Genomic DNA, 57,671 nt, shown 5'->3' with positions numbered 1-57,671 from the left:
TGGCGTTCGGCCCTAAAGACTGCCGTCTTCAGGCAGGTCGAGTTTACCTTCATCGGTAAAGCGCACCGTGCCGAACAGCCCTCCCGCAAGCTTGCCGCGTAGCCTGTAGGGCATACCTTGCAGGGTTTGCAGCTTGCCCAAGCCGTAGGCCTGGCGCAGGAAGGCAAATGCGGTGATGCTCACCGGAACCACGATGACTGCTTCGTCATAACGCGCGATACGGCCCTGCCGGTCACTGACGCCCGCTGCCAATGGCTGACCATTGACCTCCAGGTTGAGTGCGACACCGTCGTAGTCGATGGCATTCTCGTTGGGATTCTGCACCCTCAGCTTGATCGCCATGCGCATCTCCAGCGCTTCGCTCGGCAGCGGTTCGAAGCCGATGACGCTGATGTTGAGCGGATCCCCAGGCTGCAGCACTGCACATGCACTGAGGGTGCCTAACATCGTCAACAACAGCCATAAACGGGCGCAGCGCAAAAGCATGGAGGTCAACCTTACTCTCTGATCAGGGCGCCAGTGTGGCAAATGCACAGCGCCGTTGAAAGTGTCAGGCGTTATGAAAGATACTGTTTCTCATTAACGCCCGATAACTCCTCCCACTGGCAGTCCATCCACACCATGCTGACGTCCCCCGTGTCCGGTTTGCTGGCAAGTTTTCAGGAGCATTACGACGACCTGTTGCAGTTTCTGACGCGGCGCATGAACGATCGCCAGCGCGCGGCTGATGTAGCACAGGAAACGTACCTGAAACTCCTCAAGGTCGACCAGGGTGAATTGGCCGTGCGGCATGCGCGCAGCTTCATCTTCACGGTGGCCGGCAATCTGGCAATCGACGCATTACGCCGCGAACAGCGCCTCGCTGCCAGTCACGAAGCCAGCGAAGGCGCGAGCGAGCTGGCATGCCCGGCTCCCGCTCCGGAAGCGACACTGCTTGCACGCGAACGCCTGCAGATACTCGACCAGGCGTTGCTGCAGCTTTCCAGCAACGCCCGTCAGGCACTGCTGCTCAACCGGGTAGAAGGCCTGACCCAGGCGCAGATAGCCAAACGCCTGGGCGTTTCTGAAAGCATGGTGGCAAAATACATCGGCCAGGCCTTGCGCCACTGCCGCGACTGGCTCAAGCACAACCATGACTGACACCGCGCCTATGCCTTCGCCCCAGCCGTTTACCGATGTGTCCGACGATGCCCTCGACTGGCAGGTGCTGCTGCACTCGGGCAACGCCACCCCCCAGGATCGGGCGCGCTATCAGCGCTGGTGCCTGCTGAGCCAGGCGCACGCCGCTGCCGCCGAAGAGGCCGAAGCGTTGTGGCAGGCGCTTGGACATACCCAAAACGCGCGCACGCTCCAACCCGGGTCCGTGCCCCGTCATTCCCGGCGCTGGGCAGTTGGAATCGCCGCCTGCCTGCTGCTGGCCATCGCCGGATTGACCGGCATGCAGCGTCTGCCGGTGTGGACAGCGGATTATCACACCGGTGTGGGACAGTTGCAGACCCTCACCTTGGCCGATGGATCGCGGGTGACGCTCAACAGCGCCACTGCCCTGGACGTGATGTTCACAGGCAGCGAGCGGCGGATCAGACTGCAGGCCGGCGAGGCGCTGTTCGAGACAACCGATGATTCTCGGCCTTTCGTGGTGCAGACTGCCCACGTAACCGTGCAGGGCAGGGCGGCGACCTTCAGCGTGCGCGACAATGGCGAAGTGGTGTTGGCCCAGGGTGAGCTTCGCCGTGCTGAACAACCCCTGGCGGTCACCCGCGACGCCACCGCGCGCATGGCTTGGCGGCGCGGCAAACTGATTTTCAATGGCAAACCGTTGGGCCAGGTCCTGACCGAGCTCGAGCGCTATCAGCATGGCCGCATTGTGTTGTCCGACCCCAGGCTGGCGGCGCTCCAGGTCAGTGGTGTGTTTGACCTGAACGAGCCCCAGGCGCTGCTGCGTACCCTCGAGCAGCGCTATGGTCTGGAGGTCACCTATCTGCCGTGGCTGGCTGTGGTGCATTGAGCCGTCGACTGATTATCAGATTTTTTTCAGGTAACTGCTGCAAGTTCCTGCAGCCCGGATCGTCGTAGTGGGACTGGTTCTGCCACCCATTCTCATTCACGATTCATCTGGAAGCTTCCCCGTGCCCCTCACGTCCAAGCTCACACCGCGCCGCAACCCTCGTTTTCAACATGCCTTGATTTCCTGCACAGCACTGGCCTTGTTCACCGGGCCGCTGCCCACATGGGCAGCGACTGCTGCGCAGGCCTACTCGCAAAGCCGCCAGGTTCAGCTCGACGTCCCTGCCCAGGCATTGGACCAGGCCCTCACCACGTTCGCCGACCAATCCGCTTTGCACCTGCTGTACACCACCGAGGATGTCGCCGGCATGAGCAGCCCGGCGCTACAGGGCAGTTATACGCTCGAACAGGCGCTTGACCTGCTGTTGGCTGGGAGCGGTGTGGCTTGGCAGTTCAACGATGCGCGAACGGTGACCCTGCGCAAGGCCGAACCAGCAGCGCAGGCGGTGACCCTCAAGGCCATCGAAGTCAGCGTCGCATCCCGTACCAGCACAGCCATCAGCGAGATTCCTGGCACCGTATGGGTGGTCGATCAGCAGCAGTTGCGCGAGCAGATCGACAGCGGCGTCAGCCTCAAGGAGGCGATCGGCAAGCTGGTGCCAGGCCTCGACCTGGCCCCGGAGGGGCGCACCAACTATGGCCAGAACATGCGTGGTCGCAATGTCCTGGTGATGATCGATGGCGTCAGTCAAAACAGCTCGCGCGGCCTGTCACGGCAGTTCGACAGCATCTCGCCGTTCAATGTCGAGCGCGTCGAGGTGCTGTCCGGCGCAAGCGCCATCTATGGCGGCGGCGCCACGGGCGGCATCATCAATATCGTCACCAAGAAAGGTGAGCCGGGGCCGGTGCGCTTCGAAACCCAACTGGGCGCCAGCAGCGGCTTCAACAACAGCGACGACCTGGCCACGCGTTTCGCCCAGTCGGTCAGTATGGGCAACGATCGGGTCAATGCGCGGCTGGGCATCTCCGGTGAGCAGAACGAGGCGTTCTACGACGGTGCCGGTGAGCAGATCTTCATTGATAACACCCAGACCGACCTGCAATACAACCGCACCATCGACGTGCTGGGTAGCCTGGGGCTAAAGCTCGATGATCAACAGAACCTCGATCTGCTGGCCCAGTACTACGATTCCGGTAACCACGGTAGCACCGGCATCTACTTTCCTAACCTGGCTCACAATGCCCCCTCGGACCTTGAGGATGCGCAGTTGCGCAGCGGCTACTCCGCGGGCCTCGAGCCGCGCACCCGGCGTGTGCTGCTCAATGCCAACTATCACCACAGCGATGTCCTCGGCCAGGACTTTTACCTGCAGGCCTCTTATCGCAAGGAAGCGGACAACTTCTACCCATTTCCCTATTACAACCGGGCTACACCGGTGGGCGCGCGTGGCGTGTATTTCGCGGCCTCGCAGCAGAACTTCGAGGTCAGTAGCCTCAAGGGCCTGTTTGCCAAGCAATGGGACACGCTCAAACTGACCTACGGTGTCGATCTTGATCGCGAACGCTTCAACGCCGAGCAGACCACCTTCGACGCGCAGGTTTCATCCCAGAGCGGTGGCCTGGACCTCGATAAGCAGAGCAAGGCACCCCGCTATCCCAGTTACCGGGTCGACGGTATCTCGGTCTATGGCCAGGTCGATTGGCATGCCACCGATAACCTGACCCTGTCTGGTGGCGCGCGACGCCAGCAGATGGACGTGGAGGTCAGTGATTTCAAAGGCGTGCCCGGCGGCAGCAACGATTACCAGGTCAACCTGTACAATCTCGGTGCCATCTACGACTTCAACAACGGCCATCAACTGTGGAGCAACTACGGTGAAGGGTTCGACCTGCCTGACCCGGCCAAGTACTACGGCAAGCCTGGGCTGAGCGTGGCCGATAACCCGTTGACCGGTATCAAGAGTCGCCAGGTCGAATTGGGTTGGCGCTATGCCGATGTGGACTGGAATGCGCAGGCCGCGCTGTATTACATCTGGTCGGACAAGATCATCAATGTCGATTCGCAAACGCTGACCATCAACGTCGAAGATCAAAAGAGCCGCGATTTCGGCTTCGAAGGCGCGCTCACTCGGCAATTTCAAAGCGGCTGGGAAGCCGGCGGCACCTTGCACCTGACCCGATCGGAAGAAGAAGACAGCGGCGGCGGCTGGATCAAGCGCGATGCCCGTTATGCGTCTTTGTCCAAGGCCACCGCGTTCGTCGGTTGGAAGGGCGATGGGCGCAGTGCGCGGTTACAGGGCAACCATGCCTTCAGCCTCGAAGACGACGCTGACCACGAAATCGATGGCTATACCACCTTCGACCTGCTGGCCAGCCAGGATACCGGCTTTGGCACCTTCAGCGCGGGCATTCAGAATCTGCTGGACAAGCAATACAGCACGGTTTGGGGGCAACGCGCGACGCTCTTCTATGCGCCCACGTATGGCCCGGCCTACCTGTACGACTACCAAGGGCGCGGGCGCACCTACACGCTAAGCTGGAGCCTGAGTTACTGATCCAGGCGCAAATGGCGACCGTCTGGGTCGCCATGTTCTGAAACATCAGGAATCGCATTCATGCTTTTGTAACGAACCCTTGGCGCCTTAGGCTTTCAAACCATCAAGCGCGCAGTTTCTTACGGGGGGTAAAGCATGAAACTTACAGTGCCAACCATCATGCTTGGCTTCACCCTGTGCCTGCCGGCCCCTGTGTTTGCCCAGTCCGTGCAGCCTGGCGCCGGCAGCAACAACCCTTACAACAGCCCCATTCAGCGCGCCAATCCCAACAGTCGGCAAGGCAGCGTGCCTGCTGCACCGCCCGTGCGGGGGCCCTCAACCGAACCGATATACCGCACTCCAAGCCTGGACAACCGCGGTATCGGCAACGGCGATAACCTGCGCCGCCAGCAGCAGGCCCCCAACCTCGAACCCACGCGGCCTGCGCGTGAACGCCCGCGCGCGCCCTGACCCAGAAAGGAATCCTGCATGACCCGAAGCAATTGGCTGATGTCCTTGACCGCTGCGGCGCTGCTGCCGTTGATCGCCCATGCTGCGCCCGAGCAGCAATTTCCCAGTGAAGAAGGTCAGTTGACGGTCAGTACCGTCGCCGACGGCCTGCGCAATCCCTGGGCCTTGGCATTTCTGCCAGGTGGCAGGGACATGCTGGTCACCGAGCGGATCGGCAACCTGCGCGTCGTCAATGCCGAAGGCAAGGTTGGCCCCGCGATTACCGGCGTGCCGAAGGTCTGGGCAGAAGGCCAAGGCGGCTTGCTCGACGTAGTGCTGTCGCCTGAGTTCAACAGGGACCGCACGGTGTATCTGTCGTTTGCCGAGGAGGGCAGAGATGGCAAGGCCGGCACGGCGGTCGGCCGTGGCCAACTGTCCGAGGACCGCGCGCGCCTCGAGAACTTTCAGGTGATCTTCCGTCAGCAACCCAAGCTGTCGGAGGGCAACCATTTTGGTTCGCGGTTGGTGTTCGACCGAGACGGCTACCTGTTCATCGCCTTGGGCGAGAACAACCAGCGGTCGACCGCCCAGGATCTCGACAAGCTGCAAGGCAAGGTGGTGAGAATTCTGCCTGATGGCGAAGTGCCCAAGGATAATCCGTTCGTTGGCCAGAAGAATGTTCGCCCGGAAATCTGGTCGTTTGGCCACCGCAATCAGCAGGGCGCAGCGCTAAACCCATGGACCGGAAAGCTCTGGACTCACGAGCATGGTCCGCGCGGCGGCGACGAGATCAATATCCCGACGGCTGGCAAGAACTATGGTTGGCCGATCGCCACCCATGGCATCAACTACTCGATGCTGCCGATCCCCGAAGCCAAGGGCAAGCACGTGCAGGGCATGGTCGACCCGCATCATGTCTGGGAGAAATCACCCGGCATAAGCGGTATGGCGTTCTATGACAGTCCGATGTTCAAGGCCTGGGATCACAACCTGTTCATCGGCGCCCTGGCCACCGAGGAACTGATTCGTCTGCAACTCGATGGCGACAAGATCGTTCACGAAGAACGCCTGCTCGGTGACCTGAAAGCGCGCATTCGCGATGTACGGGTCGGCCCGGATGGCTACGTGTATGTGCTTACCGATGACAAGGATGGGCAACTGCTGAAGGTCGGCTTGAGCAAGGAATAGGGACGTCGACCGTGAACATGGCAAGGGCCCGATTCGTCGGGCCCTTAACTGCACGGGTGAGGACGATCAACGTCCGAGCCACTCGACCAACGTACGGTTGAACCGCCGCGGCTCCTCGATCTGCGGGGCATGGCCCATGCCCTCGAAGGTGATCAATTCCCCTTGGGGAATCATCTTGGCCACTTGTGGGCCCAACTGTTGATACTTACCTAGTTTCGCCTTCACCTCGGCAGGCGCGATATCGCTGCCAATGGCGGTGCTGTCCTGGTCACCGATCAGCAGCAAGGTCGGCATCTGCAGGTCCTTGAATTCGTGATACACCGGCTGGGTGAAAATCATGTCGTAGATAAGCGCCGAATTCCACGCCACCGCCTCATGCCCCGGGCCCTTGTTCAGCCCTACCAACATCTGTACCCAGCGCTCGTACTCGGGCTTCCAGCGCCCGGCGTAGTAAGTCTTGCGTTCATACTCGCGCACGCCGTCGGCGTCGAGCTTGAGCTCGCGGGCATACCATTGATCGACAGTCCGGTACGGTACGCCGAGCGCTTTCCAGTCCTCCAGGCCAATCGGATTGACCATCGCCAGGCGTTCGACTTGCTGCGGGTACATCAGCGCATAACGGGTAGCCAGCATGCCGCCGGTGGAGTGCCCGAGCACAATGGATTGGGTGATGCCCAGATGCTCGAGCAGGGCGTGGGTGTTCACGGCCAATTGCTGGAAGCTGTACTGATAGGCGGCTGGCTTACTGGAGGTGCAGAAGCCGATCTGATCCAGCGCAATCACGCGAAAGCCTGCCTGACTCAGGGCATCGATAGTGGTTTCCCACGTGGCTGCGCAGAAGTTCTTGCCATGCATCAGCACCACGCTGCGACCATTGGCCTGGCTTTTGGCGGGGACGTCCATGTAGCCCATCTGCAGCGCTTGGCCTTGGGACTGAAAGTCGAAATGCTTGAGCGGGTGAGGGTAGGTGAAACCCTCGAGTTGCTTGCCGTAGGTGGGCGACTCGGCGGCGATGGCCGGGGCGCCGAGCAGGCAGGTCAAGGCGAGGGCGGTTGCGCGCAGCATGGGGGCACTCCATGTAGGACCATGTAGGAAAAGGCGACTTTAACAGCCAGTCGCCTTCCCTGAACCTGCAAAGGTGTTACCAGCCGTGAAGCCCACAGCCGCGCTGGGCCAGTCAGTAGTCAGCGAGCACCGTTTGCTCACCGCCCGGGGAGATGCCGATGACCTGATAAGCATCCTTGCGATCACCCATTTCCATACCTGGCGAACCCACCGGCATGCCCGGCACTGCCAGGCCTTTGAGGTCGTCGCGCTGGGCCAGCAGGCGGACTTGCTCGGCTGGCACGTGGCCTTCGACGAACTTGCCATCGATTACCCCGGTGTGACAGGACGCCAACTGCGGTGCCACGCCCAGACGCTGCTTGACCGCGCTCATGTTCGGCTCGACATGGTCGTTGACGGTGAAACCGTTGTCACGCAGGTGCGCGATCCACGCCTTGCAGCAGCCGCAGTTAGGGTCGCGATAGACGTCGATGACGTCACTGGCCTGGACCACGCCGCTGATGGCCAGCAGGCCGATGGCGATCAAGTGTTTACCGAACATGTTCAGATTCCTCACATAGGCACCTTGTGCCGACCTGTCATTCTCAGCGTTCGAACCTGTCAGCACGCTGAGGCCTGGATTACCGTGCTGTCAGGCAGGCTGATGGTCGCCGCGTACATCGCGCATCAGCAGCCCGTACTCTAGCGCAACCTGTTCCGGCACCGGCAGATAAACCACATGGCCATCCCCAGGGGCGAGCGCCAATCTACGCTGCTCGCCGTCGAACAGCTGGTGCAGGTCGAAATGGTAATTACCGCGTGGGGTCATCAGTTCGAGATGATCGCCAAGAGCGAAGCGATTCTTCACCTTGACCTCGGCCAGGCCGTTCAGTCGTACGCCAGTCAGCTCACCGACAAACTGCTGGCGCTCGGAAACGGAATTGCCGCGTAGGTAGTTCTGGTATTCATCATGCACATGGCGACGCAGGAACCCTTCGGTGTAGCCGCGTTGGGCCAGCGATTCGAGGTTGTCCATCAGGCTGAGGTCGAAGGGCCGACCGGCAGCGGCGTCATCGATGGCCTGGCGGTAGCACTGGACCGTGCGTGCGCAATAGAAATGGCTCTTGGTGCGGCCCTCGATTTTCAACGAGTGCACGCCCATGGCGGCAAGCCGTTCGACATGCTGGACAGCGCGCAAGTCCTTGGCGTTCATGATGTAGGTGCCATGCTCGTCCTCGAAAGCAGGCATCTCGCTGCCAGGTCGATTGCTTTCCTGCAGCACGAACAACTGCTCGGTCGGCGCGCCCTGGCCCAAGGTCGGTTGAATGTCCCGCACGATGTCGCCAGACGCAGTCTCTCGGGCAGGCGCGGCCTGGTACTGCCAGCGACAGGCATTGGTGCAGGTGCCCTGATTGGCGTCGCGACGGTTCAAGTAGCCCGACAGCAGGCAGCGACCGGAATAGGCCATGCACAAGGCGCCATGGACGAACACTTCAAGCTCCATGTCCGGCACTTGCTGACGGATCTGCTCGATTTCCTCGAGCGACAATTCGCGCGAGAGGATCACCCGACTCAGCCCCTGCTGCTGCCAGAACGCCACGCTCGCCCAGTTGACGGTGTTGGCCTGCACCGACAGATGGATCGGCATCTGCGGGAAATGCTCGCGCACCAGCATGATCAAGCCCGGATCGGACATGATCAGTGCGTCAGGCCTCATGTCGATGACCGGCGCCAGGTCCTTGAGAAATGTCTGCAGCTTGGCATTGTGCGGGGCGATGTTGACCACGACGTAGAAACGCTTGCCCAGCGCGTGCGCCTCGGCAATGCCAAGTGCCAGGTTGGCATGGTCGAATTCATTGTTGCGCACGCGCAAGCTGTAACGAGGTTGGCCGGCATAGACCGCATCGGCGCCGTAGGCGAAGGCATAGCGCAGGGTCTTGAGACTGCCGGCGGGAGCCAGCAATTCGGGTTTGGCAGGATGGTTCATCGCACACTTCATGGCACACCGGGGCAAAGCCGCGGATGCTAATGGCAAGATGATGGGACCGTATTGATTTGAATCAAGCAGCCGGTGGCACTTTTGCTCAGGTGGTGTGCACTAATAACCACTACCCCTGAGGACCGGCCATGAATCAAGACGCCCTGCAAAACAAAGCCTTGGCAGTACTCCTGACGCTGGTGAGCATCGCCTTCGTCTGGATCCTGCTGCCGTATTATGGCGCCATCTTCTGGGCGGTGATCCTCGGCATCCTGTTCGCGCCGTTGCAGCGCAGTCTCTTGATCCGTTTTGGCCGCCGCCGCAACCTTGCCGCGGCGACCACGTTGCTGGTGTGCCTGCTGGTCGCGGTATTGCCGGTCATCGTCACCAGCGCCTTGCTGGTGCAAGAAGGCGCCTCCTTGTACCAACGTATCGAGAGCGGCCAGCTGGACATCGCCGGCTACGTCGAACAAGGCAAGAACATGCTTCCGGCGTTCGCCCAGCAATGGCTGGACAACATGGGCATGGGCAATCTCGATGGGCTGCGCGACAAGATCACCAAGTGGGCGACCCAGGGCAGCCAGGTCCTCGCCAGCCAAGCGTTCAGCTTCGGCCAGGGCACATTCGAATTTCTGGTGAGCTTCGGCATCATGATGTACCTGCTGTTCTTCTTCCTGCGCGAGGGCGCGGAGGTAGCACGCAAGGTGCGCATGGCAGTGCCGCTGCCTGAACAGCAAAAGCGCCGCCTGCAACTGAAGTTCAACCGCGTGGTGCGGGCGACCGTCAAAGGCAACGTGCTGGTAGCCATCACCCAGGGTGCGCTGGGCGGGTTCATATTCTGGGTGCTAGGCATCCCGAGCGCGTTGGTGTGGGCGGTTCTGATGGCGTTTCTGTCGCTGTTGCCTGCGGTAGGTGCAGGCATCATCTGGGCGCCAGTGGCCGCTTATTTCCTGCTGACAGGGGCGATTCTGCCTGGCGTGATCCTGACCGCATTCGGGGTATTGGTGATCGGCCTGGTGGATAACCTGCTGCGGCCGATCCTGGTGGGCAAGGACACGCGCATGCCCGACTACCTGATCCTGGTGTCCACCCTGGGCGGCCTGGCGGTGTTCGGCCTCAACGGCTTCGTCATCGGCCCGCTGATCGCCGCCTTGTTCCTCTCCAGTTGGGCCATCTTCGCCTCGACCAAGCCGCAGGTGCAACTGCCGCAATAGCCCGCCATTCAGTGCCGGGGTCAGCGGAAACTGTACGAGACCCCGGCGTAAACACCCAAGGCTTCGCCCGGTGTCGAGCGGGCAATGTCCAGCCCAGCGTCGTCGTATCCCGGCGTGACCGTAGCGGCATAGCGTCGATTGGTCAGGTTGCGCAGGTCCAGCCAGGTCTGCCAATCGCGCTTGGGCGAGTTCCAGCCCAACTTGGCGCCGAGCACTGCATAGGCGTCGGCGTGATAGCTGTTGGCGTAGTCGACCTGGACTTTCGACGCCATCTGGGTGTTGACCGCGGCATAGAATCCGCTTGGCCAGTCGTAACGCAGCTCGGCCTGATAGTAGTGCGCCGGGATGCCCGGCAGACGGTTATCGCCGAACGTGTCGTCGTCGCGGTAGTGAAAGTCGCTGAAGGTATACGCCTGGCGCAGGCTCAGTTTGCCAGTGCCCGGCCGCACCCAGAGCAGGCTCTGCAGGCTGGCTTCGATACCCTGATGCACCGTGGGGCTGGCGTTGAACTCCTTGAACGGCAAGCCCTGCACGACTTCGACATTGAGCAGCTCGTGGCGCACTTGCGCGTAATACCAGGCCAGGTCCCAGCGGCCCAGCACTGAGTCGCCGCGTGCGCCCAGCTCCAGGGTGGTAGCGGTCTGGTTGCGCATCTTCATGGGCTGGTTGCTGACCGGTGCGCTCCACACCAACGACCAGGGATGCGGCGGTTCCACCGAGCGGCTGAGGTTGCCGTACAGTTGCAGGTCGGGGCGCAGGTCATAGCGCATACCCAGCCGCGGTGCGTAATCCCAGTCATGCTGACTGACCCTGCCGCCGCTCTCCGGATAGGTCACCTCGCTTTCGCGCCGGGTGTAGATCATCGCCAGTCCGGTGGTCAGCCACAGGTCTGGGAGCAGCTCAAGATCGTTGCTGGCGTGCACTACCGTGTCCGAGCCCTGGTAGGTGAAGTCGCGGCTGCGCGCGCCGACCACATCGTTGATCCGCGAAAATTGCGAGGCGCCGCTGTTGGGCAGGTGCTTGGTAGTGCGCCAGCCAACCGTGGTGTTGCTCTGATGCCCGAACAGGGTATCGTGGCGCAGATAGTTCAGGGTGCCGCTGACATCGCTGTAGGCCACCTTCAAGCGCATGGCGCCCTCGCGCAGGTCCATGGGGTAGTCGTGATAGACCAGGCCGGCTTCCAGGCGCGCATCATCGGCAAGGTAGAAGGTTGTCTTGTTGCCAATCCAAGTGCTGCCCGGCTGCGGGCGGCTGTCGTTGCGTGACAGGTAACCGGGGTTGGCGGCGCGGGGGTGGTGCTTGATCTGCTCCTTGGTCAGGCGTCCGGCCAATTGGTTCTCGGTTTCCCGATAGCGCAGGTAAAACCGCGTCTGCACATTCGCATTGAAACGATAGCCGACGTTGGCGGCGACGCCTTTCGCGCTGCCGCTACTGTGGCGCTGGTAGCCGTCATACTCCGAGTCGGTCAGTGCCACGTAGTAGTCCAGGTCGCCGAGCACCTGGCCCGAGCTGACATGGCGGCGCTGGTAACCGCGGCTGCCTATTTCGTAGCGCAGTTGCAAAGGTGCTGCATCGTAACCGGTATGGGTGACATAGTTGATCGCCCCGCCCAGGGCCAAGGCGCCTGCATCGAAGCCATTGGCGCCGCGCATGACCTCAGCGCGGCTGAGCCACAGCGGCTCGAACAATTCATAAGGAGTGCCACCGGGGCCGGTCAGCGGCAGGCCGTCGAACAGCGTGTAGACTCCCGAGCCATGGGCGCCGGGGGCGCGGTTGATGCCTGAGCCGCGAATCGACAGCTTGATACCGTCGTTGCCGGCCGACTGCGCGAACACCCCAGGCTGGTAGGCCAGCACGTCCTGATTGCTCGCCACCCGGCCTTGCTCGACCTGCTGCAGATCCACCACGTTGGTAGCACCCGGCACGCTGCGCAGACGCTCGCGGGCGTCGTCCATTTCGTCTGGCTGCGCGTCGGTGATCAGCATCTGGCCTAGCTCGATGGCCGATGCGCCGAAGGCCGGTTGGCCGATGCTGAACAGGGCCAACAAGCCCAGGTAAGACGAGGGGGGCAAAACGGGACGCATCGTACAACTCCAGGCGCAAGGCAGACGGGTAACGCCGTTGTGACGCGCGATAGGCTCGCCAAAGCACGAGGCGTTGGCATTTTATTGCCGTTCTGGCGTTGCACGATCGGTAGGCAGCGTCTTTACAAAGGGCGGTGTTGGGGCAGCGTGAATTAGCGCCGATAACAAAACACCCCGCATGTGCGGGGTGTTTTCTATCCAGCGTCGTTAGCCTAGCAGCGCCAGCCCGGCGTGCTGCACCAGGTCCAGCAGCGGCTGCGGATACACGCCCAGTACGAATGCGAGCAGGGCAATGGCCAGCAGCATCACACCACCGGTACGTTGCTCCCACTTCAGCGGAGCATCGTGGCGGCGCAGGTTTGGCTCGACCAGGTACAGCGTGACCATGACCCGCAGGTAGTAGTAAACGCCGATGGCGCTACCGATCACCAGGGCACCAACCAGCCACCACAGCTGCGATTCGACACCGGTGGCGATGATGTAGAATTTGCCGATGAAGCCTGCGGTGAGCGGGATACCGGCCAGCGACAGCATCATCACGGTCAGCACGGCAGTCAGGTACGGACGGCGCCAGAACAGTCCGCGGTACTCGTACAGTGCGTCAGCATCACGGCCGCCGTAAGGCGAAGACATCAGGGTGATGACGCCGAATGCGCCGAGGCTGGTGATCACGTAGGTAACCAGGTACACGCCCATGGCTTCCAGGGCCAGGCCCTTACTCGCCACCAGCGCGATCAGCAGGTAGCCGAAGTGGGCGATCGACGAGTAACCGAGCAGGCGCTTGAGGTTGCTCTGGGTCAGCGCCAGCAGGTTACCGACCAGGATCGATGCCACGGCGATCACTGCCAGCACGGTGCTCAGCACGCCGCTGCTGGCAGCAGGGGAGAGCATGAACAGACGCACCACAACGGCGAACACCGCCACCTTGCTGGCGGTGGCCAGGAAAGCGGCCACCGGCGCCGGGGCGCCTTCGTACACGTCCGGGGTCCACAGGTGGAACGGCACCAGCGACAGTTTGAACGCCAGGCCGACCAGCATCATGCCCAGGCCCAGCTGCGCCAGCAGGCTTGGCATGCTGGTCGCGGCCAAGACTTTGCCCAGCTGGTCGAAGGTCAGGCTACCGGCGTCGGCGTACAACAGCGCCATGCCGAACAGCAAGAATGCCGAGCCTGCGGCCGACAGCACCATGTACTTGATGCCGGCCTCCAACGAACGCTTATTGAAGAAGGCATAGGCGACCAGCCCATAGACCGGCACCGACAGCAGCTCAAGGCCAATGAACAAGCCGGCCAGGTGGTTGGCGCTGACCAGCACCAGTCCGCCCAGGGCAGACATCAGCAGCAGCAGGTAGAGCTCTTCACGGTTGCCTGGGAAGCCTTTGGAACCTTCGCCCAGGTAAGCATGGGCCAAGGTGACGCAGGCCAGGGTGGCTACCAGCATGATCGCCATGTACAAGCAGGCGAACTTGTCGATGGTGACCAGCGAGGTAACCGCCAGCGGTGCGACTTTCAGGGCCGGCAGAATCGACAGCAGGGCCAGGTTCAGGCCCACGGTGGATAACAGGAAGGTCTGCGAGTGGTTGCGCTTCCAGGCGATCGCCAGCATCACCACCACCGTGGTGATGGTGGTGATCAGCATCGGCGCCAATGCGATGAAGTGTTGAGTGGTGAATTCCATAGCGCTCTTACCGGGCCGAAGCGAGTTGAGTGAAAGCGGAACCGAGCCACTGCTGCACGCCACTCATGGTGGCGGCAGAGGTATCGAGGAACGGCTGTGGGTACACGCCCAGCAGAATCAGCAGCACTGCCAGGCCCAGGACCATGATCAGCTCGCGGCTGTCCATGCCGGCCAGTACGGTGTCGGCCTTGGCAGGGCCGAAGTAGGCGCGGTGGATCATGATCAGCGAATACACCGAGCCGAATACCAACCCCGTGGTGGCGATCACGGTGATCCACGGCACGTGCACGAAGCTGCCGAGCAAAATCAGGAACTCACCAACGAAGTTGCCGGTACCCGGCAAGCCCAGCGACGCTGCGGCAAAGAACAGGCTGATGGCCGGCAGGTAGGCGATGCGGTGCCACAGCCCGCCCATCTGGCGCATGTCGCGGGTGTGCAGGCGCTCGTACAGCTGGCCGGACAGGATGAACAGCGCGGCCGCCGACAGACCGTGAGCCAGCATCTGGATCACCGCCCCTTGCAGGGCCTGCTGGCTGCCGGAGTAGATGCCGATCAGCACGAAGCCCATGTGCGAGACGCTGGAGAACGCGATCAGGCGCTTGATGTCGGTCTGCGCGAAGGCCAGGAAAGCGCCGTAGAAGATGCCGATCAGGCCCAGGGTCATGGCGATCGGCGCAAACTCGGCCGAGGCGTTCGGGAACAGCGGCAGGGCGAAACGCAGCAGACCATAGGCCGCCGTCTTCAGCAGGATACCGGCGAGGTCCACCGAACCTGCGGTCGGCGCCTGGGCGTGGGCATCCGGCAGCCAGGAGTGGAACGGTACTACCGGCAGCTTGACCGCGAAGGCGATGAAGAAGCCGAGCATCAACAGGTACTCGGTGCCAGCTGGCAGTTCGGCCTTGAGCAGGTCGCTGTAGTTGAAGGTGATCACCCCGGTGTTGGTGTAGTTGACCAGCACCAGGCCCAGGATCGCCACCAACATGATCAGGCCGCTGGCCTGGGTGAAGATGAAGAACTTGGTCGCAGCGTAGATCCGGGTCTTCTTGCCGTCTGCCGAGCTGTGACCCCAGAGCGCGATGAGGAAGTACATCGGCACCAGCATCATTTCCCAGAAGAAGAAGAACAGGAACAGGTCCAGCGCCAGGAACACCCCGACCACGCCGCCGAGGATCCACATCAGGTTGAGGTGGAAGAAACCGACGTGGCGCTGGATTTCCTTCCACGAGCACAGCACCGACAGCACACCGAGCAGGCCGGTGAGCAGGATCATCAGCAGCGACAGGCCGTCCAGGGCCAGGTGGATGCTGATACCGAAGCGCTGGATCCACTGGACTTTGTATTCCAGTGCCCAGGCAGGCTCGGCACCCGGTGCCGGGGCCAGGGTGTAGTCACCGGTGCCCCACAGCCAGAGGCCGATACCGAGCAGCAGAGACATGGTCAGCAGCGCAATCCAGCGCGGCAAGGTGGCGCCGAAGCGTTCACCCAGCCAGCACAGGAAGCCGCCGATGAAGGGGATCAGGATCAGCCAAGGCAAAATCATGACGGGTTCGTTTCCTTTCGCAGAGTCGCAAGGTTCGCAAGGTTCATGGTCATACCGCAGCCACTACCACAGCGCCGAGTACCAGCACTGCGCCAACGGCGATCGAAGCGGTGTACCAGCGCAGCTGCCCGGTCTCGGTCTTGCTCATGGCGAGGTGGCCGCCGCGAGCCATGCGAGGAATCAGGCCGATGCCGCGATCGACCGGATCCTTGCGCAGGAGGTGGCTGATCAGCAGGTAAGGTTTGACGAACAGCTTGTCGTAGATCCAGTCGAAGCCCCAGGCGGCGAACCACCAGGCCGACAGCACCCGACCAATACCGCTGTTGGCGATGGCGCTGACCAGGCGACGCTTGCCCAGGAACAGCATCGCCGCCAGCAGGATGCCGGCGATGGCGATGGCACCGGAGGTGATCTCCAGCGCGTGCTTGGCCTCGCCACCGGCGTGGCCGGCGCTCTCTGGCAGCACGCCTGCAAGAGGTGGAGTGATCCAGGCACCGACAAAGGTCGACAACACGATCAGCACGCCCAACGGCAGCCAGTGACTGATGCCATGACCGGCATGGGCTTCGGTCTTCGCTTCGCCATGGAAAGCGATGAAGATCAGGCGGAAGGTGTACAGCGAGGTCATGAAGGCGCCGACCAGGCCCGCATACAGCAAGCCGCTGTTGCCGCTGGCGAAGGCTTCCCAGAGGATCTCGTCCTTGGAGTAGAAACCCACGGTCACGATTGGCAGGGCCGCCAGGGCAGCGCCACCGACCACGAAGCTGGCGTAGGCCAGCGGCAGCTTCTTCCACAGCCCGCCCATCTTGAAGATGTTCTGCTCGTGGTGGCAGGCGACGATCACCGCCCCGGAAGCGAGGAACAGCAGGGCTTTGAAGAAGGCGTGGGTCATCAGGTGGAAGATCGCCGCGTCCCAGGCGCCGACGCCCAGGGCCAGGAACATGTAGCCGATCTGGCTCATGGTCGAGTAGGCGAGAATACGCTTGATGTCGGTCTGCACCAGCGCGGCGAAGCCAGCCAGCACCAGCGTGACACCACCCACCACACCGACCAGGTGCAGAATGTCCGGCGCCAGCAGGAACAGCCCGTTGGTGCGCGCGATCAGGTACACACCCGCGGTCACCATGGTAGCGGCGTGGATCAGGGCCGAAACCGGGGTCGGACCTGCCATCGCGTCGGCCAGCCAAGTCTGCAACGGCAGCTGGGCCGACTTACCGACCGCACCACCGAGCAGCATCAGTGTTGCCAGGACCATCCAGGTGTCACCGGCCTGGAATTTCTGCGGTGCCAGCACCAGCAGCTCCTGCACGTTCAGCGTGCCGAGCTGGGCGAACAGGATGAACAGGCCGATGGCCATGAACACGTCGCCGATGCGGGTGACGATGAACGCCTTGAGTGCGGCGTTACCGTTGTTGCGGTTGCTGTAGTAGAAACCGATCAACAGGTACGAGCACAGGCCAACCCCTTCCCAGCCGAAGTAGATGAACAGCAGGTTATCGCCCAGGATCAGGAACAGCATGCTGGCGATGAACAGGTTGGTGTACGAGAAGAAGCGCGAGTAGCCGGCTTCGCCACGCATGTACCAGGAGGCGAACAGGTGGATCAGGAAGCCCACCCCGGTGACCACGCCGAGCATGGTTACCGACAAGCCGTCCAGGTACAGGGTGAAGTTCGGCGCAAAGCCGTCCACCGACATCCACTGCCACAGCAACTGGCTGTAAGCCCCGCCTTCAGGCGGCGCGACGTTGAACTGCCAGATGACGTAGGCGGCGGTGGCCGCCGACAGGCCGACCGAGCCGACGCCGATCAGCGCGGACAGGTTCTCCGAGAACCGCCCGCGGGAGAACGACAGCAGCAGGAAGCCGATCAGGGGGAAGACGAAAGTCAGGAAGAGTAGGTTCATCCGCGCATCTCACTGGCAGCATCGATGTCGAGAGTGTGGAAGCGGCGATACAGCTGCAGCAGGATCGCCAGGCCAATACTGGCTTCGGCGGCTGCGAGGCTAATCACCAGAATGAACATCACCTGGCCGTCGGGCTGGACCCAACGGGCACCGGCGACGATGAACGCCAGGGCAGCGGCGTTCATCATGACTTCCAGGCTCATGAGCACGAAAAGGATGTTGCGGCGGACCATCAGGCCAACCAGACCTAAGCAGAACAGGACGCCGGCGACGGCCAGCCCATGTTCGAGAGGGATAGCACCCATGATTTACTCCTTCGCCTCGTTGCGGCCCAGGTGGAAGGCAGTGACGGCCGCGGCCAGCAGCAGCATCGACGCCAGTTCGACCACCAGCAGGTAGGGGCCGAACAGGCTGATACCCACTTCCTTGGGGGTGACAGTAGTACCGCTGATGGCGGCACCGCTGGGGCTGACGAACAGCACGTACAGCAGCTCCAGCAACAGCAGGGCGGCGAGCACGACCGGCCCGGCCCAGATCCCCGGCTTGAGCCAGCCGCGTTCCTGGGCCACCGAGGCCGGCCCCAGGTTGAGCATCATCACCACGAACACGAACAGCACCATGATGGCGCCGGCGTAGGCGATCACTTCCAGGGCGCCGGCGAACGGCGCTCCCAGGGCGAAGAAGATCATCGCGACCGAAATCAGCGAGATGATCAAGTACAGCAAGGCGTGCACGGGGTTGGTGCCGGTTACCACCCGCAGGGTGGAGACCACGGCGATCCCGGATGCGAAGTAGAAAGCGAATTCCATCTTTCTGTCCTTATGGGAGCAAGCTCTTCACGTTGATCGGCTCGGCCTCGTTCTGCGCAGCGCCCTTGGGCTTGCCAGCGATCGCCATACCCGCAACACGGTAGAAGTTGTAGTCAGGGTTCTTGCCGGGGCCGGAGATCAGCAGATCTTCCTTCTCGTACACCAGGTCCTGACGCTTGAACTCGGCCATTTCGAAATCCGGAGTCAGCTGGATCGCGGTGGTCGGGCACGCTTCTTCACACAGGCCGCAGAAGATGCAGCGCGAGAAGTTGATGCGGAAGAACTCCGGGTACCAGCGGCCGTCGTCGGTTTCCGCCTTTTGCAGGGAAATGCAACCGACCGGGCAGGCCACTGCACAGAGGTTGCACGCCACGCAGCGCTCTTCGCCATCGGGGTCGCGGGTGAGGACGATGCGCCCGCGATACCGCGGTGGCAGGTACACGGGTTCTTCAGGGTATTGCAGGGTGTCGCGCTTGCGGAACCCGTGGGAGAACACCATCGCCAGGCTGCGCAGCTGGGTGCCGGTGCCCTTAACGATGTCGCCGATATACTTGAACATGGGTCAAATCCTCACTGGGCCGCGACGGCTGGCGTGTTGTAAAGCACGATCGCAGCGGTCACCAGCAAATTGATCAGGGTCAGCGGCAGGCAGAACTTCCAGCTGAAGTCCATCACCTGGTCATAGCGCGGGCGCGGAATCGAGGCACGCAGCAGGATGAACAGCATGATGAAGAACGCGGTCTTCAAAGCGAACCACAGGAACGACAGTTGCGGCAGAATGCCGAACGGTCCGTGCCAGCCGCCGAAGAACAGGGTCACCAGCAGCGCCGAGATGAGGATGATGCCGATGTACTCACCGACGAAGAACATGCCCCATTTCATGCCGGCATACTCGATGTGGTAACCGTCGGCCAGTTCCTGCTCCGCTTCCGGTTGGTCGAAAGGGTGACGGTGAGTCACGGCCACGCCGGCGATGAAGAAGGTGCAGAAGCCGAAGAACTGCGGAATGATGAACCACAGGTTCTGCGCCTGGTATTCAACGATGTCGCGCATGTTGAACGAACCGACCTGCACCACCACGCCCATCAGCGCCAAGCCCAGGAACACTTCGTACGACACGGTCTGGGCCGAGGCACGCAAGCTGCCCAGCAAGGCGTACTTGTTGTTCGACGACCAGCCGGCGAACAGCACGGCATACACCGACAGCCCCGCCATGGCGAAGAAGAACAGCAGGCCGATGTTGAGGTCTGCCACACCCCAGAGCGGGGTGATCGGAATGACGCAGAACGCGATCAGCAGAGCACTCATGGCCACGACCGGCGCCAGGGTGAAGATCATGCGATCGACGAAAGGCGGGTTCCAGTCTTCCTTGAAGAACATCTTCAGCATGTCGGCGGCGATCTGGAACATGCCGAATGGGCCCACGCGGTTCGGACCATAACGGTCCTGCCACCAGCCCAGCAGGCGCCGCTCGACGAAGCTGAGCAGCGCGCCGCAGACCACTACCGCGAGCAGGACCACGATGGCCCGGACCACGGTGAGGATCACATCGATCACTTCGGGGGTGAACCAGCTCATTGTGCTGCCTCCTGCAGACCTTCGACGGATGCTCCGAAGATGGCCGGTGGGATGCCGGCCAGGCCTTTGGGCAGGGCAACCAGGCCCGCGCCCAGTTCTTCATTGATGCGCAGCGGCAAGCGCAAGGCCACGCCGCCTACGTTCAGGCTCAACAGGGCACCCTCGTTGACCCCCAGACGGTCGGCTTCGGACTTGGCCAGGGCTACGTAGGCAGCCGGGATACGCTCTTGCACCGGCGCTGCGCGCGAGGAGCTTTCCTCGCTGCCGAACAGGTGGAAGAACGGCACGGCGGTCCAGGTGCCTCGCGCCGGGTTGAAGGCACCCGGAATGGCGGTGAACCAGTTCAGGCGGTCGCCTTGCGATTCGATCAGGCGTACACCTGGATCGCCGGCACGCAGATGGCCACCGACCTCATCCTGAAACTTGTTCCAGGCTTGTGGCGAGTTCCAGCCGGGCGACCAGGCGAACGGCACCTGTTGGCGCGGTTCGGCCGACCCTGAATAACCTTCCATGGAGAAGGCGAAGGCGGTGTCCTTGTCCTGCGGCGTGCGCGGTTCGTGCACGCTGATGTTGGCGCGCATGGCCGTGCGCCCGGAGTAGCGCAGCGGCTCGCGGGCAAGCTTCAGGCCCTTGATGCGGAAGGCAGCGCTCGGTGCGGCATTGACGATGCCGGACAATTGCTCGGCCACCTGGGCGCAGGCGCTGGTGACGTGGTCCAGCTGGGTCCAGTCGACCGGCTTGTTGAGCAGGGTGGCACGCACCGCGTGCATCCAGCGCCAGCCTTCGTGGACCAGGATGCTGCTGTCCAGGTACTGCGGGTCGAACACCTGGAAGAAGCGCTGGGCACGGCCTTCCTGGCTGACCAAAGTACCGTCGCCCTCGGCGAACGAAGCCGCTGGCAGCACCAGATGGGCGCGCTCGACGGTAGCAGTGCGCGAGTGATCGGCGACGATCACCACCTTGGCCGCGGCCAGTGCTGCGTCGACCTTGGCAGCCGGGACGCGGGCATACAAGTCGTTTTCCAGCACGACGATGGCGTCGGCCTTGCCGCTGATCACCGCGTCCAGCGCAGCATCGACCGAATCGCCACCGAACATGGCCATGCCCAGGCTGTTGGCCTCGGGCACCACCAGGCTCAGCGAGCCGTCCTTGGCGCGCAGTTTCAGCGCCTTGGCGATGTTGGCGGCCGCCTCGATCAGGGCCGGGTCGGCCAGCGAGGTGCCGGCGATGATCAGCGGGCGCTTGGCCGCGACCAAGGCATCGGCGATGCGCTGGGCCAGGGCCTGGGCCTCGGCGTCCAGGCCCTCGACCGCTGGGGCGCTCGGGTCGATTGCGTTGGCGACGGCGAAGCCGATGCGGGCCAGGTCAGCAGGCGCTGCATGCACGCATTCTTCAGCCACGTCGTCGAGCTTGGTTTCAGCCAGCGAGGCGATGAACAGCGGGTACAGCGCGTGCTGGCCGATGTTCTTGACCGCGGCGTCGAGCCATGGCTGTACCTTCATGGCCTCGGCCATGGCCTCGGCCTTGCCCTTGGTCGCCTGGCGCACGGCCAGGGCGACGCGGGCCGCGGTCTGGGTCAGGTCTTCACCGAGCACGAACACCGCGTCATGATCTTCGATGTCGCGCAGGGTCGGCACTGGCAGCGGGCTGTTGTTCAGCACGTCCAGGGCCAGGCGCACGCGGGCCAGTTCTCCGGCTTCCATACCGCTGTAGAAATAGTCGGCGCCGACCAGTTCACGCAGGCCGTAGTTGCTTTCGAGGCTGGCGCGCGGCGAGCCGATACCGACGATGGTACGGCCGCGCAACAGATCGGCAGCTTTGTCCAGGGCAGCATCGACGCTCAGTTTGCTGCCATCGAGTTGCGGCTGACGTGGGCGGTCGCTGCGGTTGACATAGCCATAGCCGAAGCGGCCGCGGTCGCACAGGAAATACTGGTTGACCGAGCCGTTGAAGCGGTTCTCGATGCGGCGCAGTTCGCCGTAGCGCTCACCGGGGCTGATGTTGCAGCCGCTGGAGCAGCCATGGCAGATGCTTGGCGCGAACTGCATGTCCCACTTGCGGTTGTAGCGCTCGGAGTGAGTCTTGTCGGTGAACACGCCAGTCGGGCAGACCTCGGTCAGGTTGCCGGAAAATTCGCTTTCCAGCACGCCGTCTTCGACGCGACCGAAGTACACGTTGTCATGGGCGCCATACACGCCCAGGTCGGTACCACCGGCATAGTCCTTGTAGTACCGCACGCAGCGGTAACAGGCGATGCAACGGTTCATCTCGTGCGCGATGAAGGGGCCGAGGTCCTGGTTCTGGTGGGTACGCTTGGTGAAACGGTAGCGGCGCTCGTTGTGGCCGGTCATTACCGTCATGTCCTGCAGGTGGCAGTGACCGCCTTCTTCGCACACTGGGCAATCGTGCGGGTGGTTGGTCATCAGCCACTCGACGACACTGGCGCGAAACGCCTTGGACTCATCGTCGTCGATGGAGATCCAGGTGCCGTCGGAGGCAGGGGTCATGCAGGACATGACGATACGACCGCGGGTGTCGTTCTCGTCGGTGTACTGCTTGACCGCACACTGCCGGCAGGCGCCGACGCTACCGAGCGCCGGGTGCCAGCAGAAATAGGGGATGTCGAGGCCGAGCGACAGACAGGCCTGTAACAGGTTGTCTGCACCGTTGACTTCGAGCGCTTTGCCGTCTACGTGGATAGTGGCCATTGTTCAAAGTTCTTCGTTGGCCCGCGTGAGCGGGCGTGGCTAATGGAAATCGGTACACCTGCGGCACGCCGCGCATCATGCGGGCCGGCCGGCAGGCTGGCGGGTGGCACGGACCACCCGCGGTCAATCTTGTTATGCGCCTACCACAATCGGGTTCGCCAGGTTCGGGCGCAGGGTGTCAGCGCCAGCGGGTGCGACACCGGCCTCGAATTCGGCGCGGAAGTACTTGATGGCACTGCCCAGTGGCTCGACGGCACCGGGGGCGTGCGCGCAGAACGTGCGGCCCGGGCCGAGGAAGTTGACCAGGCCCAGCAGCGTCTCGATGTCTTCGGCGCGGCCCTGGCGGTTTTCCAGCGCGCGCAGCATCTTCACGCTCCATGGCAGGCCGTCACGGCAAGGCGTACACCAGCCGCACGACTCGCGGGCGAAGAACTCCTCCATGTTGCGCAGCAGCGAAACCATGCTGACGCTGTCGTCCACGGCCATGGCCAGGCCCGTACCCATGCGCGTGCCGACCTTGGCGATGCCACCGGCGTACATCTGCGCGTCGAGGTGCTCGGGCAGCAGGAAACCGGTACCGGCACCGCCTGGTTGCCAGCACTTGAGCTTGAAGCCGTCGCGCATGCCACCGGCGTAGTCTTCGAACAGCTCGCGGGCGGTGACGCCGAACGGCAGTTCCCACAAGCCCGGGTTCTTCACCTTGCCGGAGAAGCCCATCAACTTGGTGCCGTGGTCTTCGCTGCCTTCGCGGGCCAGCGACTTGTACCAGTCGTTGCCATTGGCGACGATGGCCGGCACGTTGCACAGGGTCTCGACGTTGTTCACGCAGGTCGGCTTGCCCCACACGCCCACGGCGGCCGGGAAGGGCGGCTTGGAGCGCGGGTTGGCTCGGCGGCCTTCGAGCGAGTTGATCAGTGCGGTTTCTTCACCGCAGATGTAGCGCCCGGCACCAGTGTGCACGAACAGTTCGAAATCGAAACCGCTGCCCAGGATGTTCTTGCCCAGCAGGCCGGCAGCCTTGGCTTCGTCGATGGCACGGTTGAGGTTCTTCGCCGCCGTGGTGTACTCGCCACGCAGGAAGATGTAGCCACGATAGGCCTTCAGCGCGCGGGCGCTGATCAGCATGCCTTCGATCAGCAGATGGGGCTGTTGCTCCATCAGCATGCGGTCCTTCCAGGTGTTGGGCTCCATTTCATCCGCGTTGCACAGCAGGTAGCGGATGTTCATGGATTCATCTTTGGGCATCAGGCCCCACTTCACGCCCGTGGGGAAGCCGGCACCGCCGCGGCCCTTGAGGCCGGAATCCTTGACGCTTTGCACGATGTCGTCGCTCGACATCTCGGCCAGGGCCTTGCGAGCGGCGACATAGCCGTTCTTGGACTGGTACTCGGCCAGCCAGACCGGCTCGCCATCATCGCGCAGGCGCCAGGTCAGCGGGTGGGTTTCGGCCGTGCGCGCAATGCGGTTGGCCGGGCCGAAGGAAGTCATGGTCATACGTAACCCTCCAGCAGTTTGGACACACCGGCCGGCTGCACATCACCGAAGGTATCGTCGTCGATCATCAGCGCCGGCGCCTTGTCGCAGTTGCCCAGGCAGCACACCGGCAGCAGGGTGAAGCGGCCGTCGGCCGTCGTCTGGCCCAGGCCGATGCCCAGCTCGTGCTGAATCTGGCTGACCACCGATTCGTGGCCGCCGATGTAGCAGACCATGCTGTCGCACACACGGATGATGTGGCGGCCGACCGGCTGACGGAAGATCTGGCTGTAGAAGGTGGCGACACCCTCGACGTCGCTGGCGGGAATGCCCAGCACTTCGCCGATGGCGTGGATGGCGCCATCTGGCACCCAGCCGCGCTCCTTCTGGACGATCTTCAAGGCTTCGATGGACGCCGCGCGCGGGTCTTCGTAGTGGTGCATTTCGTGCTCGATGGCCGAGCGCTCGGTTTCGCTCAAGGCGAAACGGTCTGTCTGGATAAGCGTGCTGTTCATGCTTAGCGGTCCACGTCAGCCATAACGAAGTCGATACTGCCCAGGTACGCAATGAGGTCGGCGACCATGCTGCCTTTGATCACCGAAGGGATCTGCTGCAGGTGCGGGTAGCTCGGGGTACGGATCCGGGTGCGGTAGCTCATGGTGCCGCCATCGCTCGTCAGGTAGTAACTGTTGATGCCCTTGGTCGCCTCGATCATCTGGAACGATTCGTTGGCCGGCATGACCGGGCCCCACGAAACCTGCAGGAAGTGCGTGATCAAGGTTTCGATGTGCTGCAGGGTGCGCTCTTTCGGCGGCGGCGTGGTCAGCGGGTGATCCGCCTTGTACGGGCCTTCCGGCATGTTGCGCAGGCACTGATCGATGATGCGGATGCTCTGACGCATTTCCTCGACACGGACCATGCAGCGATCGTAGGCATCACCGTTGTGGGCCAGCGGTACTTCGAACTCGAAGTTCTCGTAACCGGAGTAGGGGCGCGCTTTGCGCAGGTCGAAATCGCAACCGGTGGCGCGCAGGCCGGCACCGGTGGTACCCCACTCCAGCGCTTCCTTGGTGTTGTACGCAGCGACGCCGATGGTACGCCCCTTGAGGATGCTGTTCTGCAGTGCGGCCTTGGTGTACTCGTCCAGGCGCTTGGGCAGCCATTCGACGAAATCCTTGACCAGCTTGTCCCAGCCGCGTGGCAGGTCGTGGGCCACGCCGCCGATGCGGTACCACGCCGGGTGCAGGCGGAAACCGGTGATCGCTTCGATCACCGTGTAGGCGCGCTGGCGGTCGGTGAAGGTGAAGAACACCGGCGTCATGGCGCCGACGTCCTGGATGTAGGTACCCAGGAACAGCAGGTGGCTGGTGATGCGGAAGAACTCGGCCAGCATGATGCGAATCACGTCGACTTTCTGCGGCACCTGGATGCCGGCCAGCTTCTCGACCGCGAGCACGTACGGCAGGTTGTTCATTACCCCGCCGAGGTAGTCGATGCGGTCGGTGTAGGGAATGAAGCTGTGCCAGGATTGCCGCTCGGCCATCTTCTCGGCACCACGGTGGTGGTAGCCGATGTCCGGAACGCAATCGACGATCTCTTCACCGTCGAGCTGCAGCACGATGCGGAAGGCACCGTGGGCCGAAGGGTGGTTGGGGCCAAGGTTGAGGAACATGTAGTCCTCGTTGGCGCCCTGGCGCTTCATCCCCCAGGCTTCCGGATTGAAGCGTGCCGATTCTTCTTCGAGCTGCTGCTTGGCCAGGGTCAGGGTGAACGGGTCGAACTCGGTGGCGCGCGCCGGATAGTCCTTGCGCAGCGGGTGGCCTTCCCAGGTGGGCGGCATCATGATGCGGCTCAGGTGCGGGTGGCCGGCGAAGTCGATGCCGAACATGTCCCAGACTTCGCGCTCGTACCAGTTGGCATTCGGCCAGATACCGGTCACAGAAGGCAGGTTGAGGTCGCCCTCGCTGAGCGACACCTTGATCATCACGTCGCTGTTACGTTCGATCGACAACAGGTGGTAGAACACACTGAAATCGGCAGCGGGCAAGCCGCGACGCTGGGTGCGCAGACGCTCGTCGACGCCGTGCAGGTCGTACAGCATGCTGTACGGTTTGGCGACACCGCGCAGGAAGCTGAGCACTTCCTTGAGCTGGGCGCGCTTGACCCACAACACCGGCATGCCGGTACGGGTTTCCTGGGCGACGAATGCATCGGCGCCAAAACGGTTGTGCAGTTCGACGACCACATCCTGGTCGTCAGCCTTGTAGGGCGGAATGAAAATAGCGTTGTCCGCTGTCATGGTCTCGGTCGCTTCGGGTCAGCGTTAAGAATGAAGCCAGGCCGCCGGCTCACGGGAGCGGGCGGCAGGTCGCTGGATCAGACTTCGTCGGGGCTGCGCAGGTTGGTTACCGCAATGCGCTGTTCACGACGCAGGTCTTTCTGAGCAGGCATCTCGGCACGGTAGATGCCTTGATCGCCAACAACCCAGGAAAGCGGGCGTCGTTCTTGGCCGATCGATTCCTGCAGCAGCATCAAGCCTTGCAGGAACGCTTCGGGGCGCGGTGGGCAGCCAGGCACGTAGACGTCCACGGGGAGGAACTTGTCGACCCCCTGAACGACCGAGTAGATGTCGTACATGCCACCGGAGTTGGCGCACGAACCCATGGAGATGACCCACTTGGGTTCGAGCATCTGCTCGTAGAGGCGCTGAATGATCGGCGCCATCTTGATGAAGCAGGTACCGGCGATGACCATGAAGTCCGCCTGGCGCGGCGAGGCCCGGATGACTTCGGCGCCGAAGCGGGCGATGTCGTGGGGCGCCGTGAAGGCGGTGGTCATTTCCACGTAGCAGCAGGACAGGCCGAAGTTGTACGGCCAGAGGGAGTTCTTGCGACCCCAGTTGACCGCGCCACTGAGGACATCTTCGAGCTTGCCCATGAAGATGTTCTTGTGGACCTGGTCCTCCAGCAATTGGTCGGTGACGGTTTCCCGATCACCTACCGGGTATTGCTCGTTGGGCGCATCCGGGTCGATTCTGGTGAGATTGTATTGCATTGCCAAAGCCTCATTGTTTCAGCTTCGCTTGCCGCTTGCGGCGCCCTTCGGGAGCCCAGTCAAGGGCCCCGACACGCCATAGGTAGACAAGACCTGCCAACAGAATTGCTATGAAAACGAGTGCTTCGACGAATCCGGTCCAGCCGCTCTCGCGGACGGACACAGACCATGCATACAGGAAGAGGGCTTCGATATCGAAGATCACGAAGAGCATCGCGACCAGATAGAATTTGGCGGACAGGCGCAGGCGCGCGCTGCCGGTAGGCAGCATGCCGGATTCGAAGGGTTCGTTCTTGGCGCGGCCCCAAGCCTTGCTACCGAGCAGGCTGGACAGACCGAGCATGAAGGCACACAGGCCGACGACACCCAGGAGGAAGATGGCAAAGCCCCAGTTGTGGGCGATGAGTCCTGCCGAATCGGACATGCTTGAAATCCTTATACAGAGACCCAGCTCTGCAGTCTGAAATAAGTAGAGCGGCGACGCGGTGTCGCAGGTGCAGTGACCAAATGTCGCAGCTGAATCAATCGCGCTGATTTTATGGGTAAACCGGTAGCAAGTAAAATTTCCGCTGCAAATTTATTCGTAGGATTTAGTACATGACCTGCGGCTAACTGGCTGAAAGCCTTGAGATTCGGGCATTGCGTGCGCTTTTGTTAATTATGTTTCTTGCGAGTGGTAATGAATTACAAACTTCGTAATGATAATTAATATCATTTGAAGGCGTGCTGATTAGTTTGGCTGTTTTGCGGGTTGTAAAGTTCATTAGCGATTCGCCCCCACTTGCAAATGCCAAAAACGCCTTTTTTAGCAGGTCTGACGGCGGCTGGTACCGCTCTGGATCAATACTTCGCTGGCTCGAGCAATGCCCCGGTGCTTAGAGCATAGACCGGTTTCACAGGACAGGGGCGCTGCTGGGCCGTTGGCGTCCTTGCATCCAGCGCAGCGACCCACGAAAAAAGGCCCGACGCTCTCGCAAGCGCCGGGCCTCTGGTCATCGACCTGCCAAGGTCAGTGGAACTGCTCTTCCTCGGTCGAGCCGGTCAGGGCCGTCACCGACGAGGCGCCACCCTGGATCACCGTGGTCATGTCATCGAAGTAGCCGGTACCGACTTCCTGCTGGTGGGCAACGAAGGTGTAGCCTTTGCTGGCGTCGGCGAACTCCTGTTCCTGCAGCTTGACGTACGCTGTCATGTCGTTGCGTGCGTAGTCGTGTGCCAGGTTGAACATGCCATGCCACATGTTGTGGATGCCGGCCAGGGTGATGAACTGGTGCTTGTAGCCCATGGCCGACAGCTCGCGCTGGAACTTGGCGATGGTCGCGTCGTCGAGGTTTTTCTTCCAGTTGAAGGACGGCGAGCAGTTGTAGGACAGCAGCTGGTCCGGGTATTCCTTCTTGATTGCCTCGGCGAAGCGGCGTGCTTCGTCCAGATCGGGCTTGGCCGTTTCGCACCAGATCAGATCGGCGTACGGGGCATAGGCCAGGCCGCGGGCGATCGCCTGGTCGAGACCGGCACGTACCTTGTAGAAACCTTCACGGGTCCGCTCACCGATCACGAACGGCTGATCGTACGGGTCGCAGTCGCTGGTCAGCAGGTCAGCGGCGTTGGCGTCGGTACGGGCCAGGATGATCGTCGGCACGCCGGACACGTCTGCGGCCAGACGCGCCGCTACCAATTTCTGTACGGCTTCCTGCGTGGGCACCAAGACCTTGCCACCCATGTGTCCGCATTTCTTGACCGATGCCAGTTGGTCTTCGAAGTGCACGCCGGCAGCGCCCGCTTCGATCATGTTCTTCATCAGCTCGTAGGCGTTGAGCACGCCACCGAAGCCTGCCTCGGCGTCGGCGACGATCGGTGCGAAGTAATCGATGTAGCCTTCATCCCCGGGGTTCTTGCCCGCTTTCCACTGGATCTGGTCGGCACGGCGGAAGGAATTGTTGATGCGCTTGACCACGGTCGGAACCGAGTCGACCGGGTACAACGACTGGTCAGGGTACATCGACTCGGCCGAGTTGTTGTCGGCGGCGACTTGCCAGCCGGACAGGTAGATAGCCTGGATGCCGGCCTTGACCTGTTGCACGGCCTGGCCACCGGTCAGGGCGCCCATGCAGTTGACGAAGTCTTTTTCCGGGCGGAAGGACGGGTGCGCCCCTTCGGTGACCAGCTTCCACAGTTTTTCTGCACCCAGGCGCGCCAGGGTGTGCTCAGGTTGCAGCGAGCCACGCAGGCGAACGACATCGGCGGCGGTATAGGTACGGGTCACGCCTTTCCAGCGCGGGTTCTCGGCCCAGTCTTTCTCGAGGGCTGCAATTTGCTGTTCGCGTGTCAGTGCCATGGAAATAAACCTCGTCGCATCGATCTTGGGTTAATTGTGCTGATGCTCGGGACGGCTCAGGGGCGAGGCGGCTGTCCAGCGGCGAGACGGCGACGGCGAACGTGAAGGCGGGAGGGGTAGAAGGTGCAGAGCAGGCGCGGGAGCGCTTCCGACAGCTCGGCTCGTGGATGCCTTGCTGCGGTGCGACGCGATTGCCAGAACTGCGGTACTGCGCTTCCGTCCCTCGGGACAACTTCTTCGTTGCAGTCGCAATCCCGTCGAACCGCCTTGTGGGCCGTATGGACACGAGGCGCCTCCAGGGTAGGAGGAGAGCGCCTCGAAGGCCCTTGCCAGGGCCCCTGATTAGCGGGAGCGAGGCCATCATGCCCCTGGCAAAAACCACCTGTCAAATGTTTTGTAGTGGATTTTTTTGTCTACTACATCTTTGGTCTAATGCGACTCGTCGGTCAGTTTCGAGGCCATTGGTCGAAGCCTTGAGCTGACTGGGCTTACTCCAAAACGTCGACTTTTACTCGCAAGGTCATATTTTTCCCCCGCTGGGTGCTGTAGGTACGGCTGGAAGGGTCGCGCTCAGCTTGGCTCTGCTGATTGGAAGCGGCTAGATTCACCCACTCGCCAAGCGGGGCGGTGATGGTTGTGTCGGTACTTTGAACATCCACTACATCAGCGCGTTCGCTGCTCGTTCGATCGTTATTGCTGCTGATTTGCAAGCGCACGCGCTCACCGCTGAGGTACGGCGTGACGTAAAAACCCTGGGTTACATTGCGATACTGGGTATCCGTATGCAGGCGTCCGTAGCCATCTGTGCTGGCGCTGGTAATCGGAATGCTCTGGCCAACCTGGATCAGCGCGGGTTGGCCCTCACTGGCCTGTATCTGCTGCAGCCCGCCGTTGCGGTTGCTGGTGCCATAGCGAATGACCCGACCATCACCCCGCGTGTCCTGGTCGTTGCTGTCGGTGTTATCAACGCTGATCAGCAAGCGCCTGGGGACGGTATCGAGTTGTTGCAGCAGTGCGCGCAGGTCGTCGATGCGCTCGGCGTCGGCATTCACGACGAGCTTGTCCTCGAAAGCGCTGACAGTGCCGTCACGACCGAGGAACGACTGGGCTGCAGGCAACAGTTCCGCGCTGCTGCGATGCTGCAGTGCAATCACTTCGGTTGCGGCCTGGGTAACCGCGCTGGTGGCCAGCAGCAGGGAGAAGAGAAGGGGGCGTAGCGGCATGTCTGGAATCTCCGCAGGTAGAGTCAGCATGATGGCAAATTTGCCGACACTTTGTCGGGCCGGAATCTGCGCCGTGTCATGCTATTGGCAAGAAAGCGGAAGTTATTGCCGATTATCAGCGAGGCCTTGGCGCAATGGCTGGCACGCGATAGCGCGGCGCCCAAACGTCGATGAACCTTTGCGCGGCAAGGTCTGTCGCACTCACAAGGTGTGAGGGCCGATGCCATGAAGCGTGTTCTGGTTGGATTATTGTGGCTGTGCGGCAGCGGCGTACAGGCGTCGGCTGAACCACTGCGCATCAACGCTTTGCAACGCTGTGGCGAGCTGCTGGCTGTCGACACGGCGCAGTGGTGCCTGCGCAGTCAAGGGCTCGGTGCACAGACCCCGACCGTCTGGCTCGGGACAACCCGCTTGAGCCGTGACCAGGTGCAACGCGACGGTGATCGCGTGACCGTGAAGCTTGGCGACATGCAGCGACCCAGCGCGCCGCTCTGGTTGGAGGAGGGCGGCCGCACCAGCAACTCCGTATGGCTGACGCGTGGACGCAGCCATGTGATAGCCGCGCAGCCCCATGAAGTGGCCAAGAACATGGACGGTCTGACCACCTACGTCGATCTGGTCAGTCTGTTGATCGAGGAAAAGCACGACGGTTTGAGCGAAGCGCGGCGCATTGCCGAAAGATATGGCGCGCGTGTGGTGGGGGCCATCGCGCCGCTCAATGTCTACCAGCTGCGCTTGCCGGTGCGCGACTTGGTGCAGCGTGACGCGATGATCTTGCGCATGGGCAGCGAGCTCAGCGTGGACGCCGTGGTCATCGAGGAGTCTGCGCCGGAGCCGGGCGAGGAGGGCGCTGGGCGCAGCTCCGCCGCGATCAGCCAGGCTGACGAATGGGCGGCCAACCGTTTCCTGGATGCCCTGTATTTCTACCAGCGGCGCATCCCGGCAGCGCGTCTGCCGGTGCAACCGGTGCGCATCGGCGTGATAGAGCGGGACGTGGATTTCGATGCGCCTGCGTTCACCGCCTACCGCGGCCGGTGCGCTGCGCGCCACGTGTGTGTGTATGGCCGTGACGGCCAGCAAGCCGATGCCCACGGCAGCTTGGTCACCGGCATCCTGGCCGGCGAACAGGAAGGTTTCCTGGCGGGCTTGGGCGAGCACAGCCCAGGCTTCGAGGTGATCGTCGAGCGCAACTCCGATGCCGGCATCACCGCTAACATCGCCGCATCGGTCAACCTGGTCGAGGACGGTGCTCGCGTGCTGAATTGGAGTTGGGGGCTGCACCGGGTCGGTGCCCGCAACGTCAAAGGCGATGAGGTCGATTCCCTGGTCCGTTCAGGGCTAGCCATGAGTGGCTACGAGGAATTGCTCGAAGAGTTCTTCCTCTGGCTGCGCGCCAAGCATCCTGACGTCGTGGTGGTGAATTCGGCCGGGAACGGCGCATCCTGGTCCGGCACCGACGAATACCGCTTGCCATCATCGTTCGTCACCGAGCAGTTGCTGGTAGTGGGCGGTCATCAGCGCAGCGAGCAGGCGGTTGCGGTGGACGACCCGCGCCATGTGCGCAAGCGCCACAGCTCTAACATCGACATGCGCGTGGATGTCAGCGCGGCCGCTTGCATTCGCCCTGCTGGCGCGGCCGATCAGCACTGCGGCACCTCCTATGCCACGCCGCTGGTCACCGCGACCGTGGCGACCATGCTGGCCATCAACCCGGCGTTGACTCCCGAGCAGGTGCGCACATTGCTGCGCCGCAGTGCCCTGACCCTGGGCAAGGAACAGGATTTCGAAGCCATGGACGCCGAGGACCTGACGGCCCCGATCCTGCCGTCCGAGCGCGGTGGCCAACTGCATCACCCCGACCTTGGCCGCTCGGCACGGCTGGATATGCAGCGCGCGCTGGATCTGGCGGTGCAAAGCCGCGACCGGGTGCGCTGAGCGGTGGCCGCTGTCAGATAAATTCCGTAACATCGCGCCCCTTGATTTCACCCGTCCATTCGGACTGCACCCCAGGATGCCCATGAAGCCCGCCCGACTACGTGCCGACCTGCTCGCCGGCCTGACCACCTCTTTCGCCTTGGTGCCCGAGTGCATCGCCTTCGCCCTGGTGGCCCACCTCAACCCGCTGATGGGCTTGTATGGCGCCTTCATCATCTGCACCCTCACGGCCCTGTTCGGCGGGCGCCCCGGGATGATCTCCGGGGCCGCCGGCTCGATGGCGGTGGTCATCGTGGCGCTGGTAGTGCAGCACGGCGTGCAATATCTGCTGGCCACGGTGCTGCTGGGCGGTGTGGCGATGATCCTGTTCGGTCTGCTGCGCCTGGGCAAGCTGGTGCGCCTGGTGCCGTACCCGGTGATGCTCGGCTTCGTCAACGGCCTGGCGATCGTCATCGCCATGGCTCAGCTCGAACATTTCAAGGACGGCGAGCATTGGCTCAGTGGCGCGCCGCTGTACCTGATGATTGGCTTGGTAGCGCTGACCATGCTGGTGGTCTATGTCCTGCCCAAGCTCACTCGCGCGGTACCGCCAGCGCTGGTGGCGATCCTCGGGGTGGGCCTGCTGGTGTACCTGCTCGACCTGCCGACGCGCACGCTCGGCGACATGGCGCACATCGCGGGTGGCCTGCCGCAGCTGGCGCTGCCCGGTGTAGCGTGGAACCTCGAAACGCTAACGATCATTGCGCCGTACGCCGTGTTGATGGCCATGGTCGGTTTGCTGGAAACCCTGCTGACGCTCAATCTCACTGATGAAATCACCGAAAGCCGCGGTTTTCCCGATCGTGAGTGCGTGGCCCTGGGTGCAGCCAACATGGTTTCGGGCTTGTGCGGTGGCATGGGCGGCTGTGCGATGATCGGCCAGACCGTGATCAACCTCAGCTCCAACGGCCGCGGACGCCTCTCGGGCGTGGCTGCGGGGGTGATGATCTTGCTGTTCGTGCTGTTCCTGTCGCCGTTGATCGAGCGCATTCCCCTGGCAGCGTTGGTCGGGGTGATGTTCGTGGTGGCGCAGCAGACCTTCGCCTGGGCCTCGCTGCGGGTGCTGCACAAAGTGCCGCTGAGCGACGTGCTGGCGATCATTGCAGTGACCATCGTCACGGTGCTGACGGACCTGGCCATGGCCGTGCTGTTCGGCATCATCATCGCGGCAGTGAACTTCGCCTGGCAGCACGCACGGGAGCTGTACGCCGACAGCCATGAAGACGGCGAGGGCGGCAAGTTGTATCAGGTGCACGGCACGTTGTTCTTCGCCTCTACCGCGCCGTTTCTGAACCAGTTCGACCCCGCCAACGATCCAGCCAACGTGACCTTGGACTGCAAGCACCTGAGTTTTGTCGACTACTCGGCCATCGCAGCCCTGCAGACCCTGCGCGAGCGCTATGCCAAGGCCGGTAAGCACCTGCGGGTGGTGCACCTGTCGCAGCGGTGCAGGAAGCTACTGCGCCGTGCGGGGGAACAACACTGAGTGATCGCGCTCAGACCCCAACTCAGTCCCCGCGGTTTTTCTTGACGATGGTGTCGGCAATGCTCGCCGGTGCCTCGGCATAGCGGGTGAACTCCATCGAGAAGCTGGCCCGACCCTGGGTCATCGAACGCATCGAAGTGGCGTAGCCGAACATCTCGCCCAGCGGCACCTCGGCGCGGATCACCTTGCCGGCCGGGGTCTCGTCGCCATCCTGGATCATGCCGCGGCGCCGGCTCAGGTCGCCAAGAATGTCGCCTTGATATTCTTCAGGGGTGACCACCTCGACTTTCATCACCGGCTCGAGCAACACGGCACCGCCTTTCTGTGAGAGTTGCTTGGTAGCCATCGATGCCGCGATCTTGTAGGCCATTTCGTTGGAGTCGACGTCGTGGTATGAGCCGTCGAACACTGCGGCCTTGAGGCTGATCAGCGGGTAACCGGCCAGAACACCGTTCTTCATCTGCTCCTCGATGCCCTTTTGAATCGCCGGAATGTATTCGCGCGGTATCACGCCGCCGACGATCTCATTGCTGAAGGCGAGCCCTTCCTGACCCTCATCGCCTGGCGCGAAGCGGATCCAGCAGTGGCCATACTGGCCGCGTCCGCCGGACTGGCGCACGAAGCGCCCTTCGATCTCGCAGGTATTGCGGATCTTCTCGCGGTAGGCCACTTGCGGCTTGCCGATGTTGGCCTCGACATTGAATTCGCGGCGCATGCGGTCGACGATGATGTCCAGGTGCAGCTCACCCATGCCGGAGATGATCGTCTGCCCGGTTTCCTCATCGGTGCGCACCCGGAACGAGGGGTCTTCCTGGGCCAGCTTGCTCAGGGCAATACCCATCTTTTCCTGATCGGCTTTAGTCCGCGGTTCCACCGCCACGGAGATCACCGGATCGGGAAAGTCCATGCGCTCAAGGATGATCGGAGCGTTCAGGTCGCACAGCGTATCGCCGGTGGTGACGTCCTTCATGCCGATCAGGGCGGCGATGTCGCCGGCACACACGTCCTTGATCTCGGCGCGTTGGTTGGCATGCATCTGCACCATGCGGCCGATGCGCTCTTTTTTGCCTTTGACGGAGTTCAGCACGGCATTGCCAGAGCTGAGCACGCCTGAGTAGACCCTGGCGAAAGTCAGGGTGCCGACGAAGGGATCGGTGGCGATCTTGAAGGCCAGCGCCGAGAATGGCTCGCTGTCATCGGCGTGGCGCTCGAGCAGGTGCGCTTCGTCGTCCGGGTCGGTGCCTTTGATCGCCGGGATTTCCGAGGGTGCCGGCAGGTAATCGATCACCGCATCGAGCATCAGTGGCACGCCCTTGTTCTTGAATGACGAGCCCAGGATGGTCGGCACGATTTCATTGGCAAGGGTGCGTTGGCGCAGCGCCGCCTTGATTTCAGCCACGCTCAGTTCTTCGCCTTCGAGGAACTTGGTGGTCAGCGCGTCATTGGCTTCGGCGGCAGCCTCGACCATGTGCGCCCGCCATTCTTCGGCCAACGCCTGTAGATCTTGCGGAATGGGCTCTTCTCGGTAGCTGGTGCCGTGGTCGTCCTCGTTCCAATAGATCGCCTTCATCTTGACCAGGTCGATTTGCCCGATGAAGTTCTCTTCGCTGCCGATGGCCAACTGGATCGGTACCGGATGATGGCCTAGGCGCTGGTCGATCTGTTTCACCACGCGCAGAAAATCGGCGCCCTGGCGGTCCATCTTGTTGATGTAGGCCAGACGCGGCACATGGTACTTGTTGGCCTGGCGCCACACCGTCTCGGACTGCGGTTCGACCCCATCGGCGCCGCTGAACACCACCACCGCGCCATCGAGCACACGCAACGAACGCTCGACCTCGATGGTGAAATCGACGTGGCCGGGCGTATCGATGATGTTGAAACGGTACTTGTGCTCGAACTGCTTGGTCGAGCCCTGCCAGAAGGCGGTGGTCGCCGCTGAGGTGATGGTGATGCCGCGCTCCTGCTCCTGGGCCATCCAGTCCATGGTCGCAGCGCCATCGTGCACCTCGCCCATCTTGTGGTTGACCCCGGTGTAGAACAGGATCCGCTCGGTGGTCGTGGTCTTGCCAGCGTCCACGTGGGCGACGATGCCGATGTTGCGGTACAGCTCGATGGGGGTGGTACGGGCCATGGCGGAGCACCTGCGCGATACGGATTCTCCCACGTTAGCAGAGCGCGAGAATACTGCCCGACCGCCCGGCAGTCAGTCGGCCGGGGCGTGCAACATCCACTGACCGTCGATCAGGCTGGCCAGGCCACTGGCTGGCAGCAGCGCCAGCAACCGCTCATGCAGGGCGAGCTCGGTAAAGGTCTTGACGGTGGTCATGTCGAGCACGCCGGCCAGGGCCAGATCGGCCTTGGTGTACGACAGCCAGGCCTTTTTCAGGGCCTGGGCCACGTCGCTGCCAGCGGTGCTGGCAAAGCGTCGGTGCCACTCACGGCCATCGAAGGTGAAGCTGTGCGCATGGCTGTAGCTGCTCGGGTCGGCGCCTTCGACGCAGCGATGGCAGCGGCATGGGCCGTCGCCGAAGGCGTTGCGCAGGTAAACGTTGAAGTCCACGACGGGCTTGAGGGTCAGGCGTTTGTCGACCTCGAACAGGTCGGCGATCAGGGGTTGTTCGGCGCTCACTCAGGTGTCCTCGTGTGGTGTGGCGTGCATCGGCCGGCACCCTAACAGATCGGGGCCGGTTTTGCAGGCCTGGCCTGCCGCTTGGCGCACGAGGTGCTGATGAGCCCAGTAGAGACAACAGCGGTGACCTGCCGTACTCTACGCGCCTTCACGCCCAACTCATCCCTTTGAGGTAACCCCGCTTGAGCACCCAGTACCCTTACACCGCCACCGTGACCATCAGCGCCGAGGACCGTGGCGGCGATACTGAAGCCTCGGAGAACGCCGGCATGCGCGTCGGTCTGGAGGCGGTCACCGAAACCCTGAAGAAGGTGCATTTCGTCGGTACGCTCGCGGCCCCCGAAAAATCCGCCACGCACATCTGCGTGACCCTGGAGAACGGCCTGACCTACTACGGTCCGATCGTCAATGGCCATGCCGAACTCGAAGGCGGCTGGATCGCCTTCGAATCCGACATGCTCACCCCTGAAGAGCTGGGCTTGTAAGCCTCACTCCAGTTCAGCCAGGCACTGCTCGAGGATATCCAGTCCCTGCTCGAGCACCTCGGCCTCGATGGTCAGCGGCGCCAGCAGGCGGATGATGTGCCGGGCCTTGCCGCTGGGCATCAGCAGCAAGCCACGGGCCCTTGCCGCATCCAGTACCTTGGTCAGCTGCAGCGGCGCCGGGTTGCCATCGCTGTCGATCAATTCGATGCCGCGCATCGCGCCGCTGCCGGTCAGGCGGCCGAGGAAGGGGCTAAGCCCCTCAGCCTTCCATCGTGCATGCCGGCCCACGATGCTCTGCTCCTGACGCTCACCCCAGGTGGCAAGGTTTTCATCGCTCATCTGCGCAAGGCTCGCCAATGCCGCGGCGCAGGCGATGGGGTTGCCAGAGTAGGTTCCGCCCAATCCTCCCTTGGGCAATGCGCCCAGCAACGCCTGCCGCCCGAGCAACGCACCCAGCGGCATACCGCCAGCGATGCTTTTGGCCAGCAGCAGCAGATCCGGTTCGATGCCCAGGCGCGAGAAGCCGAAGCGTTGCCCGGTACGGCCGAAGCCAGACTGGATCTCATCGATGATGATCAAGATGCCGTGCTGGTCGCAGAATGCCCGCAGGGCCTGGGCAAAGCCCGGGTCCATGGCTAGGAAGCCGCCTTCGCCCTGCACCGGCTCGAAGATGAATGCGGCGACATCCTCCACTGCCAACTCGACGCTGAACAGGCGCTCCATCGCCGCGAACGCTTGCTCGCTGGTGATGCCGCTGTCGGCACTGGGGTAGGGCAGATGGTACACCGGGCCTGGCAGCTCCCCGACTCGTTGCTTGTACGGCGCCACTTTGCCATTGAGGCTGAGGGTAGCCAGGGTGCGGCCATGAAAACCGCCATCGAAGGCGATGATGGCGCGCTTGCCGGTGGCGCCACGGGCCACTTTCAGTGCGTTCTCCGCCGCTTCCGCACCGCTGTTGGTGAGCATGCCGGCCAGCGGGTAACTGACCGGCACGAACCGGCACAAACGCTCCATCAGTTGCAAGTACGGCTCATGTGCAGCTGCGTTGAAGGCGTAGTGGGTCAGGCGACCGGCCTGGGCTTGGATGGCCTCGACTACGGCGCGGTTGCAATGACCCAGGTTGAGCACGCCGATGCCGCCGACAAAGTCGATGTAGTGCTTGCCTTCGGTATCCCATACCTCGGCGTTGCGGCCATGGGAGAGGGTGATCGGGTGCACGATGGCGAGCGATTGGCTGATGCTTGGCGGATGCATGGGCGGTAGACCTTGTTCGGCTTTGTCACTATCCAAACCTGCCGCCAGGGCGCACGGCAAACGAATTATTCGATTGCGATCATTCCCTGCAGTCATGAACCTTCGCTTCGCGGGCCAGGGCGCGATGCAGGAAGCCGGCCTCGGAACGATGAACTTGCGCAGGGGAGTACATGGCCAATATCGGATTCATTCCTTGGCGGCATCATGTACTTCCAAAACGTCGTTTGTTGAGCGCGCGCGCTGGAATCGATACTGCCGGCACCTACTGGCCGACATGCGCTTCAACTTTCAGCCGTCGCAGGCAGCGGGATCATGCGGCGGCCGACCCACTCGAGGGTTCTCCATGGCTTCGCTACACAATAAGAAACAGCGGTCCTTGCAGCACGGCTTGACCTCGCGTCAGGTTTCGATGATTTCCATCGCCGGCATCATCGGCGCCGGGTTGTTCATTGGCTCGTCCAATGCCATTGCCACAGCAGGCCCAGCCATCTTGCTGTCCTACGCCCTGACTGGCCTGCTGGTGCTGCTGGTGATGCGCATGCTGGGCGAGATGGCCATCGCCAACCCCAGCAGCGGCTCGTTTTCCACCTATGCCAGCGAGGCCATCGGCCCTTGGGCAGGGTTTACCATCGGCTGGCTATACTGGTGGTTCTGGGTGCTGATCATTCCGGTCGAGGCCATCGCCGGTGCCGATATCCTGCACGCCTATTTCCCGCAGGTGCCGTCGTGGCTGTTCGCCTTCGTCATCATGCTGGTGCTGTCGGCAAGCAACCTGGTCAGTGTGAAGAATTTTGGAGCATTCGAGTACTGGTTCGCCTTGGTCAAGGTGATCGCCATCGTCGCCTTCATCGGTGTGTGCAGCCTCGCGGTGTCCGGCTTCTGGCCCTTGGCGCCGGTGTCAGGCATCAGCCGCCTGTGGGACAGCGGTGGTTTCATGCCCAACGGTTGGGGCACCGTACTGGGCGGCGTGCTGATCACCATCTTCTCGTTCTTCGGTGCCGAGATCGTCACCATCGCGGCCGATGAAACGGCCAACCCCAAGGACAAGATTCGCCGGGCGACCAACCTGGTGGTGTACCGCATTGCCATCTTCTACCTGGCGTCGATCTTCCTGGTGGTGTCGTTGGTGGCCTGGAACGATCCGGGGCTCAAGGCGGTCGGTTCGTTCCAGCGCACGCTGGAGGTGCTGAACGTGCCCGGCGCCAAGTTGCTGGTCGACCTGGTGGTGCTGGTGGCGGTGACCAGCTGCATGAACTCAGGGTTGTACACCGCCTCGCGCATGCTTTATTCACTGGGTGCCCGCGGACAGGCGCTGCGCATGACCAAGCGCATCTCTGGTGCCGGCGTGCCCACTGTGGCGGTCCTGTGTTCGACCTTGGCAGGCTTTGTCGGATGCTTCGTCAACTACGTGCTGCCTGGCAAGGTGTTCGGCTTCTTACTCTCGACCACCGGTGCCATCGCCCTGCTGGTCTACCTGGTGATTGCGGTCTCGCAATTGCGCATGCGCGCCCGTGCCGAGCGCGAGGGGCGCTCGTTGGAATTGAAGATGTGGCTGTTCCCGTGGCTGACCTGGTTGGTGATCGGCACCATCGTCATGGTCCTGGGCTACATGCTGTTCAGCGATGCCTACCGCTACGAAACCCTGATGACCGCTGGTGTGACCGTGTTCATTCTGCTGGTTGCACTGACTCATAAGCGCGGCAGGGCGGTGGCCCAGCCCGCTTGAGCCAACTGCTCGAACGGGGGCGTCCTGCGCCCCTGTTCCAACAGCAAGCGTGCCTATCCACTCAGAAAACCTGGTTCAGCAGCCAGTACAGGCCTGCTGCCAACAGCATCGCTGCCGGTAGGGTGAGCACCCAGGCCAGCAGCAGGTTGATCAGCGTACGTTTCTGGATGCCCGAGCCGTTGGCGATCATGGTCCCCGCCACCCCGGAACTCAATACATGCGTCGTCGACACCGGTAGCCCGAACATATCCGCCGCACCAATGGTGCACATCGCGACCATTTCCGCCGAAGCCCCCTGGGCATAGCTCAGGTGGGTCTTGCCGATCTTCTCGCCCACGGTCACCACGATGCGTTTCCAGCCGACCAGGGTGCCAAGGCCCAAGGCCAGGGCAACCGCCACCTTGACCCACAGTGGGATATAGCGAGTGGCAGCGTCCAGGTGCGTCTTGAACTGCAATAGCTGGTGGCGCGTGTCGGAATCCAGCGTCTGTTGCGGATGCCTGTCGATCAGGCGGATGGCTTCGCTGGTCAGGTACATGTCGGTGCGCACGTTGGCCATGGCTTCGGCCGGTACCCGTTGCAGCGAGCCGTAGCTTTTGACCTGCTCGGCAATCGCACCGGTCAGGGCCGTCAGGGCGGGCAGCGGCAGAGGGCCGGCCGTGGGCGCGGCGATGAACTCGCTGAGCACCTGGCGCGGGTCGGCTGGCGCGGGTTCCGGCGCCAACTGGGCCAGCGCTTGGCGGGTTTGTTCAGCCACCGTGCAGAACTGCGCGGCCTGCTCGTGCGGCACCGTCTTGTTCAGTGCATAAGCCATGGGCAATGTGCCTATCAAGATGAGCATGATCAGCCCCATGCCTTTTTGCCCGTCGTTGGAACCGTGGGCGAACGACACGCCGGTGCAGGTCAGAATCAACAGCCCGCGGATCCACCACGGCGGCGGCATGCGCCCTTGCGGTGCTTGATACAGCGCCTGGTGCTTGAGCAAACTGCGCAATGCCAGCAACAGCAGGGCCGCGCAGACGAACCCGATCAGCGGCGAAAACAGCAGGGCGTAGCCGACCTTGCCGGCCTGCGTCCAGTCCACGCCACTGGCGCCATCGCGCCCGTGCATCCAGGCGTTGGCGATGCCCACCCCGATGATCGAGCCGATCAAGGTGTGCGAGGATGACGCCGGCAGCCCCAGCCACCAGGTGCCGAGGTTCCAGATGATGGCGGCCAGCAGCAGGGCGAAGACCATGGCGAAGCCGGCGGACGACCCCACCTGCAGCAGCAGTTCCACCGGCAGCAGGGCGACGATGCCGAACGCCACCGCGCCGCTGGAAAGCAAAACACCGAGAAAATTGCACAGTCCTGACCAGACCACCGCTACCGAGGCGGGCAACGCGTGGGTGTAGATCACCGTGGCGACGGCATTGGCCGTGTCGTGAAAGCCGTTGACGAACTCGAACCCGAGCGCGATCAACAGCGCCAGGCCCAGCAGCAGGAACGGCGTGACCGTGGTGATCACCGTGCCGCTGGCGCTGACGTCCTGCTTCAGGCTCCAGGCCGTGTAGGCAATGCCGGCCAGCAGCACGGTGAAGAACAGCAACAGGCTGCGCCGCCCTGGCGAGCGGGAGAGGTCCGGGCGTGGGTCGCCATGGGCCAGCGACGGGATTGCCATGGGGGCTCCGGTGGGCGTCGGCGGGAATGGCCCAAAGGATAGAAAGTTGTGCGCGCAGGCACGTGACCTCGGTCAATGAATTACCTAGGCTGATTGCAAAAGACTCAGGGAGAATATCGATGCCCGTCCAGCTGATCGCCGCCAGCGCTAGCCATCGCACCTTCGCGCGGGACCTGACGCGTCGGGCGATGCTGCCTTACTACCATCAGTTCGATCTGCTCTGGGTGGAGGAGGCCTTCGACCAAGCCTGGGATTGGCGCGAGCAATGGTTGGTCGTCGAAGCTGGACAAACCCTCGGATTCTGCAGCCTCAGCCAGGACCGCCAAGCCTTGTTCATCCGCGAGCTGCACCTGCTGCCGGCCCATCGAGGCCAGGGGGTGGGCAGCCAGGTGCTCGAGACCCTCGCCGACTGGACAGCGCAGCGGCGCTTGCCGCTGTTGCGATTGATGGTGTTTCAGAGCAACCCGGCGCGCCAGCTGTACGAGCGCCACGGCTTCGTCGAGGTCGGGGAGGAGGGCTGCTTCGTCAGGATGCAGCGGGTCATCGCGTGAAGCTTGCCGGCCTCCTCGCCGCGTAACTGGCGTAAGTGGAAGCCGGACAAGCCGCTGCCGCAGTTGGGGTTATTGTTGCCTGACCCGCACCGTCTCGCCTTGGCGCACCGTGGCTTCGAGCAATTGCCCCTGCACCGGCAACAGGTCGCCGATCAGCAGGTTCTGCAGCAATGGCTTGCCCTCGAAGCGGTTGCCGCCGAGCAGCACATCGCGCATGCCTTCGACACGCAGCAGCGCCTTGCCGACCTGGCCAAGGCGGTTGCCGCTGATGATCAGCGGCCCAGCCTGAGGCGTGCTGTTGCGCAGGCTGATGGCGTATTCGGAAGTATTGCCGATACGGTTGTCGAGCAGCGCCAGCGCGCCCACTTCACTGGCATCCAGGGCGCTGCCCTGGCTGCTGCCGAGCAGGTTGCCGTCGATCACCAAAGGCGCCGAAGCGGTGGGCGCCAGGCTGCGCAGCTGGATGCCATTGCCGCGACTGTCGCCGATGCGGTTGCCCGAGAGCAAGACGGCGCCCTGCTGGTCACTGACCTCGATGCCGGCCTTGGTCGCGCCGAGGATCAGGTTAGCCTCGACAGCGGCGCGAGTCTTGCCGCGCAAGCGCACCCCGCTGTTGTTGTCGATGCCGCGCAGTTGGTTGCCGTGCAGGTTGACCTGGCTGTTCTGCACGTCGATGGCGTACTGCTGCGACTGCTCGATCCGGCTGGCGCTGATGCTCGCCTGGCTGTGCTGCAATTCCACCGCGGTGGACATCTCGCTCAACTGGCTATCGCGAATGATCACCGTGGCCGGACGGGTGTTGGCCGCCTGCTGGGTGCTCAGGGCGGTGGTCAGGCCGCGCGACAGGTTGGCGTTGTAGCCCAGACGCTTGAGGGTCGAGCCGATGACTTGCGTATGACTGCCCGCCCACGCCACCACGAACGGCCGCCAGGCGCGGTCGGTACTGCCGGGTTGCTCGCCGGCCATGCTTTCCAGGCGCGACTGGTTCAAGCCCAGCCAGCCCTGGTTGATCAACGCCGTCCCGGAGAAACTCGACAGGTACAGCGCAGTGCCCTCTAGCACCAGGCCAGCATCGCTGCCGATCATCAGCGGGTAGCTGAGCAGGTAGCCATCCTTGTAGCGTTTGAGGATCCGTGGGTCATTCAACGCATCGTGCAATTGCGCCAGGGTCATGCTGCCGCCGCGCAGCATCACCACTTGCGGGTGATGCGACTGGTAGCCGGCGATGGCGCGGAACAGCCCGTTGTTGACGAACGGCTCGAACGGCCAGCTGCCGGCCTGGGCCGAGAACATCGGTTGCAGGCTGACGCTGGCGCGGCCGGTCGGGCGTTGCCGTTCGCCTTGCTCGAAGGCCACGGCCTGGCGCACCTGCTGACGCAGGTGATCGACCTGAAGCTGGCGCTGTTCGCGCGGCAGGGTGTCGACGCTCGGTTGCGCGGTGAGGCTCTGGGTGGCAGCTTGGGCGGCGCCCACCAGGCACAGCGCAGCCAGGCAGGTAAGGGAATAGCGGGCGAGGGCGGCCATCGGTCAGCTCCTTGATCCGGGCAATGGGGGGTAGAAGGCTTTGATCGGACCGCCGAGCTGGCTGTAATTGTCCACCTCGCCGTCTTCGCTGTCGTACAGCTTGCGCGCCAAGGCGTGGCCCGGATTGCGCTGCAGGAACGGGATCAGCCAAGCCATCTTGTAGGGGGCCACGTCGGCCTGAGACTGGCCTTTGAGTTCGGGTAGCTCATCTGGGTCGAGCACGGTGCGCGCGGCGAAGTTGGCAAGCAGGTCCAAGGTGCGCTGGTCGCTGTCGCTCCAGGGCAGGCCGTTGGCCCGCGCCGACTCCGACAGCAACACCAGTGGCACCAGGGCATACTGGCTGTAGTTGGCGGCCAGCTTGCTACGCGCCACCTCCAGTGGCAGGTAGGCATAGCTGCCGTCGCCGGTCTTGACCGCCTGGGCAAGGCCGCGGCGCAGATTACCATCGGCCCACTGGATGAAATCATCGCGTCCGATCAGCATGCCGGTGGCCGCGACGGCCCAGGCCGCCCAGTAATCGTGGTTGTTGAAGTACACACCGCTGGCCGTGCGGCGCGGATCGTACTCGCCGATCACCCGCTCGCCCAGTTGGCCGAACCAGCGGCGCTGCGCATCGCTGAGCTGCAACTTGCCGTCGCTGGCCGACTGGGTCGCCAGCACTGCGCCGGCCATCGCTGCCAGCGCCCACTTGCGCGCCGCCATACCGGTGCCGCTGGCGTCGGGGTTGAGCAGTGCGCCGGCCTCGGCCCACTGCTGCAACCACTGGTCCTGGCAGGCCAACGCCATGTTGGCATCCTGCGGTTTCTTGGCGTTCTGGAAGCGCTTGCTGGCATAGATCAGCCCGCCGACGAATTGCTTGACCTGCTTGCCGATGCGTTCGCTGTCGGCGTCCGGGCTGCTGCGCAGCGTCGATTTGCTGGCGTCGCGCTGGTCGTATTTGCTTTGCAGGCGCAGGCTGCCGGTGTAGGGCGCGGGAGGTTGCTTGGTGCAGGCCAAGGTCCGGTAGTCGGCGACCATGGCCGACTGCGCCGTGTGATGAGCAGGCCAGATCGATTGGGCGGCCTGGGCCTGCGGGAGTGCCAGCGCCATGGCAAACGCCAGTGCAGCTGTCGCCGGGCAACGCAATCCCAGGCGTGGCGATACGGTGTCTACAGGCACAGGCGTGTCTCCACAGCGGTCGCCGCGGTCCCAGGCTTGGTTGGTTCCATGAACACCGAAAGCAGGTTGGCGCCAGCGAACTCCGGTGCCTTGCTCAGCTCAAGGTAATACTGGCCACCGGTGACCGCCGCCTCACGGCGGAACCACACCTTGTCGCGCGCGCCATTGTCGTAATAGACGATGATGTAGAAATCCTTGACGTTCTTGTCGCTCAGGCGAATGTCCAGAAAGCCCTTGGACAGCGCCTGACGGCCACTGCCGGCATTGCTCAGCAGTTCGATGCGCTCGCCGACCTTCAACGCCGAGTGCTGCAGCTTGTTGCCGAGCACTTCGCGGCTGGCCGCGCAGCCCCCTTGCACCGCCGGTACCAGCTGGCGATACATCAACGGCGAGTCGAGCCGGTAGTTGGCCGGCAGCTCCCAGACGATCAGCTTGGGCGGCGCCTTGGGCTTGTAGTCGCTGGACAGCAGGTATTCGAGCAGCGAGCCATCTTCGCCAACGCCTGGCAGCGCGTAGTTGAGCACGTCGACGTCCAGGTATTGCTTGAGGTAGCCGTCGAAGTTGAACTGCTTGCTCTCATCTTCTCGGGCCGCCGCGTTACTGTCGCCGACCAGGATCACTTCCGGGTCCGGTGCTTCGTCGAACAGCGCATCGGCGCCGGCAGCCACCGGCACGGTCTGGAAGCCGCGCACGTACTGGAAGCCATAGTTGTTGCCGCAGATGCTGCTCAGCGCCAGGTTGAGCGTGCCGTCCTTGGGCACCATCACCCCAGGCTCGGTGCGGTACTGCTTCTTGGTCAGCTCGGCGTAGAACGGCTGGCGGCGAATCTCCTCTGCCATCAGTTTGGCGGTGGCGTTGGCGCCAGCCGGGGTCCAGTGGTGATCACGGCGGAAGAAGTACTCGCCCTGAGGCGGTTGCTGCACCAGCTGCATCATCGGCGCGACCACCGCGCCGCCCTGGCGCAGTTGGCCCAGGAAGGCGTTGAGGTTGCTGCTGGCCCGCGCATAGTCGAAGCCGTGCAGCTGGTCGGCGAACAGCTTGTCGCGGTGCATCAGGCCGCGGGTCGGCTGGATCGCCATGGCGACATGGATCCCCTGGCGCTCGAACGCTTGCATGAGGCGGGCGAACTCCGGGCGCATCGGCGCCGGGATACCGAACTCGTTGGTCAGGTCGACCGCCGAGCGGAACAGCCAGCGGTCCTTGCCAGGGACGATCTCGCGCATCAGCTTCATGCGCCCTTCGGCATAGCGCTGCGGGTCGCTCAGCGCCGGGCAGAGCATGCATTGCAGGTTCTCACAGCCCGGCTTGCTCGCCTGGGCCGCTGGCGCCGGCTGCGCTGCCTGGCCGGGCAGGCTGAGCACCGCCAACGCGGCGCTCAGGGCAAAAGGTACAAGGGTCTTCATGGGCCATTATCCTTGCGCGGCGATCATCAATCGGTCGGGTCGATGCTGTTGGCCAGGGTCATGCTGCGGTTGCCCGGCAGCAGCACGTAGCTGTACGAGCGGCCTTTCTTGAGGAACTGCTCGTCGAAGCTGGCGACTTTGGTGTCCTGCTGGTAGGCGGCGAAGTCGATCTTGATTTCGTTGACCATACGCGTACCGGTCTCACCGCTGCCCAGCGCCTCGACCACGTCGTGCTTGCCATCGGCAGTCTTCAATGCGGCCTGCTTGGGGGTCAGGTTGTAGAAGGCGATCTGCGCCTTCTTCGGCTCGTTGACGTACTTGTCGCTGATCAGCTTGAGCTGCTTGCCGTCGTAGACCACGGTGCTGGCCGCGTTGGCCTTCAATTGCGGCTCGATCGACTTGCCGCCGATGGCGATCTTGTGGGGGCCGGCCGGGGTGAAGCGGTAGCCGCTGAGCTGGCCGGCGGCAACGCGCTGCGGGTTGACCTTGCCGCTGAGGGTGACGTCGATGTTGCTGTCGGAGAGGTTGAGCACGCGCACGAACGCCGAGTCGGCCGGTGCCACGGCATCGTACAGATCGGCGTTACCTTCGGCGGCGAGGGCGGTGTGGCCGAGGGCGGCCAGGGCGACGGCGGTGAACAGTTGGGTGAGTTTCATCAGGCTCTCCTTGAAGGTCAGAAATGCTGGGGCGTAGCGCTACGGCTCAGGGAGCCGGGGCGGTGGGCGAGCAAGGTACGTAGTGGGAACTCCCAGACCACGGTGTCGATCTGGGGGCTGGCCAACTGGTCGCTGGCCAGGAATTGGTTCATCGCCTCGAAAGGACCACGGGCCTCGACAGCGATGCTCAGCAGGTCGCGGTTCAGCGCCTCCTTGAGGAAGCCGACGAAGTTCCAGTCATCGATCTTGCTGTAGCTGGTGCCGACCAGCAGCAGGCTCTGGTCCTGCTCGGCGAACAGGTCGTCGGCGCTTTGCTGGGCTTTGAGGGTTTCGTACAGGGCGATCGGGTTCGGCCCGAACTGCGGCGCCAGGCGCGCGTGGTCGAACTGCAGGTAGTTCATCAGGTCGCCCTTGACCTCCTTCTCGCCGGCCTTGTGCGACACGTAGGTTTGCTCGCCCAGCAGCTGCGGGCGCTGGCGCGCCAACTCGTAGGCCGACAAGCGTGCACCTTCAGGGCTCCAGTGGGTATCGGACTTGAGGAACAGCTGGGGGCCGTTGATGTTGGCCAGAAACGCCTCGCGCAGCGGCACGACATCGAGCTGGCGGCTTTGCAACTGGCTGACGAACTGATCGTACAGGCTGATCACGCGCGGATCGAAGGCGTGTTCGGCGTGGGCTGCATACACATCGAGCTTCATCGGCAGAGGCAGAATCACCAGCTGCTTGCCGTGCTCGGCCAGTTTGGCGCGAACCTTGTCGATCTGCTCGATCTGCGCCTGAACATTGGCCTGCAGGTCGTTGGGCACACGGTATTCCTGGTTGGTGAACAACCAGCCGTCCTTGCCCAGGACCACACCCTTGGTGCCTTCGCCGAACAGGTGGAACTGGGCATCGGCCCACAGCTCGACCGACGGCTCGCGCAGGAAGAAGCGCTTGTCGTAGGCCTGCTCGAACTTGCGCAACAGCTTGCCATCGACGAACAGGTTCCAGGTATCGGTCGAGGTGCGGGCGAAGGTGTAGACCGGAGGGAGCGAGTAGACGAACATCGCCGCCAGCATCACCAGGAACAGAATGCCATTGGCCTTGCTGGCCGTTTTCATCACCGGGTACATGGCATTCTCCTAGAACTGGAAATACAGGAACGGCGAGAACGAGTTGGCCGCCAGGCTGCTCAGCGCCACGATGAACCCAGCCCACAGCAAAAGGCTGTTCAACGCGCCGACATGGCGCATGAAGTAGCCTTCCTTGTTACCGGCGTAGAAACGCAGGTTGTTGATCCCCGCCAGCACCAGCCACGCCAGCGCCACCAGGGCAAAGGCCATGGCCATCTTCGAGGCGCCAAGCACGTACAATTCCAGCGAGCCGAAGCCGTTGAAACCGAACAGCGCCTTGTAGATGTCGATGCTGTGGCGCAGGTCCATGGTGAAGAACAGCGGCATGCTCAGCACGATCAACAGGCCGGTGCGCAGGTGCCGGCCGACGCGGTACGGCGCACCGACCTTGGTCGCCAGGTGGAACTTGCGCTCGATCACCATGCCGATGCCGAAGAACAGCCCCCAGCAGATGAAGGCGAAGCTTGCGCCGTGCCACAGGCCCGACAGCAGCATGGTCCAGATCAGCGCCGGCATCGCACCGGCCACGCGCTTGCGCACCAGCGGCATGTACACGTAGTCGCGCAGGAAATGCGCCAGGGTCATGTGCCAGCGCGCCCAGAACTCGGTGATGCTCTGCGCCACGTAGGGCTGGTTGAAGTTCTCCGGGAAGCGGAAGCCCATCATCAGCGCCAGGCCCAGCGCCATGTGGCTGTAGCCGGCGAAGTCGAAATACAGCTGCAGGGTCGAGATCACCAGGCCGAACCAGGCATCGCTGAACTGCAAAGTGCCCTCGGCCACGAACAGCACATTGATGGGCGCCAGGCGGTCGGCGATCAGCACCTTCATGATGAAGCCGAGCATGAAGCGGCACACGCCCAGGGAGAACAGCTCCATCGAGTGGGTGCGTTCGCGCAGCTGCGGTGCCAGTTGGCTGTAGCGCAGGATCGGGCCAGCTACCAAGTGCGGGAACAGCGCCACGAACGCGGCGAAGTCGATGAAGTTGCGCGTGGGCGTGGCGTCCTTGCGGTAGATGTCGACGATGTAGCTCAGCGCATGGAACACGTAGAACGAAATGCCCAGTGGCAGGAAGATGTTCTCCAGGGTCCAGGTGTTGATGCCCAGCGGCGCCAGCAGCATGGCCATGACCTCGGCGCCGAAGTTGGCGTACTTGAAGTAACCGAGGGTCGACAAGTTACCGGCCACACCAATCCACAGCATGCGCAGGGCCATGCGTTTTTCGCCGGCATCCAGGCGCGCCTTGATGCGCAGGCCGAACCAGTAGTTCCAGTAGGTGATACCGACGAACAGCAGCAGAAAGTCCGGGCGCCACCAGGCATAGAAGATGTAGCTGGCAGCCACGATCACCGTCGAGCGCCACTGCGCCTTGGCCAGAAAATACACGGCCAGGAACAGCGGCAGGTAGAGAAACAGGAATACGTTGGAGGCGAAGATCATGGCATTGCCCTTCCTTAGTAACTGACCACCACGCCGACGCTCAGCTGGTAGTCATCGCCGGTTTCCAATGCGCTGCCGGCATTGAGGTAACTGGCGCTGACCAGCGCGTTGACATCCAGGTGCTTGCCATCGATAGCCACCGGAAACATCTTCCAGTAGTAATTGAGGTCGATCATCTGCCCGACGTTGCGCCCGTTGCCGTTGTTGCCTTGGTTGATGGCGCGGTTGCGCTCGGCGCGTTGATCGCCGTTCAGGCGGATCGGCAGGGTGCCGTCGGCGTCGCGCAGCTGCAGCTGGGTCACGCGCAGATCCAGCGCGGTGCGCGGGGTGGGGCGGGTTTCCACGGCGAAGCCGTAGTAGCTGAGGTTACGCAGGTCGAGGGCGACGAACGAACTGGTCAGGCGCGTGCTGTAGGAGCCGGTGCGGGTGATGCGGTCGGACTGAATCGCGTTGAGGCGGAAACCGTCGTTCTCGTCGCTGGGTTTGTCGGTCAGACCGCCGCGCAGTGCCACGCGCGGAGTCCAGGCCAGCTCGTCGAAGCGCTTGCCGACTTCACCCAGTACCGCCCAGCCTGTGCTGTTGTGGCCGGTGGTGGTGACACCGTTGCCATCGGTGTTGTCCATCTTGCCGTCGAGCGCAGCGAGCTCCAGGTGGTAATCGCTGAGCATCGGGTAGGCGAGGTTGTCGCCCTTGAAGAACAGGCCGTAGCGCAGGCCCTTGAAGTCGTAGCGGTCGCCGGCGTCGTGGCCACTGTGATCATTTTCATGCATCAGGCGCACGCCGACCTGGTTGTTCTGGCTCCAGCGATAGGCGTACTGGCCCATCAGGTAGGTGATGCGTTCTTCGGTGTCGTCCAGACGATTGACGTCGGTGTTGTAGTTGTAGAACTTCTGCCCGACCGCGATGAACGCCTCGGAGAAGGTGTCCTTGTAGTTGAAACGCAGCGATTCCAGGCTGTCATCCCACCAGATGCCATAGTCGTCGTAAAAGCGCTGGCGACCGAAGGACGCCGAGAAGCGTGGATCATCGCCGATCAGGTTGCGCTTGACGTACAGCTCGCGCATTTCCGCGTACCAGCCTTCGGCTTGCTCGCGCTGATTGCTGTTGGAGCTTTCGTTGGTCAGGTTGCTCGACTGGCTGGAGTCATAGTTCAGCCACAGGCGACCGTAGACCATCCACTTGGCCCAGCGCTTTTCCGGCGAATACCAGGCGAACGAAGGCTCGTAGCGCAGGCTGTAGAACGTCTCACGGTCGCTGCCGACCTGCGAGTCTTCCGGGCCGTAGCCGGTCTGCAGGGTCAGCTTGTTGAACATTTCCGAGGTGATGACCGGCTCGCTGCCGTCGAGGGCAGCGACCCGTACCGGTTCGCTGCTGTCCGCTTCGGGGCCGGTGATCTCTTCTGCGGCAAAGGCCGCTGGCAACGGTGCCAGGGCCAGCAGGGCGCCGAACAGGGGGTGGTGCGCTTTCACAGGGTGGCCTCCTTGAAGAGCCCATTGCGAGCGGCCAGGGCGCGCTCGATATCATCCTTCGGCAGGGTTTTTTCCAGGCGCCTGACCAGGCTGCGCGCGCTGCGCTCGCCCAGGTCCAAGGCCACGCGGGCGTAGGTGTAGGCCTTGACCGGGTCATGGCACAGGGCGCGGCCGTAGGCGTGCAAGGTGGCCATGCGGTACCAGGCGGCAGTGTTGCCTTTGTCAGCTTCTGCCTGGAACAGCGCCAGGGCTTTGTCCTGGTCGGGCTGGTCTTCCACACCCTTGCTGTAGTACTCGCCCAGCAACAGGCCGGCACCGGGGTAGCCGCCGGCGCGCAGTTCCTCGATCAAGGCCCGGGCCTTGTCGGGATCCAGGGTCAGCCAGTTGTTGACCATGTAGAACTGCGCCTGCAATGCCTTGGCCCGCACCGGCTCGCGCTGGCGCACCTGGTCGATCATCGCCTGGGTTTCTTCGGCGTTGTGCTCGGTGGGGTTGGAAATCATGTAGTTGGCCTTGGAGACCATGGCCGGCACGAAACCGCGCGCCACCGCCACGTCACGCCAGCGCTGCACGCGCGCGGTGGCCAGATCGAGCGCCTGGTTCTGGGCCTGCTCGCGGGCCACTTGCTCAGGGCTAGGTGGCAGCTTCTCGGCGCCTGGCTGAACGCTGGCTTGCTGCTCGTAGCGGTCGGCGTCGATCTCAGCGCGCTGCACGCTGGTGATGGTGTCGAGCAGCGCACCGATGCGGTGGATGATCTCCACCGGCAACTGTTCGCGTTCGGGCTCGAGCTGGTCGGCGAAGGCGGTGAACAGGCGGTCCTGCTGCTCGCCGAGGAAGGCGTAGTAGCGGTCCAGGGCGCGTACGTCCACGCGCACGGCCTGGCGGTACCAGCGCTCGGCTTCGGCGCGGTCGCCCTGGCGCTCGGCAAGCACGGCGTGGTACAGCTCTGGCCGGCAGTTGAGCAGGCAGGCCTGTTCGTACAGCGCCAGCAGTTGGGCGGCCTCGGCGGTGTCGACCAGCTCAGGATACGTGATGAACACTTCCAGGGTGGTGCTGGTGTTGCGCGGATCGAGGTTCGCCGGATAACGGGTCAAGGCCTGGGCCATCCACGGCTTCTGCGCTTGGCGCAGGCTCGGAGTACGGTCGATCAGTCGTGCCAGCGAGGCCAGCGCCGGGACCAGGCCATGGCCATCGGCAAAAGCCTTGCGGTACAGCGCCACCACTTCAGCGCGGCTGGCATCGTCGCGCCCGGCCAGCACGTCGCCAAGCAGCAGGGTACTGGCCAGGTCGCCACGCGCAGCCAGCTCGCGCAGATCGGTGGTGACCTCGGCCGAAGGATCCTTGTACAGCGCGTAGCGAATCTGTTCCAGGCTCTGCCCGGCGCTGGCCGTGCTGGCGCAAGCCAGCGCCAGGCTGGCCAGCAGCAGGCGGGGGGGCATGTTCACGCTCATGGCTTCAGAGTCCTCGGGCGCTTAGTGCGCTGCGCCGAACGGCAGGCCCAGGTACAGGTCGACCGCCGCTGCTTTCTGGTAGGCAGCCGCCGGCAGCGGGCTGTCCGGCGCGATGGTCAGGGCCAGGTTGCGGTTGGTTTCATCCACGCGTGCATCGACCACTTTGCCGCTGAAGTGCTGGTCCACACCGAAGACCTGCATGTCCACCGACTTGACCCGGTTGACATCGGTGAGCTTGTCGAACGGCACGTTGGCGCGCACGAACAAACCCTGGTCCTTGGGCAGCAGGTGCATCAACGGCGCCTCTTTGTAGCCGTAGCCGTCCAGACGCTGGTTGGGGTAGTAGACCGTGCAGTCGCACGGGCTGTTGATCACCGTCTCGATGGTGGCGCGGCCGAGCAGGGTCTGCAGGTCGCCAGGCGACAGGTCGGCGACTGCCTTCATGTCGGCGGGGCTGGTGAAGCTGGTGGCCAACTGCGTGGAAATGCTGGCGATCGGCTGGCCGGCCTTGACCTCGGTGGCATCGGCAGGCAGCAGGTACTTCACATAGCCGTTGTCAGGCATGCTGATGACCTGGGCATTGGTCGCCACTTGCGCCTGTACGGCGGGGATGCGGAAGAACAGCATGTAGCCTTTGTAGCCGACGAAGGCCAGCGCGGCGATCCCGGCAGCGGTATACAGCAGCGTGCCGGTCACGGCCTTCAGGCGTGCACCGGCACCGCGCGGGCTGGCGAACTTGTGCTTGCGCTCCTTGATGTAGTTCTCGCGCTGCATGACGTTGAACAGGCCATTGATGTCGGCGATTTCACCCGACATATAGGCACTGATCAGGTAGCGCAGGATGTCGCGTTTCTGCGCATCCAGCTCGACGAACTGCGCGCCCACTTCGCTGCCGCGTTGCGAGACGATGCGAATCTTGCTGTCGATGTTCAGGTCGACCTGGTTCAGGCGCAGGCGGATCGAGGCGTCGTACAGTGCGCCGACTTTCAGCGGGGCGTCATGGATCAGGCCCAGGCCGCCGAGCGATATATCCTGCAGGGCCACGTCGAAGGGCGCTTGCCCGGCGCTGGACAGGCGCACCCGCGCGTTCATCCGCGTACGCACGTACTGACGCTCGTCGATCGCCTCGTGGACGATGTTGGCCGCTGTTTTGCCCGGGGCCGCGGGGATGTTGGTGGTACTCATGTGCAGGCGCCTTTCCTTAACGTTGCGAGAGTTCGAGAAGAACGGTGATGACCCCGAAGAAGATCGCGATCGACGAGCACAACATCGCCTTCGAGGACCAGCGATTCAGGGTGGCGTCGAAGTCGACGCTGCCGGTGGCCAGGGTGGTCTTTTGTCGCGTCCAGCTCTGCTGGTCCATGTGGAACATGGCGTAGACCTTCATCAGCGAACCGACGATCTGGTTGTAATAAAGAACGAAGGGGTACATCGGGCTGACCGGGTGCCCGGCGAACACGAACAGCACTGTCACCAGGCTGCGCGAGATCAGGACCCAGAACAGGTACACCAGCAGGTACTGAATACCGAAGGCCAGGCCCGCAACCACCGAAGCGGTCAGGCCCATCAGGCAGGTCCACATCGATACGCGCTGGTCAAGCAACACGTACAGGGTGAACAGGCCCAGGCGTGCCCGGCCGAGCAGGGCGGTGGCGCGGAAGTTCTGGCGCAGCGAGTTGCCATACCAGCGGAACATCAGCTGGCGGGTAGCCGTCAGGAAGCTGTCGCTGGGCGGGTGCTCGACGGTCAGGGTGTGGCTATCGGGCACATAGAAGGTGTTCCAGCCAGCGCGCATCAGGCTCAGCCAGCTCGACTTGTCGTCGCCGGTGAGGAACTGGAAGCGGCCCAGGCGCCAGTGCTGGAGAAAGTCGGCTTCCACATCGCGGATGAACTCCGGATCGGTCATCACCTCGGCGCGGAAGAACGACAGTCGCCCGGTCAGGGTCAGCACCCGGTGCGACAGGGCCATCGAGCACATGTTGATGTGGCGCTGGACGAAACGCATGGAGTGCCACTGGCGCATCAGGCGGCTGCCTTCGACCTCGCAGAACTCGTTGGTGGTCAGGCCGCCGACGTCCGGCAGCAGGGCAAACAGCTTGACCGCGCGCTCTACGCAGCCGGGCAGCATCATGGTGTCGCCGTCGACCACGCCAACCACCGCGTCATTGAGCGGCATCTGCCGCGACAAGGCGCGAAACGCATGAGCCAGACCATCGCGCTTGCCGGTGCCGCGGGCGCGCACGATCACCAGCTTGATGTCGTCGCGGTCCTTGACCTCGTTGCGCATGATGTCCTTGATGAACGTCTCGTCGCCTTTTTCGACGATCGAGGCAATTACCGTGCACGGCACTTTCAGCCGTTGCACTTCCTGGAACACCGACTGATAGACCTTGAAGGTGGTCATGGTCGGGATGCGGAAGCTGGTCACCACCATGAACATGTGCGAGGGCAGCGCGGCATCGCCCAGGCGTTCGACCTGGCGGCGCATGCGGGGGAATTTCCAGTGCAGGAAGTACATGCCGCGCAGGTAGTGAACGATGGCGTTGCCATAACGCCACATGCCCAAGGTGCCGATCAGGAAGATGAACAAGTGATGGCTTGGGTCCAGGTACTGCGGCGCGACCATCTCCGAGGCCAGCGCGATCAGTCCGGCGAGGCACGCCCAGCCGAAGAAGCTGGCGCTGGCGCGCAGGTAGCCGGGTGCCACGAAAGAGGGTTGCTGTCGATCCATGTAGCCTTGACTCCAGATGTGCAATACCGGCGCGCCAAGCCGCACAGGCCAGAGCCTGCAGCGGACAGGGCGCTAAGCTGCCGGGTCGGTTACCAGCAGATGCCGTGGTTGTGCTCGTCGCTCACGCCAGGCATGAAGCCGACCAGGTCGATCACCTGCTTGCCATGGCCGGCTTGCAGGGCATTGGCAAACCGTGGGTCGTTGTTGCCCAGCACGATCACATCGGCATTGCCGATCACCTGCTCCAGGTTGCTGTGCAGCAGCGACGAGACATGCGGGATCTTGGCTTCGATGTATTCCTTGTTGGCTCCGTGGACGCGGGCGTACTCGACGTTTTCATCGAAGATGCTCAGCTGGTAGCCTTTGCCGATCAGGCGCTCGGCCAACTCGACCAGCGGGCTCTCGCGCAGGTCATCGGTGCCGGCCTTGAAGGCCAGGCCGAGCATGGCGATCTTGCGCTTGTCCTGGCGCTCGATCAGCTCGAAGGCGTTTTGCACCTGCGAGGCGTTGCTTGGCATCAGCGAGTCGAGCAGCGGGGCGTTTACATCCAGGCTCGCGGCGCGATAGGTGAGGGCGCGCACGTCCTTGGGCAGGCACGAGCCGCCGAAGGCGAAACCTGGGCGCAGGTAGTAACGCGACAGGTTGAGCTTGTGGTCCTGGCAGACCACATCCATGACCTCGCGGCCATCCACGCCGGCGGCCTTGGCGATGTTGCCGATCTCGTTGGCGAAGGTGACCTTGGTCGCGTGCCAGACGTTGCAGGTGTACTTGATCATCTCGGCCACTTCGACCGACTTGCGGATTACCGGCGCATCCAGACCTTTGTACAGCGACTCCAGCAAATCACCCGACTGGGTGTCCAGCTCGCCGATCACGGTCATGGCCGGGAAATCATAATCCTGGATGGCGGTGCTTTCGCGCAGGAACTCAGGGTTGACCGCCACGCCGAAATCGACACCGGCTTTTTTGCCCGAGTGTTGCTCGAGAATTGGCACCACCACGTTCTTCACCGTGCCCGGCAGCACGGTGCTGCGCACCACCACGGTGTGGCGGCTGGCCTTGTCGCGCAGCGCCGTGCCGATTTCCCGGCATACCGCTTCCATGTAGACCAGATCCAGGTCGCCGTTTTTCTTGCTCGGCGTACCCACGCACAGCAGCGACATGTCAGTGGCCAGGATCGCTGCCTGAACGTCGGTGGTGCCACGCAGGCGACCGGTCTTGACGCCATCCTGCAGCAGTTGCTCGAGGCCCGGCTCGACGATTGGCGACTTGCCCTGGTTGATCAGGTCGATCTTTGCCGGGGAAATATCGACCCCCAGCACCTGGTGACCGCGAGCCGACAGGCAACCCGCGCAGACCGCGCCAACATAGCCAAGACCAAAAATACTGATGTTCATAAAACCCTCTCCCTGGGGCACGGCGAAGCCGGCCGAGATACATCGTTCATGAAGTGTTTGGATAGACAGACGCGCAGAATTGAGCCGCGCTCGGAAGTGGCGTAGCAGGCTATTTCTTAGTGGTCTCCCTACAGCCTAAATGGCTTCATATTTTCAATGCAAGCGCTGTTAAACGCCGATGTGAAAATAACTTAATACTTTCGTGTTAAGTTAAAAAAACTGTTTAGAATCAAGAGCTTATAGTTGTTGTTAGTTAGGCGTCAAAAAAATGTAAACGCCCTATATGGCGTTTTACTGGCGCCAAAGCTACGGCGTGGTGGTGCGACAATTGTCGGTAAAAAAAGTGCCGTCTTGGTTCATTATCGAAAGTTGCTGATGGGCTCACTGGGCCGCCGAGGCGCCTATGGTGGCGCAATACTGGCTTGCGACCGAGGTCGGCGATGGGCATAGTGGCCGCCACGTCTGCGCGCGTGCGAAAGCGAAGCGCGCCGCTACTGAAAGGACATTCAGGAGAAACGGGAATATGAACGGACTCGGTACGCGCCTGAGGGAAGAGCGTGAGCGGCTGGGCATGACCCAGCGGGTCTTCGGCGACATCGGTGGGGTGGAGCCGAACGCCCAGGGCAAATATGAGAGCGGTGAGCGGACGCCGCGTGCCGACTACCTGGCCGCACTGGCCGCCAGCGGAGTAGACGCGCTGTATGTGTTGAACGGGGTGCGCACGCCGGCACCGCTGGACTGCCTGAGCGCTGATGAAACCGGCTTG

General features: G+C 62.9%; 46 protein-coding genes and 1 pseudogene (1 of these 47 only partly in view). 12 read left to right on the top strand and 35 right to left on the bottom strand.

Going from position 1 to position 57,671, the window contains the following annotated elements:
• Nucleotides 1-12 precede the first annotated feature (12 nt).
• On the bottom strand, nucleotides 13-486 hold the full coding sequence (locus FS665_RS11070) for an LEA type 2 family protein (protein WP_371921254.1): 474 nt from the start codon (nucleotides 484-486) through the stop codon (nucleotides 13-15).
• A 135-nt stretch (nucleotides 487-621) separates the two neighbouring features.
• On the opposite strand from FS665_RS11070, the pseudogene FS665_RS11065 reads away from it, so the two are divergent.
• From FS665_RS11065 to FS665_RS11045, 5 genes and pseudogenes are all read left to right on the top strand, one after another.
• Nucleotides 622-1,128 (top strand): annotated as a pseudogene (locus FS665_RS11065) (RNA polymerase sigma factor); the annotation flags it as partial.
• Between the two features lie 4 nt (nucleotides 1,129-1,132).
• Nucleotides 1,133-2,008: a FecR domain-containing protein gene (locus FS665_RS11060; protein ID WP_256675085.1), complete on the top strand. Its 876-nt coding sequence runs from the start codon at nucleotides 1,133-1,135 to the stop codon at nucleotides 2,006-2,008.
• A gap of 121 nt (nucleotides 2,009-2,129) precedes the next feature.
• On the top strand, nucleotides 2,130-4,562 hold the full coding sequence (locus FS665_RS11055; protein ID WP_145187599.1) for a TonB-dependent receptor: 2,433 nt from the start codon (nucleotides 2,130-2,132) through the stop codon (nucleotides 4,560-4,562).
• A gap of 135 nt (nucleotides 4,563-4,697) precedes the next feature.
• Nucleotides 4,698-5,012 (top strand): hypothetical protein, encoded by a 315-nt coding sequence (locus tag FS665_RS11050; protein ID WP_145187596.1) that lies wholly within the window; start codon nucleotides 4,698-4,700, stop codon nucleotides 5,010-5,012.
• An 18-nt stretch (nucleotides 5,013-5,030) separates the two neighbouring features.
• Nucleotides 5,031-6,179: a PQQ-dependent sugar dehydrogenase gene (locus FS665_RS11045; RefSeq protein WP_145187593.1), complete on the top strand. Its 1,149-nt coding sequence runs from the start codon at nucleotides 5,031-5,033 to the stop codon at nucleotides 6,177-6,179.
• Between the two features lie 66 nt (nucleotides 6,180-6,245).
• On the opposite strand, the gene FS665_RS11040 is transcribed toward FS665_RS11045, so the two are convergent.
• From FS665_RS11040 to yegQ, 3 genes are all read right to left on the bottom strand, one after another.
• On the bottom strand, nucleotides 6,246-7,244 hold the full coding sequence (locus FS665_RS11040; RefSeq protein ID WP_145187590.1) for an alpha/beta fold hydrolase: 999 nt from the start codon (nucleotides 7,242-7,244) through the stop codon (nucleotides 6,246-6,248).
• Between the two features lie 112 nt (nucleotides 7,245-7,356).
• Nucleotides 7,357-7,785 carry a DUF411 domain-containing protein gene (locus tag FS665_RS11035; protein WP_145187587.1) on the bottom strand — a complete coding sequence of 143 codons (429 nt, stop codon included), beginning with the start codon at nucleotides 7,783-7,785 and terminating at the stop codon, nucleotides 7,357-7,359.
• Between the two features lie 90 nt (nucleotides 7,786-7,875).
• Nucleotides 7,876-9,210 (bottom strand): tRNA 5-hydroxyuridine modification protein YegQ, encoded by a 1,335-nt coding sequence (yegQ, locus tag FS665_RS11030; protein ID WP_145187584.1) that lies wholly within the window; start codon nucleotides 9,208-9,210, stop codon nucleotides 7,876-7,878.
• A 140-nt stretch (nucleotides 9,211-9,350) separates the two neighbouring features.
• Between yegQ and FS665_RS11025 the strand changes: the two genes are divergently transcribed.
• Nucleotides 9,351-10,415, top strand: a complete 1,065-nt coding sequence (locus FS665_RS11025; RefSeq protein ID WP_145187581.1) for an AI-2E family transporter — start codon at nucleotides 9,351-9,353, stop codon at nucleotides 10,413-10,415.
• A gap of 20 nt (nucleotides 10,416-10,435) precedes the next feature.
• On the opposite strand, the gene FS665_RS11020 is transcribed toward FS665_RS11025, so the two are convergent.
• The 16 genes from FS665_RS11020 to FS665_RS10945 form a co-directional block, all read right to left on the bottom strand.
• Nucleotides 10,436-12,499 carry a TonB-dependent receptor domain-containing protein gene (locus tag FS665_RS11020; RefSeq protein ID WP_145187578.1) on the bottom strand — a complete coding sequence of 688 codons (2,064 nt, stop codon included), beginning with the start codon at nucleotides 12,497-12,499 and terminating at the stop codon, nucleotides 10,436-10,438.
• Between the two features lie 207 nt (nucleotides 12,500-12,706).
• Nucleotides 12,707-14,176 carry an NADH-quinone oxidoreductase subunit NuoN gene (gene nuoN / locus FS665_RS11015; protein WP_145187576.1) on the bottom strand — a complete coding sequence of 490 codons (1,470 nt, stop codon included), beginning with the start codon at nucleotides 14,174-14,176 and terminating at the stop codon, nucleotides 12,707-12,709.
• A 7-nt stretch (nucleotides 14,177-14,183) separates the two neighbouring features.
• Complete coding sequence (nuoM, locus tag FS665_RS11010; protein ID WP_145187573.1) at nucleotides 14,184-15,716, bottom strand: NADH-quinone oxidoreductase subunit M; 1,533 nt, start codon at nucleotides 15,714-15,716, stop codon at nucleotides 14,184-14,186.
• A 49-nt stretch (nucleotides 15,717-15,765) separates the two neighbouring features.
• Complete coding sequence (gene nuoL / locus FS665_RS11005; protein ID WP_145187570.1) at nucleotides 15,766-17,619, bottom strand: NADH-quinone oxidoreductase subunit L; 1,854 nt, start codon at nucleotides 17,617-17,619, stop codon at nucleotides 15,766-15,768.
• The gene (gene nuoK, locus FS665_RS11000) at nucleotides 17,616-17,924 is read right to left on the bottom strand and encodes an NADH-quinone oxidoreductase subunit NuoK (protein WP_145187567.1); all 309 of its coding nucleotides are present in this window, start codon (nucleotides 17,922-17,924) and stop codon (nucleotides 17,616-17,618) included. Before nuoK ends, nuoL begins: the two co-directional genes overlap by 4 nt.
• Before the next feature lie 3 nt (nucleotides 17,925-17,927).
• Complete coding sequence (gene nuoJ / locus FS665_RS10995) at nucleotides 17,928-18,428, bottom strand: NADH-quinone oxidoreductase subunit J (RefSeq protein ID WP_145187564.1); 501 nt, start codon at nucleotides 18,426-18,428, stop codon at nucleotides 17,928-17,930.
• Between the two features lie 10 nt (nucleotides 18,429-18,438).
• Entirely contained in the window at nucleotides 18,439-18,987 is a 549-nt protein-coding gene (nuoI, locus tag FS665_RS10990; protein ID WP_023534793.1) for an NADH-quinone oxidoreductase subunit NuoI, read from the bottom strand.
• Nucleotides 18,988-18,998: 11 nt separating this feature from the next.
• Nucleotides 18,999-20,006, bottom strand: coding sequence for an NADH-quinone oxidoreductase subunit NuoH (gene nuoH, locus FS665_RS10985; RefSeq protein WP_054884882.1), 1,008 nt, complete (start codon nucleotides 20,004-20,006; stop codon nucleotides 18,999-19,001).
• A complete protein-coding gene (nuoG, locus tag FS665_RS10980; RefSeq protein WP_145187561.1) occupies nucleotides 20,003-22,714 on the bottom strand; it encodes an NADH-quinone oxidoreductase subunit NuoG in 2,712 nt (903 codons plus the stop codon). Before nuoG ends, nuoH begins: the two co-directional genes overlap by 4 nt.
• 132 nt (nucleotides 22,715-22,846) lie before the next feature.
• On the bottom strand, nucleotides 22,847-24,208 hold the full coding sequence (gene nuoF / locus FS665_RS10975) for an NADH-quinone oxidoreductase subunit NuoF (RefSeq protein WP_145187559.1): 1,362 nt from the start codon (nucleotides 24,206-24,208) through the stop codon (nucleotides 22,847-22,849).
• On the bottom strand, nucleotides 24,205-24,702 hold the full coding sequence (gene nuoE / locus FS665_RS10970) for an NADH-quinone oxidoreductase subunit NuoE (protein WP_145187556.1): 498 nt from the start codon (nucleotides 24,700-24,702) through the stop codon (nucleotides 24,205-24,207). The genes nuoF and nuoE overlap by 4 nt, the downstream gene beginning before the upstream one ends.
• A gap of 2 nt (nucleotides 24,703-24,704) precedes the next feature.
• Nucleotides 24,705-26,486: an NADH-quinone oxidoreductase subunit C/D gene (gene nuoC, locus FS665_RS10965; protein WP_145187553.1), complete on the bottom strand. Its 1,782-nt coding sequence runs from the start codon at nucleotides 26,484-26,486 to the stop codon at nucleotides 24,705-24,707.
• Nucleotides 26,487-26,563: 77 nt separating this feature from the next.
• Nucleotides 26,564-27,241: an NADH-quinone oxidoreductase subunit B family protein gene (locus tag FS665_RS10960; protein WP_145187550.1), complete on the bottom strand. Its 678-nt coding sequence runs from the start codon at nucleotides 27,239-27,241 to the stop codon at nucleotides 26,564-26,566.
• Nucleotides 27,242-27,251: 10 nt separating this feature from the next.
• A complete protein-coding gene (locus FS665_RS10955; protein ID WP_145187547.1) occupies nucleotides 27,252-27,665 on the bottom strand; it encodes an NADH-quinone oxidoreductase subunit A in 414 nt (137 codons plus the stop codon).
• A gap of 585 nt (nucleotides 27,666-28,250) precedes the next feature.
• Nucleotides 28,251-29,576 carry an isocitrate lyase gene (aceA, locus tag FS665_RS10950; protein ID WP_012315229.1) on the bottom strand — a complete coding sequence of 442 codons (1,326 nt, stop codon included), beginning with the start codon at nucleotides 29,574-29,576 and terminating at the stop codon, nucleotides 28,251-28,253.
• Between the two features lie 488 nt (nucleotides 29,577-30,064).
• Entirely contained in the window at nucleotides 30,065-30,829 is a 765-nt protein-coding gene (locus tag FS665_RS10945) for a secretin N-terminal domain-containing protein (protein WP_256675084.1), read from the bottom strand.
• A gap of 195 nt (nucleotides 30,830-31,024) precedes the next feature.
• Between FS665_RS10945 and FS665_RS10940 the strand changes: the two genes are divergently transcribed.
• Both FS665_RS10940 and FS665_RS10935 read left to right on the top strand, forming a co-directional pair.
• Nucleotides 31,025-32,734: a S8/S53 family peptidase gene (locus FS665_RS10940; protein ID WP_145187544.1), complete on the top strand. Its 1,710-nt coding sequence runs from the start codon at nucleotides 31,025-31,027 to the stop codon at nucleotides 32,732-32,734.
• 82 nt (nucleotides 32,735-32,816) lie between these two features.
• Nucleotides 32,817-34,259 carry a SulP family inorganic anion transporter gene (locus tag FS665_RS10935; protein WP_145187541.1) on the top strand — a complete coding sequence of 481 codons (1,443 nt, stop codon included), beginning with the start codon at nucleotides 32,817-32,819 and terminating at the stop codon, nucleotides 34,257-34,259.
• 22 nt (nucleotides 34,260-34,281) lie between these two features.
• Here the strand turns inward: FS665_RS10935 and fusA are convergent, their stop codons facing one another.
• Together fusA and FS665_RS10925 are read right to left on the bottom strand one after the other, a co-directional pair.
• Entirely contained in the window at nucleotides 34,282-36,393 is a 2,112-nt protein-coding gene (fusA, locus tag FS665_RS10930; RefSeq protein ID WP_145187538.1) for an elongation factor G, read from the bottom strand.
• 72 nt (nucleotides 36,394-36,465) lie between these two features.
• Entirely contained in the window at nucleotides 36,466-36,891 is a 426-nt protein-coding gene (locus FS665_RS10925; RefSeq protein WP_145187535.1) for a hypothetical protein, read from the bottom strand.
• A gap of 182 nt (nucleotides 36,892-37,073) precedes the next feature.
• Here FS665_RS10925 and FS665_RS10920 point away from each other — a divergent pair, with 182 nt between their 5' ends.
• Nucleotides 37,074-37,376, top strand: a complete 303-nt coding sequence (locus tag FS665_RS10920; protein WP_145187532.1) for a hypothetical protein — start codon at nucleotides 37,074-37,076, stop codon at nucleotides 37,374-37,376.
• A 3-nt stretch (nucleotides 37,377-37,379) separates the two neighbouring features.
• On the opposite strand, the gene FS665_RS10915 is transcribed toward FS665_RS10920, so the two are convergent.
• On the bottom strand, nucleotides 37,380-38,630 hold the full coding sequence (locus FS665_RS10915; protein WP_145187529.1) for an aspartate aminotransferase family protein: 1,251 nt from the start codon (nucleotides 38,628-38,630) through the stop codon (nucleotides 37,380-37,382).
• A gap of 343 nt (nucleotides 38,631-38,973) precedes the next feature.
• Between FS665_RS10915 and FS665_RS10910 the strand changes: the two genes are divergently transcribed.
• Nucleotides 38,974-40,356: an amino acid permease gene (locus FS665_RS10910; protein ID WP_145187526.1), complete on the top strand. Its 1,383-nt coding sequence runs from the start codon at nucleotides 38,974-38,976 to the stop codon at nucleotides 40,354-40,356.
• Between the two features lie 61 nt (nucleotides 40,357-40,417).
• Here the strand turns inward: FS665_RS10910 and FS665_RS10905 are convergent, their stop codons facing one another.
• Nucleotides 40,418-42,016: an inorganic phosphate transporter gene (locus tag FS665_RS10905; protein ID WP_145187523.1), complete on the bottom strand. Its 1,599-nt coding sequence runs from the start codon at nucleotides 42,014-42,016 to the stop codon at nucleotides 40,418-40,420.
• A gap of 119 nt (nucleotides 42,017-42,135) precedes the next feature.
• On the opposite strand from FS665_RS10905, the gene FS665_RS10900 reads away from it, so the two are divergent.
• Complete coding sequence (locus FS665_RS10900) at nucleotides 42,136-42,567, top strand: GNAT family N-acetyltransferase (RefSeq protein ID WP_145187520.1); 432 nt, start codon at nucleotides 42,136-42,138, stop codon at nucleotides 42,565-42,567.
• 69 nt (nucleotides 42,568-42,636) lie between these two features.
• Here FS665_RS10900 and FS665_RS10895 read toward each other — a convergent pair whose 3' ends face one another.
• The 11 genes from FS665_RS10895 to FS665_RS10845 form a co-directional block, all read right to left on the bottom strand.
• Nucleotides 42,637-44,091, bottom strand: coding sequence for a right-handed parallel beta-helix repeat-containing protein (locus FS665_RS10895; RefSeq protein ID WP_145187517.1), 1,455 nt, complete (start codon nucleotides 44,089-44,091; stop codon nucleotides 42,637-42,639).
• A gap of 3 nt (nucleotides 44,092-44,094) precedes the next feature.
• Nucleotides 44,095-45,249 carry a polysaccharide lyase gene (locus tag FS665_RS10890; protein ID WP_256675083.1) on the bottom strand — a complete coding sequence of 385 codons (1,155 nt, stop codon included), beginning with the start codon at nucleotides 45,247-45,249 and terminating at the stop codon, nucleotides 44,095-44,097.
• Nucleotides 45,240-46,652: an alginate biosynthesis protein AlgX gene (locus tag FS665_RS10885; protein ID WP_145187514.1), complete on the bottom strand. Its 1,413-nt coding sequence runs from the start codon at nucleotides 46,650-46,652 to the stop codon at nucleotides 45,240-45,242. Before FS665_RS10885 ends, FS665_RS10890 begins: the two co-directional genes overlap by 10 nt.
• A gap of 26 nt (nucleotides 46,653-46,678) precedes the next feature.
• Nucleotides 46,679-47,308 (bottom strand): alginate O-acetyltransferase AlgF, encoded by a 630-nt coding sequence (locus FS665_RS10880; RefSeq protein WP_145187511.1) that lies wholly within the window; start codon nucleotides 47,306-47,308, stop codon nucleotides 46,679-46,681.
• 17 nt (nucleotides 47,309-47,325) lie between these two features.
• The gene (locus FS665_RS10875; protein ID WP_145187508.1) at nucleotides 47,326-48,420 is read right to left on the bottom strand and encodes an alginate O-acetyltransferase; all 1,095 of its coding nucleotides are present in this window, start codon (nucleotides 48,418-48,420) and stop codon (nucleotides 47,326-47,328) included.
• A 9-nt stretch (nucleotides 48,421-48,429) separates the two neighbouring features.
• A complete protein-coding gene (locus FS665_RS10870; RefSeq protein WP_145187505.1) occupies nucleotides 48,430-49,857 on the bottom strand; it encodes an MBOAT family protein in 1,428 nt (475 codons plus the stop codon).
• Nucleotides 49,858-49,871: 14 nt separating this feature from the next.
• The gene (locus FS665_RS10865; RefSeq protein WP_145187502.1) at nucleotides 49,872-51,326 is read right to left on the bottom strand and encodes an alginate export family protein; all 1,455 of its coding nucleotides are present in this window, start codon (nucleotides 51,324-51,326) and stop codon (nucleotides 49,872-49,874) included.
• Nucleotides 51,323-52,765: a tetratricopeptide repeat protein gene (locus FS665_RS10860; RefSeq protein WP_256675081.1), complete on the bottom strand. Its 1,443-nt coding sequence runs from the start codon at nucleotides 52,763-52,765 to the stop codon at nucleotides 51,323-51,325. Before FS665_RS10860 ends, FS665_RS10865 begins: the two co-directional genes overlap by 4 nt.
• A gap of 33 nt (nucleotides 52,766-52,798) precedes the next feature.
• Nucleotides 52,799-53,962 (bottom strand): PilZ domain-containing protein, encoded by a 1,164-nt coding sequence (locus FS665_RS10855; RefSeq protein WP_145187497.1) that lies wholly within the window; start codon nucleotides 53,960-53,962, stop codon nucleotides 52,799-52,801.
• A gap of 16 nt (nucleotides 53,963-53,978) precedes the next feature.
• Nucleotides 53,979-55,508, bottom strand: coding sequence for a glycosyltransferase (locus FS665_RS10850; protein WP_178108326.1), 1,530 nt, complete (start codon nucleotides 55,506-55,508; stop codon nucleotides 53,979-53,981).
• Nucleotides 55,509-55,597: 89 nt separating this feature from the next.
• Complete coding sequence (locus tag FS665_RS10845; protein WP_145187494.1) at nucleotides 55,598-56,905, bottom strand: nucleotide sugar dehydrogenase; 1,308 nt, start codon at nucleotides 56,903-56,905, stop codon at nucleotides 55,598-55,600.
• Between the two features lie 523 nt (nucleotides 56,906-57,428).
• Between FS665_RS10845 and FS665_RS10840 the strand changes: the two genes are divergently transcribed.
• A protein-coding gene (locus FS665_RS10840) for a helix-turn-helix domain-containing protein (RefSeq protein ID WP_145187491.1) crosses the window boundary here: on the top strand, nucleotides 57,429-57,671 show its 5' portion. It continues 147 nt past the right edge of the window; the window shows 243 of its 390 coding nt (coding positions 1-243); it begins with the start codon at nucleotides 57,429-57,431; its stop codon lies beyond the right edge, outside the window.

Origin of the sequence: Pseudomonas sp. URMO17WK12:I11, from assembly GCF_007677725.1 — a bacterium.
In the GTDB taxonomy this organism is placed as follows: Bacteria; Pseudomonadota; Gammaproteobacteria; order Pseudomonadales; family Pseudomonadaceae; genus Aquipseudomonas.
This window is presented reverse-complemented; position numbering and strand designations above follow the sequence as displayed.

Coding starts and splice junctions, on each gene's coding strand:
- FS665_RS11070 (WP_371921254.1), bottom strand. CDS start 486: ATGCTTTTGCGCTGCGCCCGTTTATGGCTGTTGTTGACGATGTTAGGC.
- FS665_RS11060 (WP_256675085.1), top strand. CDS start 1,133: ATGACTGACACCGCGCCTATGCCTTCGCCCCAGCCGTTTACCGATGTG.
- FS665_RS11050 (WP_145187596.1), top strand. CDS start 4,698: ATGAAACTTACAGTGCCAACCATCATGCTTGGCTTCACCCTGTGCCTG.
- FS665_RS11045 (WP_145187593.1), top strand. CDS start 5,031: ATGACCCGAAGCAATTGGCTGATGTCCTTGACCGCTGCGGCGCTGCTG.
- FS665_RS11040 (WP_145187590.1), bottom strand. CDS start 7,244: ATGCTGCGCGCAACCGCCCTCGCCTTGACCTGCCTGCTCGGCGCCCCG.
- FS665_RS11035 (WP_145187587.1), bottom strand. CDS start 7,785: ATGTTCGGTAAACACTTGATCGCCATCGGCCTGCTGGCCATCAGCGGC.
- yegQ (WP_145187584.1), bottom strand. CDS start 9,210: ATGAACCATCCTGCCAAACCCGAATTGCTGGCTCCCGCCGGCAGTCTC.
- FS665_RS11025 (WP_145187581.1), top strand. CDS start 9,351: ATGAATCAAGACGCCCTGCAAAACAAAGCCTTGGCAGTACTCCTGACG.
- FS665_RS11020 (WP_145187578.1), bottom strand. CDS start 12,499: ATGCGTCCCGTTTTGCCCCCCTCGTCTTACCTGGGCTTGTTGGCCCTG.
- nuoN (WP_145187576.1), bottom strand. CDS start 14,176: ATGGAATTCACCACTCAACACTTCATCGCATTGGCGCCGATGCTGATC.
- nuoM (WP_145187573.1), bottom strand. CDS start 15,716: ATGATTTTGCCTTGGCTGATCCTGATCCCCTTCATCGGCGGCTTCCTG.
- nuoL (WP_145187570.1), bottom strand. CDS start 17,619: ATGAACCTACTCTTCCTGACTTTCGTCTTCCCCCTGATCGGCTTCCTG.
- nuoK (WP_145187567.1), bottom strand. CDS start 17,924: ATGGGTGCTATCCCTCTCGAACATGGGCTGGCCGTCGCCGGCGTCCTG.
- nuoJ (WP_145187564.1), bottom strand. CDS start 18,428: ATGGAATTCGCTTTCTACTTCGCATCCGGGATCGCCGTGGTCTCCACC.
- nuoI (WP_023534793.1), bottom strand. CDS start 18,987: ATGTTCAAGTATATCGGCGACATCGTTAAGGGCACCGGCACCCAGCTG.
- nuoH (WP_054884882.1), bottom strand. CDS start 20,006: ATGAGCTGGTTCACCCCCGAAGTGATCGATGTGATCCTCACCGTGGTC.
- nuoG (WP_145187561.1), bottom strand. CDS start 22,714: ATGGCCACTATCCACGTAGACGGCAAAGCGCTCGAAGTCAACGGTGCA.
- nuoF (WP_145187559.1), bottom strand. CDS start 24,208: ATGACCATGACTTCCTTCGGCCCGGCCAACCGCATTGCGCGCACGGCC.
- nuoE (WP_145187556.1), bottom strand. CDS start 24,702: ATGAACAGCACGCTTATCCAGACAGACCGTTTCGCCTTGAGCGAAACC.
- nuoC (WP_145187553.1), bottom strand. CDS start 26,486: ATGACAGCGGACAACGCTATTTTCATTCCGCCCTACAAGGCTGACGAC.
- FS665_RS10960 (WP_145187550.1), bottom strand. CDS start 27,241: ATGCAATACAATCTCACCAGAATCGACCCGGATGCGCCCAACGAGCAA.
- FS665_RS10955 (WP_145187547.1), bottom strand. CDS start 27,665: ATGTCCGATTCGGCAGGACTCATCGCCCACAACTGGGGCTTTGCCATC.
- aceA (WP_012315229.1), bottom strand. CDS start 29,576: ATGGCACTGACACGCGAACAGCAAATTGCAGCCCTCGAGAAAGACTGG.
- FS665_RS10945 (WP_256675084.1), bottom strand. CDS start 30,829: ATGCTGACTCTACCTGCGGAGATTCCAGACATGCCGCTACGCCCCCTT.
- FS665_RS10940 (WP_145187544.1), top strand. CDS start 31,025: ATGAAGCGTGTTCTGGTTGGATTATTGTGGCTGTGCGGCAGCGGCGTA.
- FS665_RS10935 (WP_145187541.1), top strand. CDS start 32,817: ATGAAGCCCGCCCGACTACGTGCCGACCTGCTCGCCGGCCTGACCACC.
- fusA (WP_145187538.1), bottom strand. CDS start 36,393: ATGGCCCGTACCACCCCCATCGAGCTGTACCGCAACATCGGCATCGTC.
- FS665_RS10915 (WP_145187529.1), bottom strand. CDS start 38,630: ATGCATCCGCCAAGCATCAGCCAATCGCTCGCCATCGTGCACCCGATC.
- FS665_RS10910 (WP_145187526.1), top strand. CDS start 38,974: ATGGCTTCGCTACACAATAAGAAACAGCGGTCCTTGCAGCACGGCTTG.
- FS665_RS10905 (WP_145187523.1), bottom strand. CDS start 42,016: ATGGCAATCCCGTCGCTGGCCCATGGCGACCCACGCCCGGACCTCTCC.
- FS665_RS10900 (WP_145187520.1), top strand. CDS start 42,136: ATGCCCGTCCAGCTGATCGCCGCCAGCGCTAGCCATCGCACCTTCGCG.
- FS665_RS10895 (WP_145187517.1), bottom strand. CDS start 44,091: ATGGCCGCCCTCGCCCGCTATTCCCTTACCTGCCTGGCTGCGCTGTGC.
- FS665_RS10885 (WP_145187514.1), bottom strand. CDS start 46,652: ATGAAGACCCTTGTACCTTTTGCCCTGAGCGCCGCGTTGGCGGTGCTC.
- FS665_RS10880 (WP_145187511.1), bottom strand. CDS start 47,308: ATGAAACTCACCCAACTGTTCACCGCCGTCGCCCTGGCCGCCCTCGGC.
- FS665_RS10875 (WP_145187508.1), bottom strand. CDS start 48,420: ATGTACCCGGTGATGAAAACGGCCAGCAAGGCCAATGGCATTCTGTTC.
- FS665_RS10870 (WP_145187505.1), bottom strand. CDS start 49,857: ATGATCTTCGCCTCCAACGTATTCCTGTTTCTCTACCTGCCGCTGTTC.
- FS665_RS10860 (WP_256675081.1), bottom strand. CDS start 52,765: ATGCCCCCCCGCCTGCTGCTGGCCAGCCTGGCGCTGGCTTGCGCCAGC.
- FS665_RS10855 (WP_145187497.1), bottom strand. CDS start 53,962: ATGAGTACCACCAACATCCCCGCGGCCCCGGGCAAAACAGCGGCCAAC.
- FS665_RS10850 (WP_178108326.1), bottom strand. CDS start 55,508: ATGGATCGACAGCAACCCTCTTTCGTGGCACCCGGCTACCTGCGCGCC.
- FS665_RS10845 (WP_145187494.1), bottom strand. CDS start 56,905: ATGAACATCAGTATTTTTGGTCTTGGCTATGTTGGCGCGGTCTGCGCG.